Below are 57671 nucleotides of genomic sequence, written 5' to 3' on the forward strand. Positions count from 1 at the left end.
AAATACGTTCTCTAATATTTCCATTTTCTTCTATTTTTAAGGCTTTTTGAAGTATTGTTTTTTGCTGTCAGATAATTTTTTGCTGGCATATTTCCTATTATTGGGTTATTTATTAATTTTTATTATACCAATTTAAATGCCGAACAGCTTAGCTTACTATAAAAAACGCTATAAATAATAATAAGATTAGTAGTATACTTATGAAAGCAATTCTATACACACAATACGGATCACCCGATGTTCTGAAGCTCAAAGAGATAGAAAAACCCATCCCTAAGGAGGATGAAGTATTAGTAAAAATTAATAGCGCATCCGCCAATGCAGGTGACTGGCATTTACTAAGAGGAAAACCCTTCTTGATCCGCATCATGGGCTTTGGGCTTCTAAAACCAAAAAACCAGATATTGGGAGCAGACATAGCAGGGCGAGTTGAAGCCGTTGGCAAAAACGTAGAGCAGTTTAAGCCAGGTGATGAAGTATTCGGGGACCTATCCGAGTGTGGTTTCGGGGGTTTTGCCGAGTATGTATGTGCTAGGGAAAGTGCATTAGTCTTGAAACCCACCAATATCACCTTCGAGGAAGTGGCAGCAGTACCCGCAGCCGCACTCACCGCCCTGCAAGGTCTTCGGGACCAAGGACAGATTCAGCCAGGCCAAAAGGTTTTGATTAATGGTGCCTCTGGTGGTGTCGGTACCTTTGCCGTCCAGATTGCCCAATCCTTCGGAGCCGAAGTGACTGGGGTGTGCAGCACCAGGAATTTAGACATGGTGCGCTCCATTGGTGCAGACCATGTTATTGATTACACTCAAGAAGATTTCACCAAAAATGGTCAGCATTATGACCTGATTCTTGATGCTGCAGCCTATCGTTCCATTTTGGATTACAAGAATATATTAACTCCCAACGGAATTTATGTCTTTGTCGGAGGTTCCATGGCACAACTTTTCCAACTTATGTTCCTAGGACCATGGATTTACATGACCGGGAGTAAGAAAATTGTGTCCCTGTTTATGGAACCAAACCAGAAGGATTTAGTGTTTATCAAGGAGCTTCTTGAAACCGGCAAAATAGCAGCTGTTATCGATAGAAGATACAGCTTAAGTAAAGTGCCTGAAGCTATCAGATATCTTGAACAAGGACACGCCCGAGGTAAAGTTGTAATAACGTTGGAAGATTAGGGAGTAGGGAGTAGGGAGTAGGGAGTAGGGAGTAGGGAGTAAGCATTCAGCCGTCAGCTGTCAGCGGTCAGCCTAATGCTTAAAATAAATCTGAAATGGGAGAATTTAATAGTTCGAGATTTTCTAGAATTGGCTGATAGCTGAACGCGCACGCGTGCGCGTAGCGCTTAAGCTGATAGCTGATTAGCTGAATTGTTCAACTATAGCCTTTCTTATGGCTATGAGGTACACAGGATTTTTGACCTATTTCCTCTTAACTCTTCCCTGCTCCCTGCTCCCTGCTCCCTGCTCCCTGTGCGATCGCTTACCAAATTACAACCCTAGGATTCCTCATCCAACGATTCCTCATCTATCGGATTACCGACATCAAAAACAATCACAAATTTAGCATCCGGCATCAGCCGTTTAAGAGCTTTTAAATGACCGTCGGCATCAGACCGGTTGCGGAACCGACCAACAACGACTCGCTGCATCTTGGGTAATAGCCGCATGATCACCCATGGATGAAGGCGCTCAGAATAAGTCATAATAAAAGTATCTCCTGTCATAGGGGACCCAAGGCTAGCCCGTAGATTTGTACGTTTCCCGGGCTAGCTCTTGAGGTGGAAGTTTTACCAACCACTCTTTTATAATAGCACAAATAATCTTTTATTGTAGCATATTTTGAAAATTTTTGTAACAAATTTGTAGGGAAGTTTTTTGGGTTTTGGTGATATTGTGATCTAGTTAGAGGTAGTATAAAAAAAATGCGATCGTTTTTTGAGAGCTTACTTATTTATAGTCATCTTCCCTATCTCCTCTTCTTGTCTAACTAATTTGCCACCCTAGCAGACCCATCTTCTCAAAATGTCCAATCGAACCTATGGAATTATCGGCACCGGTGCTATTGGCGGATTCTACGGTGCCAAACTGCAAAAAGCAGGTCATCAAGTCAGCTTTTTACTCCGTAGCGACTACCACCATGTCGCCGAAAACGGTTTAATTGTAAAATCAGTGGATGGTGATTTTACTCTGCCGGAAGTCGATGCCTACAACGATGTCAAAAAAATGCCCAATTGCGATGTAATCGTAGTAGCATTGAAGGCGACCCAAAATCATCATTTACCAGAGCTATTGCCGCCATTAATAAATGAAAATACCGTAGTGTTGCTCTTACAAAACGGCATCAATGTTGAACCAGAAATTTCCAAATTTATAGGAGAAAATACCCTAATCAGTGGGTTATGTTTTGTCTGTTCTAATAAAATAGGGCAGGGTCAGATTCACCACATCGACTATGGTATCATTACCCTAGGACAATATGCTCCTAACCATCAAGCTACTGGCATTACAGAACAAATGAGCCAAATTGCTAGGGATTTTGAAAGCGCAGGGATTCCTATTGAGTTGAGCGAAGATTTGCTGTTAGCTAGGTGGAAAAAGTTAGTGTGGAATATTCCGTATAATAGTCTTTCCGTGATTTTAAATGCCAGAACAGATGAAATCATGGCGAATCCCGATACGCGGCGTTTAGCAGAACAAATAATGGGGGAAGTGCTAGCAGGGGCAAAGAGTTGCGGGCGGATACTAGGCGACTACTTTATCCAAAAAATGCTCGACCATACCGAAAACATGAAATCTTATTTAACCAGCATGAAACTGGATTATGATGGAAAAAGACCCTTGGAAGTTGAGGCAATTGTGGGCAATCCTTTGCGGATGGCAAGGAAAGCAGGAGTTGATTTGCCCATGATTTCTATGCTTTATCGACAGTTGAAGTTTTTGGATGTTAGGAATCGGCTAGGCACTGGCCACCATAGCTAAGCATATGCGCTAAGCGAATAGTTTATGTAGTTTATGTAGGGTGGGCAGTGCATCAGATAGATTCCAAACCTTGCCATCGGTTTGCTAGGCACTGGCCACCATAGGATGAATCATAATGGTTATACAGCTCAGTAGTTTATGTAGGGTGGGCAGTGCATCAGATAGATTCCAAACCTTGCCATTTGATTGATAGGCACTGGCCACCATAGGATGAATCACAATGGTTATACAGCTCAGTTAAAGGTAATTCCTAATCTAGATTTGGTAATCAAAAAAAAGTAGAGACTGTATCAATAAAATCTCTACCGAATCTCACCCTATTGGCCACAAATTAAGGCAAAAGGCAATAGGCAAAAGGCAATAGGCAATAGGCAATAGGCAAAGGGGTTTAAAGTAATCATATCCCCATCTTATTAAGGGAGAGGGTATCTCTACTCCCTGTTCCCTGTTCCCTGATCCGAAGTTCCCTACTCCCTACTCCCTATTCCCTTTTACCTACACAGTCACCGAAGGTTTATTACTGACATTTTCCACTAAATTGTCAGCAATCCCAGTCTCAGGAAATGCGCGCTTAATCACATAGGATTCTAACAATGTACGCAGCCAACTTGGACACCAGCGACGCTGACAGAACTCCAATAACTTTCTCTCGAAACTCCCCTCTTGAGTTGACCACTTAGCCGGGAGTTGACGATTCTCAATCACCCACCTCCAAATCGACCACATTGAAGGATCATCCTTACCCAAATTCCACTTTTTGACTTGACGATTGAACACATCTCGTACAGATTCTTCATTCCATTTAAATACGTAAAATGGCACATCATCCTGGTCAAACCGAGTGATCTGTCGAGGATTGAGGAAAGTGATTCTAGATTTAGGTTCCAGGAAAATTGTCTCGCCTAAGTCCGTTGCCTGCATACATAAATCAGTATGACTCGCCAAGCTATCAAAGATTTCATCCAGTTCAATAGACTTGATCAGAGAATGACGAGCTAGGATACAATGAAACTCTACAGAATCTACTGGGGTACGATGTAAATCCTGCTCAACATCCCGTAATTGAGTACCATAGAGCAACTGCTTTTGCTCAAACCACTTTTTACCATGCTTTCTTTGGTGAAACTTGGTTTTAATCCCAGCAACATGTACCTCAATATCCGGAGAGCCTGGTTGCCCCTGTAAAATTAGAGGAGCAACAATACCAGCTTGCTCTTGTTCAGCACACTCAACCAAACGTTTTAACCAACCAGGCTCTACAATCACATCATTGTCAATAAAAACAATGTAATCCGCATCCTTAACAAACGGTAGAGCTATGTTACGAGCAACATTCGATCTCAAATAGCGTCCGCGATGGATCAAAGTCATGAATTCGTGTTTATCTGCCTGCTGTTGCAGATACTCATGCACTTGGGATGGAGCATTACCATCTACATAGATTAGGTCAAAAGGATAAGAGGAATAATCAGCAATAATACTGTCTAGGGAAGGCTTTGTTAAACTAAACCGCTCCCTCTGAGTCACGATTAATGTTACCTTAGATAAACCCATAAGCTGATAGATTAACCACGTTATGATGTGCTTAAAGTGTATCAGTTACAAGCAAAAAAAGCCCACTACTTTAGTATTACTAAATCAAGAAATTCTGGATAATTATCGCCGTTCTTATAGTAATTCTGACTCCCCATCTCCCTATCTCCCCATCAGGGTAGGTTTTTTACTTTGACCTCAGGTGTGGGGTGACCGGGTGTGGGGTGACCGGGTGTGGGGGATAAGAAAGCGATGCAGCGCTTTTTCAGGTGCGACCCGTGGCGAATTTAATTCTTAATAGGTCAAGCGCACCTAAGTTGTTTTCCTTTTCTTATCCCTGTGTACCGCCCCCGACCGGTCAGGGGTTGGGGGTGGGTTTGACCCAAATGTAAAAAACCTACCCAAGTGAGCTACTCCCTACTCCCTACTAAATTCGCCCATTCTCGATTCTAAATTCTAAATTCTAAATTCTAACTTCTAACTTCTAACTTCTAACTTCTAAATTCCCCACACCTCCCACACCTCCCACACCTCCCACACTTCCCTATCTTTCCCGACTCCCGATTCCCGACTCCCGATTCCCGACTCCCTAGTCCCTACTCCCTACTCCACTAGTAACTTTATGGTTCTCTGCTGGGGTTTGAGCCACAGGAGTATCTACCGCTGAATACCCCCTCCCAGTATCCACCGGAACAGGGGGTTGTAGCTGCTTGATATCGTTGATAACTGCTCCCAACAGTACCTCGTTTTCATCTAACTCTTCGATTACCTGAGATAAAATACTTCCCTGGGTATAGCCTGGTCGAGTAACTAACACAATCCCATCAGTAAATGGTTGTAGTAATAGGGCATCATTACAACGGGAGAGACTAGGCGAATCAACTACAACAAAATCAAAGCGACCACGAGCATCTTCCAGCAAATGCTTCATTTCACTCGATTCTAGGATCCCCGCAGCTTTGCGCAGGGGCCCAAGACTAGGGAGAATGTAGAGATTTTCAAAATCTTGGGCTAAATGAATACATTCACTCTTAGAGCCATAGAAGCGCAAAGGTTCCAGTGGAGCGTCCATCAGGTGAATCACTTCTTGAGCTTGAGCTACAGAATGCGATCGCAAATCCCCTTCTACCAACAGAGTACGCATACCGGCTTGGGCAGATGCGATCGCTAAATTGTAAGCCACGATCGTCTTTCCTTCATTCCCTGCCGTACTAGTCACCAACACCACTTTTACCGCAGGTTCCTCCCGCAGACGAAGATTAGTGCGGAACCGTTCGTAGAACTCCAACTCCAAAGCCTCTGGTTGGGTTATTATCGCAGCTTCACCCCGGTAGGACTTGAGGCCGATTGTCGGTAAATCCCCCAGTAATGGCACACCATTGTCCCGAAGTATGGGCTTAACATCCTCTGGCGTGTATAAAGTATTATCCAGGGTTGATAGCAGCAGAATCACACCAGCACCTACAACAATACCGATTACACCACCTATTGCCAAAGTAACGATCGGATTACTTTCTGTCTGGGCCTGAAGTGCTCTCGGTTCTGAAATCCCAGCGATCGCAAGACTACTCTCAGTCTCCGCCTCTGCTATTTTGCTATCTGCTAATGCCGCCTGCAACCGATTGTAAAATTCCTGCTTAAAAGCAACTTGCTGAGCCAGTCGCCCTCGCTCCAGCTGCTTATTGGGCAGCTGCTGATATTGCTGTCTTAGTTCTTTTTCCGTTCTTTGGGTAGCTGCCAACTGCCGTTGAAGTGATTCCCGCTGGGTTTGCAGAGCTACCAACTGATTAGCCAGTGCCTGCCGTGCTGGGTCCAGGGTACTGTCTTGGCGGATTTGACTGGGCAATGGAGAGGTAAACCCATTACCACCGAGAACTTCAGCCGCACGTGCCTGAAGTAAGGTCTCATAAGTCTGTTGCTGTTTGCGCAACTCAATCATAGTTGGATGTTGCGGACGCAACTGCCCCTTGAGCAGTTCCATCTGTGTCTCAGTATCCAGAATCTGAGCTCGCAGACTAGCAATAATCGGGTCAGCACTAAGGGCAGAAGACGTGTAAGCTTGGTCAGGGGTCAAACCTAGCCGTTCGATTAGGCTAGAATATTGAGCCTCAACCCCCTCTAGCTGTATCTCGAGACTACGTTGTTGCTGTTGGCTACCAGTAATTCCACCCACTAACGTCCCATCTTGAGCAGCAAATAAAGCTGGTCCTTGTAGGCGGTCATACTGTTCCAGTTTTTGTTCCGCTTCCCTTAGTTCCGCCTCCGCCTTAGGTAAACGTTCTTCTATCACTTCAATAATCCGTCTTAGTTGTGATGTGTTGATAAAACGGCTCTGTTCCACCATTTTCTTCATCAGCATGTCAACGATGGCTGCAGAAATTTCCTTATTCTTATCCCTATAGATTACCGAAATAAATTGTGCTCCTTCTGCTTTTGGCAATTTCACCTGTGTATTTTTAACAATGTCTTTGGAGCTGACTTGCATCCCAGCTGCTACTTCCTTCACCACATTGTCTGCCAGCAGCGTTCCCTGTGTCAGCACTTGTTTACCTTGTTCTGAAATCTGTACCCCTGTCTGGGAAAATACTTTCACAGGAGTGGTATATATCAAGCGACCTTCAGCTCGGTAAATCGGAGGTGGCGTTGGCTGTATAGCCACAATCCCGGATATGCCAGTAATCAGGAAAAACGTGGCAAAGCCGATTAACTTATGCTGATTGAGAGCAATCAGGTAACGTGTGACAAAAGGGGGAGTCATAAGTTGTTTCCGCTATTGTTAAGGCAGCAGTCATAGAAAAATCCTGTAGCCTATTCCTATTTTTACCGCTGAGTCAACAGGGACTCTGAGCACCAGTTACAAACCGAGACAGGTAGTGGAGTTTTCTGTCCATTCATTAAGGTATCCGGAGATTTTCGTGCTGTCGATGGAAAAGCTAACACACCAGGGGAGAGGTACCATGGATTTCTGCTCCTGTCATACCCAAACCTTATCAAAACAGTTCTGGTATTTCCTCAAAAAACCTCCGGAATCCCAGAAAATCGTTGAAGGGTCGAGTCACTAGACTCAGAGCGGCAGAAATCTTAGCAACAAGACTTCGACCCACCACGATCACATCTTCATCTTGAAGTGGCACGTTTTGGGAAACATCACCCTTTAGTAGCTTTTCTCCGTCTAGTTTTTGAGTCACCGCTTTGCCCTGTTCTGGATCAAAACGAATTAAGGCAATGCTATCCAAGTCAGCATCATCTGGGTTAGGAGAAATTGCTGTTAAGGCATCAATAAACGTACTACCATTAGCTAATGTCAAGTTGCCAATCGTCCCATTAGGATAGCTCAACACTCGAACGCTGATTTGTTGTTGAGCTAGGTTAGAACGAGCTACCAGCTGCCTATCATAATCGGTAGTATTACCCACCTCCAACTTTCGCACAATAATAGCATCCCCATCCCGGAGGTTCAATTCCGATGGAGTTGTCCCATTTTGCAGCGGTGTCAGCAAGTCAATTTCTCGCTCAATGATAGAATTATTCACCACCGACTTACGACGAATCAAAATAGTCCGCAAATCAGCAATGGTAGTCGTACCACCCGCAGCAGTAAGGGCTTGATTCGGTTGAGTTCCTGCTGGCAGGGGGTAATAGCCTGGTCGAAACACCTCACCACTCACCGTAATCTGAACAGCCGGTGTACTCAGTAGGCTCACAACTACTTCAGGATCAATCACAAATTCATTTAAGACCTTTTGAATTAAATCTTGAGCCGCCTCTAGAGTAAGTCCCACCACTCGTAGCTTACCGAACAGCGGTACCACAATATTTCCGTCAGAATCAATAGCACTTTGAAAAGCCAGATTCGGAAAGTTTGTCACACTCACTGCGATTACATCTTCTCGCCCTAGGTAGTGGCGATTAAATTCATCAGATGGACTCACCTGTGACAGAGTCTCTGGGTAGCCCAAAGGAGGTAACATTTCCTCCAACTGTTCCAATGGATTCTCCTCTGAGACCGGTTCAGGGTTGCTCAACGGTGGTGGCGGTGGCAACGTTTCCGTTACCTTTATGGTCTCAGGAGTGGTCTCAGGGGTGGTCTCAGGGGTTTCCAGTTCAGTCCTTTCCCTTTCCCCTGATTCAACAGTTTCCGTTGTTTCCCGTTCCATGGAACTAAACGTAGGCAACTGAGCGCGATCGCTAATCCCATCCCCAAGATTTTGCACCGATGTCGGTAAATTTCCGACAAGCTTAGCCCAACCAGGGCTAAGCCAGACTCCAGAACTAACCAGCCATAATAATACGGTACCCCCAAACAAAGATAAAGTAAGAACTTGGTTGCCAAACCTGTGGGTGTCAGTTGTCATGTTCCAATGGTCAAATATAATCTCAAGTCTGAAATCTCAAGTCTGAAGTGGCAAGTCTAAAATGATAAGTCTGAAGTGGCAAGTCTGAAGTGGCAAGTCTGAAGTGGCAAGTCTGACGTTTAACTTCTAGTTGTGGATAAACTTTTTAGTCAACCCTAAGTGTTCCAGCAATAAATCCATTTCATCCTTTATCCTTGATCCCTCATCCTTGAGCCTTCATCTTGAATCCTTCATTCTTCATCCTTCATCCTTGAGCCTTCATCTTTGATTGTTGATCCTTCATACTTTGTATACTACTAGCTTCCTCAGCCAAAGGATCGCTCATCAAAGCAGTTTGAATCATTTTACTGAGAGATTCGGCTATTGGCCTAGAATTTTCAATATCACCCAAAGGTTCTATGGGAATTTGGATATTCACCGCAACCCAAGGCACCCGTTTGCGATGTAACTGGGCCAGTTGATCAACCCAGAACCAACGGCTAGGAGCAGGATTACCACCCTCTGGCCAGGCATACCATTGTACTATCGCGAAGGTTTGCCGCTGATTCCAGGCACGAAAGAAACGGGCGTTAACAACACTTTTGGGGTGGCTTTTGGGCTTGGTTGTGATGGTCGGATCAGCCTGGGTCTTCCCCTCAACATCAGATGTGTTGACCACAAACTTGATTTGGCTATAAGAATCGATCTTCCATTGTCCCGATCTTTGTCTCATAAATCCGCTAATATCTTCCCATTCTACCTGTGGCTGGGATTTAGGACCATTTTGGGGAAGCAAAAATAACCACACTGGTTTTTGTTGATCCTGCTCTATGAACTGCAAAGACCATTTATGGCCGCCAATCCTGATGGTTTGTTGCTTAACAGTTTGCCAGTCAGATAGTTCTATTCCTGTCTTGCGGATAGCTTTTATCTTTTGGAGGTTAGTCACTGGTGGCAGTTTTGCCCAAGGCCAGTTTCCTGTCCAGTAACCCGGTACTGCTCCCATTATTACCAAGACTAACAGCAACACCAGTAAGACTCCCCTGGAGATTTGCCAGGGCTGGATTAACTTTATTAAACTTACTGATTTCATCATTCTATAGCCTTTATCAGACTTATGAGGTACACATAATTTTTTTCCCTATTCCCTGTTCCCAGATCCGCTGTTCCCTAAAATCCCAAAATTGTGTACCTCACCCAATTAAAAACTATAACGTTTAATCTTCATTGTTAGCCAAGGGAGTCAAGTTTGGTGTCTGAGGGAAAGTATTTTTCAATGAACTTCATTAATAGAACCAGCATCACTAACATCATGGCTGAATAGAGGTCACCGCCCCAGCTTTCATGGAGCCAATGAAATGCGTTATCTTGTCCACTGCCATGGAAAAAGGTAAGCACACTATTGCGGACAATATTAGCACTAACACTTATAACCACCGCACCAGATAACAGCCAAATAGTCTTTAGGCGTGACTCAATAGCACCGCTCCAGTAAAGCAACATCAAACTCACATACAGGCAAGTAAATAACATCTTAAGACCAGCACAGTGGGGCGCTACCTCAACAATTCGTTCACTTACGAACAAGTTAATCCCTTCCAGTCTGACATTCATCCCAAACTGAGTCAGAATAAAGGCAGCCATGGCAGCAATAAAGCGTTGTAGGGGCAAGATATAAGGTTCAATCAAATAGGGAACTGCTGTTGGAGTTGCCAAAGCCACTAGCAGCAGGGGAAAACTTTGTAGCTTAAAGCCACCAATCCCTTTTAACCATAGGCTCATACCAGCTAAAACCATGGGAAACGATAAATTTACCAGTTCTGATTGACCGCTAAGATAGCTTACTGCTCCAATTATCAGTAAGACTACACCAAAGGGATGGGCTGTATCAGTCAGCTTATGCCACCGTCGTCGGTTCGTCCAGACAATATGGGCAGCAAACGGTAGCCCAATCAAACCATGGCTAAAGTATTCATGGGTAATGCTGATACTTTTGTTGAGCCAGCCATTATACCAATGCATCAGCACAGGACCATAAATAATGACTAGTAAAACGATGATACAACCGTCCAGTAGATAGCGATCAATGGCAATAGGAATTTTGCGTCCAATTTGCATAGTTTAATGATTAATAACTAATGGCTCAAGCACGCCTAATAAATTAGCTAACCCATCAACAACCTGCTCAATCTGCTCCTTGCTCAAGTTGGGATAAATTGGTAGAGATAAAATCTCATTGCACAGAGCTTCGGCATGGGGAAAGTCACCGGCTTGATATCCCAAGTATTTGTAAGCTGGCTGGAGATGGCAAGGAATTGGATAATGAATACCGGTTTGAATTCCCACTGAGGCCAGAGCATCCTGGATGCTCTGTCGGTTAAAGGGACATTGTTGACCCACCCTAATCACATAAAGGTGGTAGACATGACCTGACCCGCTGTGGTTTTCTATGGGCACAATCCCGTGACCTTCCAAAGCCTTGAGTAGATTGTCGTACTGCCCAGCTGCCCAGTAGCGTGACTGGTTCCACTCAGTCAAATAAGGCAGTTTGACATTGAGGATAGCAGCTTGTAACGTGTCTAAACGGCTATTTTTGCCGATATCGGTATGAAAATATTTGCGAGGTGCCCCGTAATTGCGAAGCGATCGCACTTTTTCTGCCACAGTAGCATCATTAGTGATTACCATGCCACCGTTACCAAAGGCACCCAAGTTTTTACTGGGGTAGAAACTAAATGCTGCCGCCTTGCCCACAGAACCAGCATAATAATCCTCTCGCTGTGCTAAGTGAGCTTGTGCTGCGTCTTCAAAAATCAGTAAGTTGTGGGCATCAGCAAATGCGATTAACTCACTCGGGGATACCATCTGACCGTAAAGGTGCACAGGGACAATTGCCTTGGTTTTGGCTGTAATGGCTTGTTTGGCAATATTGAGATCAATTAGGGCAGTAAGGGGGTTGCAATCCACCAAAATTGGCGTAGCACCAGCAGCTATGATCCCAATCACTGTAGCGATAAAAGTGTTAGCAGGACAAATCACTTCATCCCCAGCACTAATGCCACAGGCTTGTAATCCGAGTGCGATCGCATCGGTGCCAGATCCCACCCCGATACCGTATTGGACACCACAAGCAGCCGCAAATGCTGTCTCAAAATTCATCAAGGCTTTACCAAGAACAAAATCTCCCTGCTGCACTACAGATTGAATTGCCTGGTCTAGCTCAGTTTGAATAGGTCGGTGTTGTTGAGCTAGTGAAACGAAGGGAACTTTGACCGGAACTTGGTAACTCATCTATTTGTATAGGAATTGATAGTACACTGTATCAGGGTTAACAGCAAAGATTCACATCATTCTTCTCTTCTTGAATGTAAGTCGAATTCCACATGAGTTAACACACTATAACTGTCAAGATTTCGTAAAGTTTTAGCCACTGGTAGGAGTGAGGAATTGGGGCTTTGACCATAGCAGAAGTTCACTGACTCTCGGAACATGGTATATAGATAAAGCGATCAGCCAATGAGGTGTAAGCTTAAGAGTTTTCGTGGTTTGTCCGCCATTGTCCCATCCCCGGTTTACCCATCCCTACCGTTCTTGATTACAGCGTTCCCAAAACCATCGTGGCATGACACATCATCACCAAAAACCATCAAACATCTTACCCAAAAGTGGGCTTTTACTTTACTTTAGGGGGAATTGGGTAAGATTTTATGGTTCTGAATTCCTCTGGTTTACCAAACTTAGTCATGAAGGAGTGCTGAGTACAGAGTGTGGTGAATATCCCCTGCTGACCAATCCGGTTGCTTCGCGCTTATTCGTTGGACTAAGCACCGTGCTGTTGCGGACGCTTATTTTTGTAAGCCTGGGTCTTATCTTCCCTTTTCTTTACCATTTATTCACAAATTTCTTCACAAAGTCTTTACTGATTTTTTATTTTGGGCTAACCACTTAAGTCAAGATAGTTAGGAGACCCCTTTCCTTGATAGCCTGATTCCAAATCCATGTTTATAGCCCCCTATCTTGATGCACTAGCTGATGGGGGTTTCCACATTATTTACCAAAACTAGCTCCTAGGTAGGTAAGGGATTTCAGATTTCTCGATAGAGTGTTATAAGAATTTTACATTTTCACATTTGATTAACATAATCTTTAAAATTATATAATTGAAAATTAATAGCTGTTTCTGATAAGCTTTCCGGTAGTTCCTTTAGAAAAACAGGTAGTGGGGCATGGTAACATAGCTCGAATCAATTTTTTCCTATGGTCTTATAGAGTTTCCATTTTATTTTTGAACAAAGCACCCTCTTGAAATAATACTTTCAGCTAGTTTGGCGTTCACAACTCATTTATAGCTATATATAAAATATATACCCTTATAATATAGAGATGCATCGCTATGAAAACATCAACACTTAAAAAAGTATCTAAAATTACAGCAGGAGTGCCATTTATGAATCTATTTACATCGGTTATGTATCTGCCTACGAATCTAGTGGTCAGTGCAGTTAATCCCTTAAAGTATCCAGAGAGTAATTTATTTAAATAAATCTTGGCTTCATTTTTTTTATTTAGCGCAAATTTATATCGTTATGTAATGGTATTTTTACCAGAGTTATCATCAATAATCAAGAAGGTAGCATACCAAGTATTTATATTATAAAATTGACGATGGCTAAGATGGCATCAGGAGTCCAACCAGTGAGTATGATAGTTTTGATACCTATATGAATAGAACCAAGAACAGGGAATGATCAGCTGGAGCTATCCTAAGCCTGAGGACTAATTATTGCCTGCTAAAGAAGGTCATAATAATTGAGTTTTTCTGTCTGTATTCTTAGAGATAAGAGCGCCTAAGCGCGTCTGTCTAACCTACTGCTCTATTGAGAGTAATAGCTTTTGGTATATTCGGTGTTGGTTCAATGCATAAGCATCAACAGACAAAGCCGATTGAGTATCTAGTCATCAAGGCTATAACGTCGAAAATTAAACCAAACGCTTTGAATGAGTAAAGTTTAAATTTTTCTCTTAAAGGTGAAAATTCAAACAGTAAAGTATGTAGGGTAATTAGACACCAGTTGCTAAGTAACTGATAGATAGAACTAACTAGATATAGTGTTTCTCAATGAATTGTAAAAAGCGATGCATCGCTTGTCCACCTGTCAAATCTTAACTTGACAGACTACTCGCTCTACCAATAACGTTCATGCGCATATTAATCTACTCCTATAATTATCATCCTGAACCCATAGGCATTGCCCCATTAATGACGGAACTAGCAGAAGGTTTGGTCAAGGCAGGACATCAAGTACGAGTCGTCACTAGTATGCCGAACTATCCCCAGCGCTGTATCTATGATAAATATCAGGGTAAGTGGTATCTGACTGAAGAAAGAAATGGAGTAATAATTCAACGCTCCTATGTCTGGATTCGACCAAAGCCTGGTGTAGTGACACGGATACTACTGGATGGTAGCTTCGTGGTGACTAGTTTGATTCAGGCTTTCCAGGGCTGGCGACCTGATGTAATTCTGCTGACAGTACCGTCGCTGCCGGTTAGTGTGCCAGCTGCTTTACTCGGTTGGTTGTACAACTGCCCAGTATTACTGAATTTACAGGATATTTTGCCAGAAGCTGCTGTACAGGTTGGTCTAATTAGAAACAAACTAGCCATCCGTATCTTTGAAGCTTTAGAGAAGTTTGCCTACCACACTGCTCATAGAATCAGTGTTATTTCTGAGGGATTCGTTGACAATTTAGTCAGTAAAGGAGTACCTAAAGACAAAATTACCTGTATCCCCAACTGGGCGAATGTTAATGTTATCCGTCCCTTACCCAAAGAAGGAAATTCGTTTCGCACTGCTTACCATCTTGATGGCAAGTTTGTAGTACTGTATTCCGGTAATATTGCCCTGACTCAGGGATTGGAAACAGTAGTGAAGGCGGCTACTCTGGTCAGGCATATTCCAGAAATTGTCTTCGTCATTGTTGGAGAATCTAAGGCTCTACAGCAGCTACAGCAAGACTGTCAGACTTGCAAGGCTAGTAATGTCAAGCTTTTACCTTTCCAACCCCGAGAGAAGTTACCAGAAATGTTGGCAGCAGCAGATATAGGTTTAGTTGTGCAAAAGCGTAACGTTGTTTCCTTTAATATGCCCTCAAAAATTCAAGTGCTATTGGCTTGCGGACGACCCATCATTGCTTCTGTGCCTTTGAATGGAACTGCAGCGCGAGTTGTTCGAAAAAGTGGTGGCGGTGTAGTGGTACCACCACAACAGCCCCAGGCTTTAGCATCTGCAATTGTCGAATTGTATGAAAATCCTGAGCAGGGGGTATCTCTAGGTCAACAAGGTAGAAAATTTGCTCTGAAGCACTTCGCCTATCAAAACGCTCTCAACCGCTATGAAGCACTATTAACTCAAATTACTAAGAAGCCTAACCATAATTCACTGATTGAATTACAGCAGTTTTCAGATTTATAACCTAGGTCAGACCAGATAAACCAAATCAGATCCTGTCCCGTGGTACGTGGTAGTGTTCACCGATACTACTGGACTGGATCTCATCATCCAATTGGGAACTTCTATATATTTATATGTTTTCCCCTTGGCCTTTTACACCCAAGCCTTTTGACTTATTTCGTGCTGCTTCCAAGAGTAAACGTTGCTCAGCACGAGTAATTGCCTGGTAAGTCCCTTCCACATCTTTAACATCAACAGAAATCGAAGTAATTCCCCACTGCACCAACAAATCAATGAGTTCCGGATCCTGAACCGTAGCTTGACCACAAATTGAGCAAGGAATACCAGCTTCCTTTGCCATTTCGATTAATTGCTGAATTGCTTGCTTGACCACTGGATGGCACCCTGCCACCAGTGTTTCCAACTGCCTCTGTTCCCGATCAGCTCCTAGTAAAAGTTGCGTCAAATCATTAGTACCAATAGAAATTCCTTGAACACCTGCTCTAACATAGTCTGGTAGCAGAAACAACACAGATGGTACTTCTGCCATAATCCAAAGTTGAAAATCAGGATTATCAGTAAGTCCTACCTGTTCTACCCGACGGCGGCAAAAGGTAAACTCTTCCACAGTACGTACAAAGGGCAAAATCAGCCGTAAATTCCTGCAGCCGTAAGCATAAACCTCCTGTAAAGCTGCCAGTTCTACATCAAAGCTAGCTGGGTCACTCAGATAGCGACGAGTGCCACGTAGACCAAGCATCGGGTTAACTTCCGCTTCCGTTACCAGGTGATCCCCACTCAGGGATGGAAATTCATGGGAGCGCCAATCCGTGGAGCGATAAAATACAGGACGTGGTGCCAAGGTAACCGTAAATTGAACAATTAACTGAGCCAAGCGTTCTACCAACTCATGTTCATTGCCCTGTCTGTGCCACTGACTGGGGTGCAGATTATTCAAAATCTCCAACATCATCAGTTCTGAACGCAATAACCCCACTCCATCCACTGGCAAACCCACAATTTTTTCTAGGGAGTCCCGCTGGCTAAGATTAACCAATAGTTGAGTAGCAATGGGGAAAGTATTTTGAAAGTTAGAAGGTTGAAAGTTTACTTTTGCTTCCCTTTCTCTTAATCCTGAGCCATGCAATTTTTCAACCGGAAACCCTTGCTTAGTTCCTAGCCGATAAACTTCCCCCTGTCCCCCATCCACGAGTAGAGACTCCCCAGTTTCTACAATTTGGGTAATACCAGCCGCACCCACAACACAGGGAATACCAAGTTCTCTAGCAATAATCCCAGCATGACTAGTTATCCCTCCTTGTTCAGTAATAATAGCGGCTACGTGCTTGAGCCCAGGTAGCCAGTCAGGAGAAACACTTTGGGCAACCAAAATTCTACCAGAGAGGATTGCTGAGACGTTTTTGCCCTCACCCGATATCACATGAGCAGTGGCTTTAACTCTTCCTGGTGCTGCGGGTAATCCTCTCACAAGCATAGGCGTGATGGATGGGTTGACAGTGTGTTCACTAGAGTTGCTCCCAATGGAGTCCGATGAGGCTTCAAGCACATTGGGTCGGCTACTCACTTGTACAGACGTAAACAGCTTGCCGTAGGAAGTAGTAGAACCAACAGAGTAAGCTACATTGGAAGCATGATGTAACGGTTCAACCCTCAACTGGCTAGCATCCCACTTTTGCCCAGTTTGAGCACTAAATTTCGTAATTTGTAACTGTGGTTCTGAGTTTTCTGAGGTTTGCCATAGTGTCCACTCTAGGGAAAAGGTAGGACTAATATCAGCAACTAGACGCTGACTGATAGTAATTAGCTCTTGGAGGTATTTATCCTTTAGGGTGTACTGTTTTTGTTGCTCCTCACTGAGTAGATAGGCTTGCACAGTGTTCTGGGTTAGTGATAATGAGTCTGGTTCCAGACACAACCCATAGGCACGGGTTTTACGACCCAGTCGTGAGGCTAGCACAATACCAGTTTCGATCTCAATTTGGTAATAGTCTGGCACTACTTCCCCCTTCGCCAATGCAGTACCTAACCCCCAAGTCGCTTGGATGTAACCCTCAGCTTGGTTAATCTGGAGTTTACCAGAAGCGATCGCATCCCACATCGGTTGTATCAAGACTGCCAAATTGAGCTGCTGGAGACCAATACTATGCCGTTGCCAGTAAAATAGACTTCTGGCGCGAAATAGTTCTGCCCAAACCTGTTTTAAAGACAGTTCCATTGCGAGTGGTTGCCTAGGGCAAATATAGGATCCCAAAATTTTCTCTGGTAAGGTTGAAAAAATCTGGGGTTGATCTAATCTTGCCACTTCAGTTTCCCCAGTGTCCTGCTCAATTCCCGACCCTGGTGATGTCATGGATAAGGAAGGGTGAAAAATTGTTGCTGGGGCGAGTGTAGTTTCTGCTATCTCGGATAGGGTTGATGCCAACACCGAACCTAAAGTCGCCCCTTGAATTTTGTGACGAATTTGCTGAGCCACTTGCTGTAGCTGGCGAGGATTGTCTACATCTACGTAAAGATAAGAAGAAGGTAAATCAGCTAACAGGGGTTCAGACTCACCTAAAATTGCGATAAATTCCCACAATGCCTTTGCACTCACCACAAAGCCAGGTACAACCGGATAATCCCGTTGCCAGAGCTGACTTAAGTTAAAGGCTTCATTGCCCACCAAGGGATAGTCTGAAGGTTGAATCAGATCAAGAGAGTAAAGATTATCCACAAATCGCCGCCTAATCCTGTTATTCCTCCGGGATTTTGGCATCATATCTTGAAGGCATAATATCTCTTACCATTAATCACGTCGTATTCACCTAAATCGTTAATTAAAAATTGACTCTCAACCAAGAATGATAAGTCGTCAACTGGACATGATATTATTAATCCTTCCTATGCTTTGCATCACGCTCTTAGAAGCAGAAAACGGTAGAAATACTGAGGGATTCTTAGGGTTAGTCTTGGCATCTTTAGAAATATCATGCCAAATAAATCCCCAAAATTATGTTACAGGGAATTCAGACCCTTAAAAACGGTCTATTAAGTCTCTTTCTGAAATCGAACTGTCCCCTATGTGAGCGACCTGCCTCTGATGAATTGTGTGATTATTGCGAGCAGCAGTTACTCCGCTGCCAACTTGACAAAAATCAATTTTTATGTAATCAAAATCTCCCAGTGTTTGTCTGGGGCAATTACGGTGGTCCATTAAAACGATTACTTGCTGCCCTGAAATATGAAAACCAACCCCAGCTAGCACATCCCTTGGGCCATTGGCTGGGTAAAGCTTGGTTAAAATCCTCTGCCACCCGTAGCCAAAAGCAAAAATTAATAGTAGTTCCCATTCCCATGCACCCTACAAAAAAGCGACAAAGAGGTTACAACCAGGCAGAGCTAATTGCCCAAAGTTTTTGTGAATTCACTGGTTACAAACAAGCACCACTGGGTTTAGAAAGAGTCCGGGCAACTCAACCTCAGTTTAGTTTATCTGTCCAAGAGCGAGCGCAAAACCTAGCAGATGCCTTTATTATTGGTAAACACTTTCTCAGACATCATAGCACCTCACCCGTACTAATCCTAGATGATATCTACACCAGCGGAGCTACAGTCAAATCAGCCACCCAAACCCTGAGAAAGCATGGAATAACCGTATATGGGTCAGTTGCGATCGCAACATCTACAGCATCGGTAAAGTAATGAGAAAACTTGGATCAGTTGATGATGGGGTGATCGGGTGATCGGGTGATCGGGTGATCGGGTGATCGGGTGATCGGGTGATCGGGTGATCGGGTGATCGGGTGATCGGGTGATCGGGTAATTGAAATCTATAGATTTTCCCTCAAATTTGATTACTCAAGCAATGCTCTAGAAACAATAAAGCCTGTCAGTACCAAAGTTTTCAGTCACAGAGTCTTACTGACCAGTCAGTACTAACTGGTCAGTACTGACTGGTTTGAAATGCTTCACAATTTGCTGGGGATTCCCAATAACTACCACGCCGGGAGGGACAGACTTACGAACCATACTGCCTAAACCTACTACACTATTTTCCCCAATGTGTACCCCTTTCATCACCGTAGCTCTGGCTCCAATCCAGACATTTCGCTCAATCACAATCTCAGCTGAAACCTTTGGTCCTGGAGGACAGTGACGCAGGTGGGGTTGTAGGTTATGGTAATCGCTATCAGCAAGAAAGCAGTCAGAAATTAGACATTCATCTCCCACGGTAATTGAGCACTCGCAACCTATACAAGGCCCATTAAGCAGTACATTTGAACCAATATTGACGTTACCAGAACCATAGATAAATACCTCTTTACCCAAGCGAGAACCTGAGCCAATCACTACCTTAACGCTACCTGCTACCTGAAGAGAGCCTTTGATCTGCACTCCTTTGGCAAGGGTGAGATTGGGGTATCGAAACTGATAGTATAAACGCTTAGCCTCAAAATAAAGATGAGCGATAAATTTCAGAAATGGGTGATTAATCTGCTGCATGACACGAAATTGGTGAATCAAAAGGACTAAGTACTCTGTCAATTTAGTTTTGAGAGTTAGAGCAAGCTGTTAGGTGTTAATTTTTAGTGTTTAGGTGTTGGCTGAAGTGGGGTAAGGCTTCGGTGAATTTTTTTCACTGAATCTTTTTCACTTCTGTTGTCTAATGGTTCTGGTACTTAATACCTAGTGCTATCATGCCTAATGGCTAATGCCTAATCACTAATTACTCAAACCCAGTAGCACAAGAGAGTAAGGATTAAATCTCACCGATGAGTACTTCAGTAGTCTTGTTGCTAGGGTCTTGCTCTTGACAGCGTTGGTATCTAAAGAAAACATGGGTAGCCTTTTTAGGCTTTCAGTGTCGGGAAAATCCAGTGCTCCCTCAATCCTGATGCTGGCAGGTTTGGCTGATTTATTGATCAACAATAGCGATCGCAGTTCATTTGACTGCTCTATTGCCATAGCCTCCACAAACTTATGGCCGCTCTGGGTGTACATCACCTTGCCAGTCAGGTACTTGATCGCCCAGGGAAATACAGTTGCAGCTGGTCGCAGATTATTCATGTGGTCGATCATGCCGTAATACATATCCTTGAGATGCCAGGAGGTCGCCATGTCAATCCCAGCGTCAGCTAAATGTTTGAATACTGAAGCAAACCAAACCGCGCCGACATGGGTATTCTGACGGTCTTCACCAGAGTTCCATGAGTAGTTGATGTTATAGCAGAAGTCAAAAGTCAGAAGTCATTTGTCAGAAGTAAAACTCTTGCGCTTACTTAGGTTTGAGACTTTTGTCATGTCCTAACTGCCCTGGCGACTGCTATATATTCTCCTTTCTCGAAAGTAGACCACGCCGATTTGTAGCCATCCAACTGGGCCAGCAGGGAATATTTTGGATAATGGTAGGCTGTTGGGGATATGAGGCATCGTAGCAGGCTTGAATTTTGGCCTCGTCCCAGCTTTTCGTAGCTCGGTTAGTCCAACGTTCCCATAGATCGATATGGTGAATGCGGATTAACCTGATATCCAATTCCGCCAGACGCTTCTGGAAAACCGAGTCTGATGCCTTTTCCAGAATAGTAATTTCGTAGTCGTTGGAGCCAAAGGTGAAGGGTGTAGTTTGTGCGACTGGCTTTGCCCAATCCACCCTAACTTTAGTTTTAATTGACTTTCCGGACAACCACAAATTTTGTATTGGTGATGCTCTTACCGAATTAGTAGCGCTTTGCTTATCAAAGAGTCTTGGTAAGAGGAATGCGATCGCAGCGCCAGATAAAGCTAGCTGGAGTAATGTTCTACGTTTCATCGCTTATGACTTCACTAAACTATCACTAGATCTGTATAAGTAGGGTTTGGACTTAGTTTCTACCCCATTCACCACCAAACCCAACAGTTGAGCATTGTGCTGAGCCAGTTGTTCCAAGCTGTCACTGACAAAGTCACGCTTACTAATCTCAGGTCGAACAACAAACAACAAATTACCGATGACAGCAGCCATCAGGGCAGTTTCACTGGTCATACTGACTGGAGCACTGTCAATCAAAACATAATCATAGTCACCCGATTCCTCCGCAGTAGCTAGGCTCTGCTCAAATTTCCCCTGGGTCACCAGCTCCACAATTTTGCCTTTTTTGTGAGAGGTAGGCAGTAAGTCAAGACTCGGTTGGATCTTCACCGGCTGTCCGGGTTTGAGGGGGTCATGGTGATGACCCAAGCGCTGAGAAAGGGTTGCCTGTCGGAAATCTCCATCCACTACCAAGACCCGAAACCCTAAATCTACCAGAGCTGTCGCCAATCCCAGAGTGACAGTAGTTTTGCCTTCTGAGACCATCGCGCTAGTAATCAAGATGCGACGGTCCTCCCCAGAGCGTAAGCTAATCACCGATGCTAGTCGCTGAAACTCTACATCCGTTTCTGTACCCAGCTCTAATCCCATACCAGCGTGCCTCAGATGAGGGATATTGACCACCATCGGGAACTTGATTGCCTGTAGGTCTTTGGGACTCAGCAGTGGGTTGCGCCGTTCTAGAAGCAATACCAGCGCTATACTACCCACTGCCGATGCCAGAAAACCATTAGCTATGATTAACAACTTCTTCGGACCAGCAGGCTTCTCGTCAACAGTGGGAGGGTCAAGCACCTGTACATTGGGATAAGCACTAAACGCATCAAGATTGACTTGCTCCATTTGAGCAACTAAACCGTTATAGACTCCCGCAGCCACATCGTACTGTCGCGTTAGTTCCAGCAGCCTAGACTGATGGACAGGAATCACCGTTAAAGTATTTTTCATCTGGTCAATCTGCTGCTGTAATTGCTCCGCTTGTTGTTGTTGACCACTAGCAGCACTTTCCGCCAGAATCAGTTGCTGGATTAACATTGCTCTTCCTTGAGCACTATCAGTTAGCGTCGGGTCTACTAACGTATCACCAGCTGCTAGAAAGATGTACTGTTGAATCTGCTGCTGCAACTGCTCACGTTGTAGCAGCAGATTTTGGATCTCAGGATGAGCATAAGTATAAGTAGCTTGAGCTTTGACCAAAGTCGCTTCCAGTTCAGTCAACTGCTGCCGCACAAACTGGTAATCCCGGTTTTCTGCTAGACCTAGAGAGCGGATTGCTTGCTTAGGAGTAAGACCCAAACGAGTCGATAGGATTTGAAGCTGATGTTGACTAGCTTGAGCTTCAGCTTGAGCCTGAGCTTGGCTAATACTCAGATCAGTAATTGCCCTCACCAGTCCTTCAGTTTGGGCTTCGCTATTCACTAAACCAGAGGATTCCTGAAACTTTGCTAATGCCTCCTGAGACTGATCCAATTTTTGCTTAGCTCGGTCGAGCGCTTTCTTATTAAACTCAACCCTAGTGGTACCATCTGCTTGACGCAGTTCATTCAGGCGCTCCTGATACGCACTGATCAGTGCCCTGACTCGATCTCTTGCTAATTCTGGACTAGCCCCAGTCGCATTCAACCAGATGGTCGTCGATTCCTGGTGAGGAGATACCGCGAACAACTGCTTGTATTGAACTAACCTTTGAAAATCCGTTTTCTCTGGGTCAGACTCCAACAAGCGCCTCATCAAAGCATCACTTTTGAGAATAGATGCCTGCATATTCAGAGGATGACTCTTCGCTGACAATTCAGAATCCCCCTTAGTTAATGACCCAAGGGTTCCTAAACTAGCTTGTAACTTGCCTGTTTCCGGTAGAATTAGCTGTGCTTTAGCAATCCAAAAAGGCTTTAATAAAGAAAAGGCTCCAAAGCTAGCTGCAAGCACCAAAGAATTAAAAACTAATAAAAGTATCCAATGTCTATTCAGGATCGCAACTACTTTTTTCATAAGATATATTCCTAATACAATCTTGTGTCAATTTTTAATTTATATAATGATTAATTTAATCAATAGCAATTTTCATAAATAAGAACTAATAACTAATTTTCAAAAAATAAATAAAAGTCTATTTTTTTGATTTTTAATTTTCAATCAAACATTTTCAAGTTCTAGATAACTGCTCCCATCGAGAGACAAACTGCTCATTTCGCTGTATTTCGGCAAGAATTGCCCCTAACCAGACCCAAAAATACCACAAATACACTGCCATCCAGCTCAAGGGTGTTCCGTTGAGAAGCATATACAAAGCCACCAGACTGGCAAATGCCCACTGGCAATGATAGTTACCACGAATCGCTGGAATCCAAGTACTCCAAAGGGTTGAACCTAGGGCACCTATAAAAAAGATAAAGCCAATGATGCCGTGCAAATAAAGAACTGAGGCGTAGGTTGAAAAGGAACCCAAAGCAATGTCGTAGATAAACCATTTGACGGAGCCTTGTATAATTCCCCATCCCATCAAAGGGCGTTCTTGCCAAGCCTCAAGGGTTTTAGTAACCACCAGTTCCCGGTCTTTAGAGGATTCGGCACGAGCACTATTGAAGATTTCTAGGGGCTTTTTCACTAAATCACTGAAGGTCAGACCTCCCAAAAGAGCACAAAGTAATGAGCTTAATGAACCAATCCATAAAGAACCTTGACGAGCCAAACTGCTGCGGAAACAAGCTGTAATCACCAATGCGATCACAAAGGAAACCCAGGATAAACGACTAAAACTAATTAGCAGAGCGGTTAAACAACCGGCTACAGATATTTGACGTAAGCGGCGGTTTTCTTCACCCAAGCAGATGAAAAAACTTAGAATGGAACACACCCCTACAATGGGGGGGTCGGGGGTGTAAAGAACTGTCCTGGGTAAAGGGATACCAAAAAAAGGTTGTAAGTCAGCAAATGTAACTTGCAAACTCAAAGCACCTCCCGGAATTAGACGGGCTAAGGGCGGTAGAAAAGGTTCTTTGCCTAATCCCACTACCAGCATGAGCATCTCAATGGCGATAGTCACTAAATATCCTGTTGCCATCCAAGCTACAGCACGGGTCACCACCTTAACCCTGATGGCATGCCAAAATGGTAGGAGCAGTGCGGCAAAAATTAAACAGTAGCTCTTGAAAAAAGTTACGAACGTAGCAGCAATTTTCTGCAAGGCAAACCCGACGTCATTGAGACCAAACGTAGCAGTCCAGACCATGACTAGAGCCATACCTAACCAAGCCCAGATACAGGCGGGTATCGATCTTCTAGTGAGTTTGTCAATGTCAAAGTTGACTCCTAAGAAACCAACAACTACCGCTGGGTAGAAGAGTGTTTGTATTCCCAACAACCACCAGAGCGGTGTTAGCACAATCACCCAGTAAATAACTTTTTCTGGAAATGACATGGCACCCAGTTTAAAGTTTCTAGTGTGGAAATCTGGTATGCTAGAGGTCATAGTTAACAGTCCATACTTTGATGTTTTAGAGCACGTTCATTAGATGAGAGTGATTCAAATCTACTAGCTTCGTTCGTTTATAGTGTTATTTTGGTTGTTATTTGTCATTTTTTATTTTTATTGATATTCCCAAGGTTTTGCCGTTTCCATAACAGTATTGTTTGATCGCGTTTATCATACTTGTGAGGTACAGTCAATTTTCTTCCCCCCTGATTAAGGAAGAGGGGATTCCTACTCCCTACAATCCATGACTTTTTCCATTACTCAAGTGATAACTGCTATATATGAGCAGCTACAATAACATTGTGCCTATTTAATGCCTTAATTTAGATTAGAAAAATTACGGATTAAACAGTGAATTCGGTTAACCTAACATTCAGTAAATTTACTGAATTTATTAGCTTATAACTGACTTTTACCTAACTTTGTCAGCTGATTAGCCAATTTCCCTAGTAGAGACTGGTAACTCAAAAATTGTTTGGCAGCGATCAGGCGCATACAGACGATATAGAGACTCATAAATAGGAAGGGCTTCAGGATTGTTGGTAAACCTAGACAACTGACAATGGCTAACAGTACAATCAGAGCAGCTTTAAAGCACGGAAGTAAAAACTTCATCAATGGCCAACCTAGTGCTCGGCAACCTACCCACCACCAGTAGACTGTCCAGACAATTCCTAGCACGAAAGCAACTGCAATTCCCACCCCAATTAGTCCTGCTTGCTCAGCACCAATGATAAAGCTCAAGAAAGCGACCGGAGCAATCATAAGGTTAACCTTGGCGTTAATCCCAGTTCTGCCTTTTGCTGCAAGCATATTAATCAGTGAATTATTGATCAGCCTAAAGTAAGCAAACACAAGTAACCAAGGAATCACCTGGCAGGCTGGCACCCACTTCTGGCCAAATATCATAGAGATGAGCTGATCGTCTACCACTAAAAAAAATAAGGCGTATAGAGGAGCCCCCAGGAAAGCCATTTGTTCAACCATTGTGACTAGAACACTTTGCTGCTGTTCGTCATTCTCTAACTGGGCGAAGGAGGACATTCCTACCTGATTAATCACCTCACCCATTACAGTGTTAATTGTCTGGGTCAATTGGTAAGCAAAGTTGTAGTATCCCAAATTCGTATTACCCAGCAGTTTACCAATGACAAAGTTGTCACCATTGGCATTTACATAAAATCCCAAACTGGAGCCAGTGGCACCAAAACAGAACGACAAAACTTCTGAGCTAGCCTGTGGATCAATCTGTAAGCGGAATTTGTGTTCTACATGACCACGACTAATCCAATACTCTATAAACCAAAAAGCCGCATCTCCCACTACAAATGACCAGTAGCTCAAACCGATAAAGGCGCAACCAGTGGTAGAGACTACTCGCACTAACGAGGCGATTATGGTCGCATGGGCTATTTCCCGATACCTCATCTGTCTAGTGAGTACTCCCTGATAAACAGACTGGATAGAAGCCACCACCAGATTAAAGGCGAACACGATCAGAATCCATACCAGGTCTGGTACACCGAAAAAGTTAGCCGCTAGGGGAGATATCGCCACCATTGCCACTGCCAACATCAATCCCCTGGCAATAGCAATTGTGTATGTTGTATTTAAATAACGCTGGTCTTCAATGCCCTTGTAGACAATAAAAGAGTTGATGATGCCTTGGGTGAACAAATTCAGGAAAGACCAAAAAATATAGGCAACGCTAATCACCCCAAATTCAGATGGCAACAGCAACCTTGCTAGTATCAGGTTACTTAGCAATACCAGCAGACGTGTCCCGAGGGCTCCGTATGTTGTCCAGAACCCACTTGTGAGTAACGAGCTGAGTTTCATTAGGTTAGCAAGGTTTGGAAGGGACAAAAGGCTTGCATGTAAAAGGCTTGCACGTCAAAGGCCAATGACCAATGACTGATGACTAATACAAAATTTTTAGTTGTTTGCTCTGTATTCTACGGAGCCAAGCGATCGCTTAATCACCAGCTTGGCTAGTGGTGCCAGACGTACAGCTACGAGCGTCAGAAGCGATCGCGGATCCCGATAGAAGATTGAGCTATTGGCAGCTAACGCTTGGTTGATAAAGTGAACAGCTTTAGCTGCATCACCAGCAGTTAGGGATAATCGAGCTAGGTAGCGATACATATAGGCGTAAGCCGTCGGCAATACTGTCTCTACCAATTCTGGAGAGCGTTGATAAGCTGATTTAAGTACCTGTTCATGAGAATGCTGCATTTGTGTTATGTTAAAAGAAAGTCCAGAAGGACGAACTCGGTAGCAACACAAGACTTGTGGCTCCCGATGAAAACGCCAGCGTCCCGTAGCGGCAATTCTTAACCAGAAATCTATATCTTCTGAACTGCGTAACCCTTCGTCAAATTCCCCGACTTCATCCACTAGACAGCTTCGGAATACACCATTAGAACCATGACCAATGAAATTCTTGCACAGTAGGGCTAGGAGTGGGTCAGACATAACTGGCTTACCACTCAGACGCATTATCGTGGGACTTCCATCATCACGGATTGCTTGTGAGGCACTGTAGACAACCCCTACCTCTGGTTCCCGATCCAGTACAGCCACATGGTTAGCTAGTTTCTCCGGCTTGTAGACATCATCTGCATCAAGTAGAGCGATGTAGCTAGCACGAGCATGACGGATGCCATAGTTACGAGCCGATGAGAGTCCTCCATTGGACTTCTGCAATAACTGAAAGCGTGAATCCCGCCGACAAAACGGTTTAACCAGTTCAGCGGTATCATCAGTAGAGCCGTCGTCAACAATGAGGACTTCAAATTCTCGACAAGACTGACCCTCAAGAGAGACTAGCGCTTCCCAAATGTAGGAGCGAACGTTATAAGCAGGAACGACAACACTGACTTTTGGTGAAGTAATCATTCAAAACTCCTATCTCTAATATCTATTTCACTTATTCAGACTACAGATAATACAGATGATGATGAAATGATGGGGTCATCGGGTGAAGAATATTATTGAAGTTCAAAAGATGTAGTGATTTGGCTAAGGTCTGGTCATGATTTCCGGTGCTAAAATCACTACTTGTGTACCACTATCGAGCCACGCAGCCCCTCCCCACTCGTGCTTTGCATCACAGGGTAAACGTATCTAATTTGCTGATTCCTATATATAATGTTTTTGTAATTAAATAAACACTATATGTGGAAAATACCTTGTCAACAAGCACAATAAGGCTGGGTTTATTGAGAACTATCCCCAGTGTATTGACAAGATGCCTTTACCCTGCTTTGCATCAAGACAATACTAATGCTGCGAGGTCTGATCTATATCTGCTCATTCATTCATCTATAAACATGTGCTAAATCTAAGTAGATCTTACTTTATGCAAAAATAATTTGCTGACTTTAATTAGCTTTAATTCAAAAATAGCTATTTTTTTGAAACCTACTTATATTCATCAATTTGTCTGATTTAATTATAGTGTGAATACTTTAGATTATTTTTCGATATATTTACTATTTTTCTACATTTTTTCATTAGGTAAAAACCCGTAAAAATTACGTATAATTGCGGTATATAGCAATTATCATAGCTATGAGGTACAAAATTTCGGGATTTTAGGGAACAGCGGATCTGGGAAATCAGAAGAGGGAAGAGGAATGCGCTGCATCAAAACAGGGAATCAACGTCAAAAAAGACTGTACCTCATAACTGCGATCAACGCTATATAGCCTTACTCATACTTATGACTGAAGGTAACCGTCCCATGGCCTTACGCCACCATAGGTATTTGAGTGTTGATCAGAGTTTGTGGTAATAGGGATGGAGCCGATAACCCTAATCCCTTTTTGGTGCTGTGCTTTGAGGGATGTCACCACAGTCAAAATTCTCGTGCGCGAATTCACTGCCGGCTTGAGATTGGGAACCAAAGCTGGTTCGCCGCCAAATCACGGCAGTGCGTAGGGCACGTTCTGCGGCATTATTCGTGGGCTCTACCCCTGGAACATATACAAAAGTCCATCACCATTGCCTTGGCTAAAGCTGGTTTCATCACTATGAACAAACCCCTGGCCTTGAACATACTGCTGAGCTTGTTCCACTGGAGCTGCGACCGCCTCACTCACCTGGTGACGAAGACGATTGATCCTCCCACGGGAAAGCTCAACACTAAACTTTGTAGCAAGTAAGGACTTCACCATCCGGTGACTTTGGCGATGTTCTACACTAAACCTTGCAACCACTGCCGCTAATCGGTCTCCTAAGCCTAATGATGGTACCTCGGCAGGGAGTGGTGCACGGTTCTTCCTGCCGCAGCAAGTGCATTCCAACTGATGCAGTTGATGTTCAATTCCCTTGGCCGATAGCGGCGGAATATCAACGATTTGATCACGATAAGGGTGCGCTGGTCGAAGCCGCTCAACTGCTCTCCACAATGCTGACCAATATCTGGTACATGGGAATGGACTTCGCTACAGGCTTCGAGCGGATAGAGCTGTGGTGTTTTCTCGGATCAGCCATCACTGCTAGACTTTTTCTTTTTCTTTGTCTTTTTCTTGTTGAGAGTCTGGGGGTTTGACAAATCTTGCTGACCAAAACCGTCACTTGAGGGGGGACGAGATGAATTTTGTGAATTTTGCTTGAGTTGCTCTTCTATATAGGCCAAACGCTCACTCAAAACTGTTACCACCGCTTTTACACTCCCTGGGGTGGCATCCCAATCTCCCAAAGGAATTTGAATCCCTGGGATGTTAATCTCTACACTCATAAACCCAATCTTACCACAGAATCGCCACTGAAACCCACATTTCTTCGTTGGAGGCTGGGACGGTTACGACTGAAGTTACCCTTAGCGATTTCATAAAAACCCTTGCCTAGAGAGGTTTCCAGCCATTTTTAAGCTACCGCTACTGGGTACATTTAGAAGCGACTCCTGAAAAGCATTTGAAAGGATTTGAAGCGAATGCTATTTTTGTGCATAGTACCATGATTGCAAGCATCAAGCCAAAACCTACATGGGTACATATTTGGGAAACTCAATCGCTACATCGTTTACAGTAAGAGAGTTTGAGGCTGAAAGTAGTACAAATGAACGGTGTGACTTCAGTTATGAGAAACATTCAAGTTTATTACCCCGTTTTGATGCAATAGCGAGTGGTTTGGGTTCTGTTTGGGTCACTTGTGAGCATCTTGTCACAAAAATTACTCACTACATTGTGTAGTTCTAAAAGATTACGAATTTTGAGGATTTTGCAATGGGGTTGACCTTATCGCCCGAAGGGCTAATCGCAAATTGTTAAATAATTCTAAGTATTTCTAGTTGGGATGATCACTCAGCATGAGGTTTTTATATACAGCGTTTTTCATGACTATAAGGTACATAGGTGCGCTTTCCGCATCTAATTATTAAATTCCCATTAGCTGCGCGCCTCCAAGGCCGGGTAACCCGGCCTTGGGTCGCGCCTTCGGGTCGCACCTCAGGATTTTTTCCCTGTTCCCTGATCCGAAGTTCCCTAAAACCCAAGAATTTGTACCTCACCCAATGGCCAACCGCTGTATTACTTAATGTATTACAAATTGAAGTTCTTTCAAAAATAAACGGTGCTACATGAAGAAAAGTTAAAAAATTTGCCATCCTTACTCCAAGCAGATCCCATAAAAATTTACAAAAATTTACATAGCGATAAAAACTTTGGTCCGACTACTGATCAGCAAAAGGTGATCACCAAATGGGCTGATCAGCGACACGCTGATAGCGTCCGTCAAAAGCTCAGTCCCAAATTCGGTCACCTGCCCTGGTTTATCGAGATTTGCGGCTATAATGAAACCGCTGTGAGGGGAGAGGGAGAGATGAGGAGTGGGTATGAAAAGTTTTTTCAAAACTGGCAACTATGCAATTAAAATCCACAACAGCTTAATTGCACAACTTAATTGCACAACCCAAGTAGGAGGTTAGTCACGTTAATGTCTATGTTATCATAAAAAGCGAGTATAGGTATCGGTTGCAGTTTTTGTTTTCAGTGTTGACAGGTTTCTTCTGTTTCATATTGCTAAGCATGCCTCCGAAATTTCTATCTCTACATAAATCAAATTTTGGAGATATTGTATGTCTGTCTATGTTGGTAACCTTGCACGTGAGGTGACAGAAGAGGATCTGAAATCTGTGTTTGAAGAATATGGCGAAATCAAGCGAATTCACATGCCCACCGATCGCGAAACAGGTCGCTTAAGGGGCTTTGCTTTTGTGGAAATGAACACAGAGGAGGAAGAAGCGAAGGCCATTGAAGAGCTTGATCGAGCTGAATGGATGGGGCGCGAGCTCAAAGTCAATAAAGCCAAGCCTCGGGAAAAAAGAAACTCATTTGGGGGCGGTCGCAAAGGTGATAACTTCGGCGCTCGTCGCTACTAAGCTCGCTTTGATCTAAATCAAAACCCAATTCTCAGGTCTGAGCCCAGGGCAGGGGTTTTACCCCTGTCTAGTTCTACCCTGCGCGTCAGAATTTAGGGAGTAATCCTGGTAGGGTAAAGCAAACTCGAACTCTAGTTGGAAGATACTAGTGTGGGTAGGATTGCTGTCTATCAGTCGATTGAAGGCATCTTAAACTTTTTGATTCAGACAAGTATGAACGTTTAAGACCTAAAGTAGGAAAACCCAAATAGGCAGTGTTCAGATCGAGAATCACACTAGTTGTAGTGTGTGAGTTAACCAACAATATCATTAATTCCACGGCTCATAGCTAAAGTCAGTTTTAAGGGAGATATTGTAGCAAACTCTCCAGGCTGAAGCGTGGAGGTACACCATCACAGTCCACTTGACAAGGAGTAAGGAAAAAATAAGGATTTGAGAGCCTGCTTTTGGCAGGCTTAATTCGGATTTCTTTGCCATAGACGAGTGCAGGCTATCCAGGTGCAAGATTATGATTTTCAACGGACTTGAGATATAAGCCATTCGTTTTAAAAACTGGCCAGATGCCAACACCTTCCGTCAGTTGTAGGAGTTTTCTCAGTCAATCAGAGGTTTGCCCTGTCCTGTACTTATGGGATGAATGATGACTTGTTATTCGACCACGGAAGCGATCAAAACAGGAGGACATTGAATGACCCAAGTGGTGGTTGGTGAAAATGAGCAGTTAGAGTCAGCCCTACGTCGATTTAAGCGAAAAGTCTCCCAAGCTGGCATCTTTGCCGATATGAAAAAGAATCGTCATTTTGAGACATTTGCACAAAAACGCAAACGTAAAGAAATTGCGAGACATCGGGAACGTCGAAGACTCCGAAACCGTAGAAGACGGTTCTAGCAGGGTAGATTGCTAGATTAATTTTTTAGATCCACTCCGGTAGCATCGTTATTGTAAGGCGTGGGTAATAGGTAAGAGGTAATGGGTAATTGGCAATTGCGATTACTCCTGTACCATTACCGATTACCCGTTGCCTATTTCCGTGACCCATTACCCAAAACAACCTTGGATTATGAACACTACATTATGAACACTAAATATGACAAACGACAAAAACGGACTTGATATAACCTGATGTTTTGCTCAAGTTGTTAATGGCTGAGGATTCTTAGTCAGTAAATTCCGCAACCAGCGTCGAGTCTTGGGAGAGATTAGCCACATACCGAAGTACAAAATTATATCCATAGGTAGGGGTTTGCCATGGCGAATGGCTTCCCAGAGAAGGGGAAAAAATGCCTTCCACTCACCAGCGAAGGCAGCTCTTGAACTTACCTGTGTCAAGATAAAGGATGCGTAAGCACGGGGTGTAACTAACTCTTGTAAATTTTGAATCCAGTTTAATGAAGTCCGCCATTTAGTAGTGCTACTAATACTAGGATGGTTTTCTCCTAAATACCACACTGACAATGGTTCAGTCACAAACTCAATTCCTACCTCTTCCAAAGTAGTCGCCCGTAACACCCAGCCCCAATCTTCGTGAATTTTACCGCTGCTTCCGGGGGGGATTTTTTGCAATAACTCTTTGGATGTAAGAATAGTTGAAGCTTGAATTAGTCCTTCTCCCTGGAAGAAGGTATTGCGAACAAACAGATATTCACTCAGTGCTTCTGATTTAGAGGGAATTCTTCTCGGCCAAATGGAATCGTTTTGGGGAGTCCGAGCAATTAGGTAACAGGTAACAATGGGGTATTTGTATTGGGAACGATTAGCCGCTTCCAGTTGCAGTTCAAGTTTTTGGGGCATCCATTCGTCATCATCATCTAGATGAGCAATCCATGGGGCTTGAGCTGCAGCAATCCCCGCCCTACGAGCGGCAGTGCAACCTTGATTGGTGGGCAGTTCAATCACCCTTAGCCGGGAGTCATCCACTTCTGCGAGTGAGGCACAAGTAGCCTCATTCGGACCATCTATGACAACAATGACTTCGATTTGACTAAGGGTTTGAGCTAGAGCGCTTTGAACAGCTCGTTTAACTAACTTTGGTCTGCGATAGGTAGGTATTACGACACTAACTAAGGGTTTCAAGGTTATATCCTCCTGATGATATGTAAAATGAAAAATTTCTGCTGATTATAAATCCTAATGATTGGCAATATTTTTAAAAAAAAATAACTAGTTTTAGGGACTGATTAAGCATGGCTACCCTTGGGTAATTAGGGAACCAAAACCAACTCAAATTTGTAAGTAATCAAAGGAATAAATATTAGCTAACAACCTCTTTATATAGCCCCTACGCCAATAATATTATTTGAATTAACTGAATAATTTATAAAATCTCAATACTAGTAGGGGGATATCAGTCAATTCATGAAACAAAAAAAAAGGAACCCAAAATTATTAAACCCGAAGTTATAGCAAAATTACTCCTCGCAGCTAGTTTGATTGAGTGCATCTCACTTTTGCAATTAGCCAAAAATTATAATAAAATCTCCAGACTCCCCGCGCCCCCGCCCCTGCTTGTTTACAAATATGAGATGCACCCGTTTGATTATCCTGAGGGTCACAATATAGCAGTCGCCAGGGCAGTTAGGACATGACAAAAGTCTCAAACCTAAGTAAGCGCAAGAGTTTGACTTCTGACTTCTGACTTCTGACTTTTGACTTCTGCTATAATACTGATTGATAAGGGTTGCTAGGTAAAATGAACTATCGATATATTTTTTGGTTATAAGCTGATGAAATTTTTACTTTTGAAACCAATAATTATTAATAGCTCTCTCTCTTTGATTTTCATAAAAATAACTTAATAAGCCATTTGCTTTGGCATTCAAAACATCGGAATGATAATTATCACCAATGTGAAGGATATCATTTGGGGTACATCATAGCTGTTCAAGAACATATGGATAAATATCTCCCATAAATTTAGTTTTCCCTATAGCAGAAGACAAAAATAGATTGTCACTCTGATCATAGCCTGCGGCATGAAGAATTTTATTAATCACCGATAGGAGATACATATCTGAGATGAAAATAATCTGTTTTTGATTTTCTCGGCAATAGTTATAGACCGAAAAAATAAATTCATTACGTCGGCAAACATCCCTTTCGGTTTCTATTTCAATTTTTTTGAGTATTTGTGCCGTTTGGTCATTAACTCCAAAATATTCTACCAAACACTCAAATATGGTATCCAAGGTAACTTCTGACACTTGTTCTCGTCTCCAGAGTTTTTCCCTAGATTTTTTTTATGCTTTTTGCCTAAGCTTAGGATAATTTGGTAATAACTCGGAATGACAATACTCATACTGCCTTTGAACCAGTGTAAAGACATCACTTGGCTCTAAAACATTGCGTATAATTGCGGTATCAAAGATATCAAATGATACGTATTTTGATTTACTGATGATCTTGGCTAGTGTGTGATCCATCTGACCTATCTTGAAGCTAAGCTGCTAAAAAACTAATCCAGTTTTGGGTTTGCCTTGCCATATCTATGTTTTCGTTTTCCTGACTACCCTGATTTTCCTATTCAAGGGAAAAGTAAGGATAGAGAAGTAGTTAAGGAGACTAGCATTGAAAAGAGTAATCAGAAAACGGGCAATAAAAGCATTGCCCTGGCTAAGTGAGAAATCTCAGACTATCTAATGACAGAATTCCCATTAGTGGAGAAAAAGTAACACTATTACTCTCAAGCAGAAAAATTATCGATCATGAAAGCAGTGTCTTTGTGGAAACTCCAAAACTTTCTCCCGATCTTGGAAGGTTGGTGAATTACCTCTGTGGTGCCTATACAATTGGGATACAACCATACACTACATAAGACCCCCAGCTTAGCCGCAGGCTTAGTGGGGGGATGGTGCCAGGGTATTCACAGCATTTTGCCTATGTCAATAGTGATCAGTGAACCGACACTCTAAAATACGGAAATATACCTGCAATATACGAAGTGCTTTGTAAATGTCAACCGTAGCTAATGGGCAATTGATACTAAGTTGGGATCAAAGATAGTATCTTCCTCAAAAGGTGATGGAGTGATGGGGTGATGGGAAGAAAGTGCTAAGTATGAATGCAACTTAGTATCACTTGGTATGAATCACGATCATGGTGTTATTGCACCATGACTGAGACAAAATTAATAAAATTAATTTTCTCAGTTATTCTGAGTTGACTGGCTAGAACTGACTAACAGCTACACATCAGGTACATCCTGATTTTGCTAGTTCATTCCCTGAGGTAATGGTGAAAGAAGGCTTACAGGCTCGTCTAAACTGTGTTTTTGTCCATTTAGCATGTACCCCATCTTCTCTACTCTCAAAGGTTGTGCATAAAATTTAGCTAGAGCAAGTTGAAAGAAAAAGGCTGGATTACCGAGTAAGTAGCGAGCTGCGAGACGTTTGGGTTCACGGGATAGACGATAAAGCCACTCTCCACCAAGATTGGAAATAAATTCTGGACAGTCAGGAACCAAACCTGCTAATCGGTCGATCACTGCACCACAAGGCATGAACACATTGACATTAATACGACTACGATGCTGCCAAATCCATTTTTCTTGAATTGGCATACCCATGCCTACTAATAAAATATTAGGTTTTGCCTGGTTAATTTTATTAATTATCTCTTCATTTTGGCTGGGGTCTTCTTTATCAAAATATCCGTGATGACCATCGACAATAATATTGGGGTATTGTTGTCTAAGGTTATTAAGGGCTGTTTCTAGATGCTTAGGCTTTGACCCCAGCAGAAACATTGACAAACTATTTTGGTTAAAATTATCCAGTAATTTGGGCATTAATAGTGTGTAAGATGCGCGGTATTTTAGGGATAAATTGTACCCCATAAACTGAAGGGCTTTTAATATACCCATACCGTCACAATGGGCGATTTCTGCACTTTGGATAAATTCATAGAACCATGGGAGCTGCATTGAAAAATTAAAACTATGTACGTTATAGTGAGCTACGGTTATTTTTCTGTCTTCAACGCAAGCGGCATGAATGGCGTCTACAATCCTAGGGACGGTTACACAAGATATTCTACGCTCTAGCAAATGTACATTAATAGCAGGTAAATAATCTAATTCATTCCGTTGATTTTTTATTGCCATTGCCGTAATAGTTAGACTAGTGATTATTTACAGTATTGCCACCTGTTGTTCGCGATCGCGTTTTCACGATGTCAAACTTATGAATAAGTTATGTGTGTGTATCACAAGTAGGACTTACGCAGCTGATCGAGAAATTAAGGTTTTAGCCAATAGGGAACTTCGGCTCTGGAAAGAACCGGGAATAGGGAATTACAGCAGTTTTACAGATCTGATTTTACAGATCTGAGTGGGTAAGTCCTGAGTAGGTAAAAGGCTTGTATGGTTGGATGGTATCCCCCCATTACCCCCCTAAAAAAGCCGGGTAAACAAGAGGCTTACATCCATAGTCTTGACAAATGACTAATGACTAACTGATTTTTTCCAAATTACCAACATTACACCGCAGATAATCAAACCCAACCCCACGGCACGGCTAACGGGGATGGTTTCCTTAAAGAAAAAATAGCCCATCAGTACGGAGAAGACGTAAGTCAAGGATACTGAAGGACCAGCAACGCTGAGATTTACCCGCGTCAGCAACAAAATGTATGCCAGTGCCCCTAAACCATAACAACTTAGCCCTGCTATAATTTCTGGGGTCTTGGGTATACTGAAAATCTGATCTAGCCAATTGCTAGCGTTAACTTTTTCCAGCTTTTCGGCTCCAGTTTTGAGCAAGAACTGTCCAGTAGCACTGGTTAGGACTGACATTAAGAAAAGACTAAATTCTGCTAGATTCACGAATATCTCAGAATTACAAGTGGTCGATGCTTCTTAATCCGATTGCTAGTTTGATGCTATAGGCTTCAACCTTCAGGAGCTTAAGTTATTGTGATTGCTCCTAAAATAGTGTTAGGAGATTGATTTTAAGTATTTATGGCTACTTCCAGCACTGCTACCTACACCGAAGAACAGATTTCAGCTTGGCTGCGGGGTTTATTTGCCGTTGCCTGGGCTGATGGTCACTTTGACCCTGAAGAACAAGAGGTTATGGCTCAAATCACCCAGGAGACATTGGCTCCTGGTACTGATTTGCAGTCTTTTGATCAACCGATTACTCCTGAAGAACTGGCAGCAGCTTTAGGTAAGGATAACACAACGGCAGAGAATTTTCTACGAACTGCTGTAATGGTAGCCTTGGCAGATGGGGTGTACTCTGCGACTGAAGCTGATGTTCTAGACCAGTTCTGTGAAGCACTAGGTCATAAGGTTGAGGCTCTTGAATCACTGCAGGTAACTCTTTATGACGATAAGGCAACTGAGCAAAGGGATTCTGCTGATGCGTTAGCTCAAGAACCAGGAAGTTCTGACCATCCCCATTCGGATATTCTACAGCCAGTACGGGATTGGTTAGATGGTATGGATGTTAATGACCCACGTGTTGCTCGATTTATGTGCAAACTGATTCCTGCTCAGTGTCCGTTTGAACGGGACGTGAAGCTATTTAATCACAAAATCGTCCACATCCCACCGATGTGTAAGCTTAATCCTCTCTATGATCAGTTAGTCGGCTTGCGCTTCCGGGCTTTATCTTATTTAGCCGATGATTGTGGTGAAGATGTTTCATCTTATTTATAAGTGGTGATTGGTAATTGGTGATTGGTGATTAGTCATTAGTCATTGGTGACTAGTCATTAGTCATTGGTCATTCGTAGTTAGATTGATTAAGGAGAATGGGGTCAACTGACTGGTGTCAAGAAAACACTAAGGACTAAGAACTAATTATGCAATTTATCGACCAAGCAGAAATTGAAGTTGTCGCTGGTAACGGGGGCGATGGAATTGTGGCGTTTCGGCGGGAAAAGTATGTTCCTGCTGGAGGACCGGCGGGGGGTAATGGTGGTCGGGGGGGTAGCGTGATTTTGAATGCTATAGAGCACCTGCAAACGTTGCTAGATTTTAAATACGCCCATTGCTTTCGAGCTGAGAATGGGGGTCGGGGAGGCCCTAATAATCGGACGGGAAAAAATGGTAGCGATCGCATTATTGAAGTTCCCTGTGGCACGGTTGTTTACAATGCTGACACGGGAGAAATGCTGGGGGATTTGGTGCAACCTCGGCAAATGCTTTGTGTTGCCAAGGGTGGTAAAGGAGGTTTGGGAAATCGGCATTTCCTGAGTAATCACAATCGCGCACCAGAGCATGCGTTACCTGGACTACCAGGAGAGCAATTGAGGTTACGCTTAGAGTTGAAGTTACTGGCGGAGGTGGGCATTATTGGTCTACCTAATGCTGGTAAGTCTACTCTGATTTCAGCACTCTCAGCGGCACGACCCAAGATAGCCAATTACCCCTTTACCACTTTGATTCCGAATTTAGGTGTGGTTCGTAAACCAACTGGGGATGGTACTGTATTTGCTGACATTCCTGGGTTGATTGCTGGAGCTCATCAAGGTATTGGTCTCGGTCACGACTTCCTACGTCATATCGAACGCACTCGCTTGTTACTGCATTTGATTGATATTACTGCTGCTGACCCGATTGCTGATTATCAAACCATTCAACAGGAGTTACAAGCCTATGGCAGAGAATTGCCAGAGCGTCCCCAAATTCTTGCCCTTAATAAAGTAGATGCGGTTGATCAAGACATGATCGAAGAGGTTTCTACTTACCTAAATCAGCTTACTCAGGTACCAGTTTTTTCGATTTCAGCTGTTGCTAAAATCGGCTTGGATGCTTTGTTATCGAAAATCTGGCAATCTCTAGATCAGTTGTCAGTGGCAGATTGCTCAAAGACAACAGTCAACCTTCCACAGTCAACTGTCAAGGTTTAACCGGTAATTAAGAAATGACTAATTATTAATGGCTAATTATTAAAGTAGTCATAGACTTGTCGAGAAATGGTGCGAATCAGTTTTTCGGCACTGGCATCATTAAAGGGGCGTTTGACCATTACAGAGATAATGTAACGCTTGCCGTTGGGCATTTTTACCAAACCTACATCGGCCAGTAGTCGGCCAAGGGTGCCAGTTTTGTGGGCAATGGTGGCACCATTACCTAGTCCTTGGGGTAATAAGGTGTTGGTCTTAGTTTGGATCATGATATCAATCAGGTCAGTACGAGATTGGGGAGAAATCCACTTACCTTGCTCAAGGTTAAAAATCAAACTAGCTAGTTCTCTTGGGCTAGTGGTGTTTGTTCCTGGCAAATCTGGTAGGGGGTTGCGCAGTACAGTTTTTTTCAAACCCCAAGAGCGGAATCGTTGATTGAGAACTTCGATGCCACCAAGACGTTCAATCAGCATATTCGTAGCCGTGTTATCACTAATGGTGATCATTTTGGTGGCTACTTCCAGAGCTTTGTACTGTTTGCCTGGTTTTTGATATTGCATGTTTCCAGAACCACCAGCAATCATCTCTGGTTTCATGGTTATATATTCATCTAATAAAACTTTGCCTGCATCTACATCCTGAAAGAAAGCAATTAGAATTGGTAACTTAATGGTGCTAGCAGCAGGAAAAATTAGACGGCTATTTGATTCTAGGAAAGCACCGGTATCAAGATCATGGATGAAGATTCCCGGTTGCAATTGGGGGTGTTGCTTTACTAGAGTTTGAATTTGTTTTTGTAAGGGAGATTTGTTCAGCAGCAGGGGTGTCAATTGAGAACTAATTGTCTGACTCAAACTCTGCTGGACTTCAATGGGAGCATTGTCTGTGGTTTTGGTAGATGGTTGGCTAGCAGTACCCAAGCTGGATAATACGGTACCTGCGATCGCTCCGAGACCAATTCCTACAATCAGCAAACGGATAATCAAAATCCAAAGCCGGGTAGAGGAGTTTTCGGAACGGCGTTCTCGGCGAGTTCTCCGAATTTGTACAGATTGATGATTTAGGGGATTGGGGAGGGGTAGGCTAGCCTTTAGTCGGCTTGGTTTGGAGGATTTAGAGGATAAATCAGCAACTAATTGTGGCTGAGGACGTTGCCGAATTGGATTACGAGCATTGGTTATGGTGGGCAAGGATGAGGACGCTGGTGTGGCAAAGGGATTGACTCTTCTACGAAGGTTTGGTAAATGGGGTGTTCGGTATGCTACCCTCAGTTGGGATTGACTGGAGCGAATTGTAGAAGGTTTTGGTGAACGGGATAGACGAGCACGGGTACGGGGGGTAGGTGGCGGGGTTGACCGAGATTTATGTGATTTTGCGGATGAGCTTTGGCGGCGCGCTTTCTGTTTTGGTTGGGATTTGGAGGGTTTAATGTCCTTAGTTTGTGGCTGTTTGCTAACGTGGCGACGCGGGCGGCGGCGGGAGGAGGTTGGTTTCTGTTGTTTTTCCACTGCTGAATCTTAGGCTGAGGTTTACCAGATACATAAAACCCGAAACAATCTGCTAGTTCTCGGAATTTTCTGAGTATGGTCTAATCATAAGGGAGAGAACTTTAATGAATGTAGCGCTATCAAGGTTCCCTTTCAGTTTTTCTTGAGTCTTCCGATTACAGAGTTTTGATCTAGTATCAACAGTTGAAGCGCCCATCTATCACACCTCCAATAGAACCTATGCAAGCCTATTTTAGGACTGGTTTGGTTTTGATGGATCATCTACCCCAGACTTTGGCAAAAATTGTAGCGCCCATTCTACCTGGCGGACCATTCCTCTGAGCATGTTGATCTCTTCTGTGGTGGGGGTTGCTCGGTTTAATAGACGTCGCAGCTTTTCCATCCGTGCTGCTTTGGTATGGGGGTAAAGATAACCAATTTTCAATAGTAGGGCTTCTAGATGGTTAGAGTAGCGTTCTATCAGGTCCAAAGGAGCAGAATCTTGGTAGGGGGGAGCGGGGGATAAGGGTTGACTTGGGACGGGTGATGGCTGGTGTGTACTTTGATAAAGTTGATATTGATAAAGTTCATAACAGCACACTGTTACGGCTTGGGCTAGGTTTAAGACTGGATAGGTGGAACTAGTGGGAATCCGGACAAACCGCTGAGCATGATTGAGTTCATCATTGCTCAATCCCCTAGATTCAGGCCCAAAAATCAGGGCAGAGGTTACGCCAGCTGACAATAACCAGGGTAAGGCGGTTCTGGGATGTTCGAGAGTAGTGGGGATGGCGCGGCTACGAGCGGTGGTTGCGATCGCTCTTTGACACCCGACTAAGCCATCTGGTATGGTTGCTACGACTTGGGCTTTTTCTAAGATATCTACCCCGTGCACTGCCATCTGCTGTGCGTCTTGGCTGAGATGGTCACACTGAGGATTCACTAGCACGAGCTGCGATAACCCCATATTTTTCATCACTCGTGCTACAGAACCCACATTCAATGGACCAGCGGGTTCTACTAAAACAATCCTGACTCCCATATACATTTTCAAGGTTGAAGGTTGTTCTTGCCCAGGCGTCCCTTGTTGGGTAGGTTGAAGGTCACCCTTCAACCACAAAACAGTTGCACCATTTGTGCAAGTTCAAGACTTACGCCAAACTGGGCAACAAACGCGCTGATGTTGTAGGCTGCGTTATTAAGGCACCCTACAGCTAGAGTCCCTTAGAGTCGTTCCGTAAGTCCTGCTCCCTCTTATCCCTGGTGATGGGAATGGTGCTATGTTTGAAGGCAACTTTGGTATTAACCACTTGATATTAACCTGAGTTGGACTCAAGTCTGGACTAAAAATTCCTCTGGATCAGTATTCCAATTTACCCAGCGAATTGCCTCACGGGCTGATTCTACATGAGGCGGCACTCGCATAATGTGAACAAAGTTGGTGCTAGGACAAGTCATCTTGAGTAGAAAAATTGGCTCGATATCGATATCGTTATTAATTTTTAATAGGGTGTATTCTTCCCAGGAATCTAATCGCTGTGCTTCTAGGTCTTGGCAAATTCGGGCGTAACCAATCCCCTCAATCAGGACTCGCCTAAGTTCAGCGTTGGGTTCTTCTAAAAGCCACCCAGCTTGCCACTGCTTGGGGTTGACTTTACCGTATTTTTCTGGTAATTTCACGCCATGATAAGAGTATAAGCTGAATCCATCGGCAAACTCCATGGCTGGCTGTCCTTCTCTATGAAGGCGGTGTTGAGTGTCAAAGGAGAGCTTGGTTGGGCGATCGCAAACGAAGCAGATGTTTTCAAATGGGAACATCCAACTACAGTGTTTGGCTAGGGATTGGAATATTTGCCATGTGGTTTGATGGTGAGGGCAATTTAAGACGGAAATATAAAAGTCAAACCGACTACTGTAAATACTCCAGTATAAGGGTGACATGAATAGTCTCAATTCAGTCCCAAGTTGTTCAAGTACTTGCAAGCCCAGTCGAATTCGCTGTTGGCTAACTTTTGAGGTATCTAGTTCATATAACAATTGGTTTTGCAATTGCCTGTGTAGTTGGGTTCCCATGGACGTGTCCAAGGGTTGCCACAGTTTCTCTTCAAGTTGACGGCTAATCCGTTTAATGTTAAGCTTTTGCCCGAGTTGGTAGAGTAGCTCTTGTTGGAGTTCTTTGCCGAGTTGGGTGTTGAGATGTTGCCGTAGTTGACTGATTAATTGACTCTCTAGTCGTGGCTGGAGTTTACTCTCTAGTTGGCTGTCAATGTGTTGCTGGAGTTGGTTCAGGATAATTTTAAAAAAACCGTAAGGGCTATCACAAAAAACAATATCTGGTACTGGTTTGCCAATGGCTGTATAGGCAGCGTTTATGGCTAGTGTTGCTTCGTGACGATCAATAACTCCAGTTAAAAAAGATAAGTTGTGCCATTTTTCTTGATAAAATGAAATTAAAGTCTCTTGCTCTGGGGTAAGATGTTTTATGTTGGGTTGCCACATATCGCTATATCTGTGTTTTATATTCCCATTTAATCCCGATTTGACAATAGTGCTGAGTGCTGAGTGCTGAGTGCTGAGTGCTGAGTGTAGTAAGTGGGGAAGTGTTTTCATCCAACGGTAGTTAGCTAGGAGTTATGGGATCTAATTAGTTATTCAGGTTAAGCTGGGTGTTTTTATACTAAAGTAGGTTTTTTTGTAACAATTATTCACAAATTAGGTAAGCTCTCAGGTATTAGGTAAGCTCTTAGGTAATGCGCTACGCGCACGCTACGCGAACAGCTATCAGCTTGTGTTTGACTGCTTAGGATTGAGGATTAAATAATATGGCTATTCGGTACATTTTCTGCTAAAATAATAAGTTAAATTAAATAAACCTACTACGTTATATAGCTTTGATATTTTGATAGTTTATTTTTTAGGCTAAATTAGCATACTAATTACGGAAGAACCCCCCTCTAGATCAATCATCGCTGTATTCTACAACGCTAGATTTTTTGAAATTGGTTATAAGATAGCTACGATAAGAAATTACTCGTCGCTAATCACAATTACCAAAGCATGAACTGGTTTACCCTATCCCGCAAACACTGGTCAACTACCAAATTCCTAGCTTTATTCCTCTGTAGCTGTTTCCTAATTATTAGTTGTGGTGGTTCTCCGAGCAATCAACAGACAGGTTCCTCCATCACCAGTAACAGTAATAGACTCACCATCGGTACTACCCTAAAACCGAGAACCCTCGATCCAGCCGATGCCTACGAACTAGCAGCTAGTAACATCCATTACAGCTTAGGCGATCGCCTTTATACCTACAAGCTGGGTACCTCAGAATTAGTGCCACAACTGGCAACTGCTATGCCTACCATCAGCAAGGATGGCTTAACTTATACCATTCCCCTACGCCAAGGTGTAGTCTTTCATGATAACACCCCATTTAACGCTGAAGCCATGGCATTTTCCTTGCGTCGGTTTATCGAAAATGGTGGCAAGCCCTCTTCTCTACTGGAAGGTTTGGTAGATTCGATTGAACCCTCTGGAGAGTACGAACTGACGATTAAAATCAAAAATCCCTTCGCTGCCTTTCCAGCACTGTTAGCTTTTTCTGGAACCTGTGCTGTTTCCCCCAATGCCTATGAAATTGGTAGTGGTAAATTTGAACCGACCAAATTTGTAGGCACTGGTCCTTATAAGCTAGTCAAGTTTAGTCCTAATGGGATTCGCCTAGATGTGTTTGAAGAATATTGGGGTAAAAAACCCCCCAATCAGGGATTAAACGTTCAAATCCTCACCAATTCGGCTAATTTATTCAATTCCATCAAGACCGGTGCTGTAGACATTGGTTATCAAAGTTTAGATCCCGATCAAATCCTCAGTTTGCAAAAAGGAGCAGCTTCTGGTGGTTGGCAAGTCATAGAATCTCCCAGCAATAATATTAACTACATGGTGCTCAATACTCAGATGGCACCCTTGGATAAACCAGAAGTCAGACAAGCGATCGCTGCGATTGTTAATCGTAAACTGATCAACGACCGGGTGCTAAGAAACCAAGCTGCACCAGCCTTTAGTATCATTCCCACTAGCTTTGATGTCTCCAAGCCCACCTTTAAAGACGCCTACGGTGACGGTAATATTGCCAAAGCCAAAGAACTGCTAGCCAAAGCGGGATTTACTAAAGACAATCCGTTGACATTAGAAATTTGGTATTCCTCAGGTTCAGCAACCCGGCAACAACTTGCGAGTCTTCTGAAAGAATATGCTGCCCAGGAACTTGGGGGAATTGTGGAAATCCAGCCCCAAACTGTGGAGTCAGCGAATTTCTTTGGCAATCTAGGTAAGGGAGTTTATCAGAGTGCTTTAGTCGATTGGTATCCTGACTTTTCTGACCCCGATAACTTTATTCAGCCCTTAGTCAGTTGTACTAAAGGTTCGGAAGGGAAAGGGTGTGAAGCCGGAGCCAGTCGTTCTCAAGGATCCTTTTACTATAGCGATCGCATCAATAAACTGATTCAGCAACAGCGTCAGGAATCAGATCCAGCCGCTCGAAAGCAGATTTTTGCTGAGATCCAAGAACTGTTAGCAAAGGATGTACCCTTAATACCCTTATGGCAACCAAAGGAATATGCTTTTGCCCAGTCAGGGTTAAAGAATGTCCAGTTAGACCCAATTCAACAATTGCCACTGTGGGAGATTGATAAGGGAAATTAGGTTAACGGGCTGCCCCCGTGCTTTAAGCCGGGGGAAAGTTCAACCCCCCAAAGTTCTACTTCTGTTGGATTGACAAAATCTTCATTAACTGGTAAGTTTTGGTTAAAACCAATATTAATAGGAATAAAGCCAAGTACAAAAGAACTGAAAAACATCACAGCAACCACATCAAGCTGACTGAAATAATTTTGGTTTGACCCTTGAAAACGACTCATATTGACCTACCTCGTTTTTTTAGCCTTTCTTCTCAGTTTCAACGGGTAATGTAGGTGATCAGGTGTGTTTTCGAATATAGTTTTATTTATAATTTTATGTATAGTTTTATGTATAGTTTTATAATTAAAGTTTATAGGTAAAGCTTGACGCCTATTTTGAGGTCTTAATTTTTCAGCAACAAATAGTATAACTCTCCCGTATCATTAATCAGCCCTGCCCGATTACCTGCTAATTTACCAGTACCCATAAATATATCCACTCGACCCGGCCCTTTAATCGCACTACCAGTATCCTGATCCAACACATAGCGACTGACTAGCCTAGATTCCAACTGACCTACAGCATTGGGATAAGGGATACTAGTCTGGATAAGGGCCAAGGCTCCTGGAGGCATGATAGATTTATCGGTAGCAATCGAGCGCTCAGCCATTACTGGCAAACCAAGACTACCGGTAGCAGGTGCCCCCCTGGTTTCCCGAAAGAACACAAAACTTTTATTGCGGGGTAAATATTGACTCAGTTCCGTCGGTGAAGTGCGGAAATAATCGATCACCGCAGGCAGGGTTAGCCCTTCTAGCTCCATCTTGCCATCGTTAACCAGTTGTCCCCCGATACTAGTGTAGGGATGACTCGTCTTACCGGCATAGCCCACGCTCATCAAGGTGCCATCCGGCATTCTAACTCGCGCTGAACCCTGAACGTGAACCAAAAACGCCTCTAAGCGATCGCGTAACCAAACTAGTTCTTTCCCTCGTAGTGGGCTATTTTTCCCTAAACCATCCCATCCTTCCAATGCCGCACGGGTTGGGTGAGGTTTTTGCCAACGTTGGAAATCAGAAGGTAGTCGGTAAAGGGGATAGCGATACTCAGCACTAGGTGTGCGACTCCCAGCATACACTGGCTCAAAATAACCCGTGAACCCAACAGTTCCCTGATTGTCCTTCCCCAAACTCTTGTAAAAGACAAACTCTTGTTGGATGGCTGCTTGCAGCGCTTTAGGAGTAGGGGACTTGATCAGGAGTTGGCGGAAACGGACTAGAGAACGGCGGACGCGATCGCGAGTTACTCCTGGTACGGAATAGTTTTGGTAAGCCTTAGCCGCACTAGGGGTTTTCAGATAACGCAAGCTATTGTCTATCGCCCTCAACATGGCTCGCCAGTCCCCTGACTTACCACCAGGACGCTTCCAAAGCTGTTCATCTAAACCCAATGGATCCTGATTGAACTGAACAGTCTCTAGTTGAACCGCTTGCAGCGGAACACTAGCAACTGCAGCACCACTAATCGGTAGGATGGCTATTCCTATGGTCAGGGAAATCCTAGTTAGAGTTTTTCTCATACTTGCCAAGAATTCAATCACCAGCTATTGCCGAGTCAAAGCAGTCAAGCTGCATTAAAAACGTTCGACGCTACCAGAGAAAATAGGTTCCACCCGGATAGCAGCGATCCGAGCAGGACGTACTACCATGTACTCCCCTTGAACATTTTTAATGGGTACGCTAATGAAGTCTTCAGAGTTAGATTTTGGGATAAGTTCGCCACTATACCACTTTTGAAACTCTTTAATTGTGGCAAACCGTACTTCTTCCCGGTGACCACTTGACAAAAGAATGTGAACAGCGTACTCGTCTGGGGTTCTTGGCATCGAAAATTCTCCTTAATCCATCCCAACTATTATCAGCGACCTTGAAGGGGAAGGCAAAAAGTCATTGCTCCAAGTTCAAAGGGATTCCCAATACACCAAATCCCCTTACACCTCCTTTGTCCTTTATCCACCAGTCTTGCTTGAGATTTACAGATTACTTAGATTGATAAATTAAACCGTTTCAGCAAATTTTCCATCACCGTTGGCAACATTTGGCGCAGTTCCTGTGGACTTTGGTAGATCAGCTGCTGGTAGCTAGGCAGATCAAAAGGAAACTGTCCTGGTAAATCTGGTCGCTCCATTTTCACCAGCAAAATCTGTTCCGTCGGCTTAGCCGTTAAAGCATAGCCGATTTCCACACAAACATAGGGACTAGGGATAAGTAAGGGTTTGTTTTCCGTTGCTAGACCAGCCACCGGGGTGCCATCAGCAATGAATACCAGACTTTTGCGGATTTTACGCATCTGGGTACTCCCCAGGCGCATTGGTTGACCAATTGGGCGTCGGGATTCTTCTAGGGTTAGGGGTAAACGCGATCGCTGATTAAAGGTGTCTAGGGTATCTGACAGGGTGCTACGCAAAGCCTCACTAGAGGCACTGTATTCAGTCTGGTAACTCACAAAGATTATTGGCGACAGTTGTGCCATTACCTCTCGCTTCGTGAAGTAAATCTCGTGAGAAATCAAGTCAATATTGGAAATGGCATAGCCCCCACTACCTTCTATGTAGAACTCCACCGTTTCCCCTGCTAGGTAGCGCTTAAACCATTCAGAGTTTTTCACATCCTGGCTATCATCCAAAAAATCTGCTCTTAAGCCTGACTTAAGCAAACTATTTTTGCTCAAACGCAGGTCATGGTGGCGTTTCTCCAATTCTTTGATGGGTTCGTATTTCTGGAGATACCAGGCTTTTAGGGCAATAATGGCCATGATGTTTTCTAATAGGCACGGTTTCCCGACGCCCGCAGCTAAAATTCTCGTTTCGGAATTTTAGCAGTAACAGGTGATATCTTCACCACATTCATCCGCCAGATAAGACAGTGCTCGGAAGCGCAGGGCTACCACTTCATCATAGACAGGATTGAGTTTACACAATGGTGGAATCCGAAGTAGAGTGCGATTGAACAGTTTAATCTGCCGTTCAAAAGGACACTGGGCTGGAATTAGTCGGCAGAGACGGTGGGCTAATTTGGGGTTATCAACCTCAATTTGGTTCAGCCACTGCCGTAATGACTCCAGCAGATCAAAAGTCTTCCTGGTCTTGCCGGGTAAGGCAGGAATTGTAACCTTGGAGGAATCTGTTCCTGGGTTAATCCAAACCCGGCTTGTAATGATTAGCTTACTTATTGTATAATCAGATACACTCATGTCTTTTACCTGTGATACTACTAGTAGGCGGTAATCCAGTCGCCTGTAATATAACTACACAAGATATCTTTCTCATACCGGATTGACAGAGGATCATTTTTATGCATATCTTGCCAGAGCAAGATAACACCCCCCCCTCTGCCTGAGGAGAGCCGATATTGGTGGTTATTACAGGCATACCGCCTTTTTTTTGTCCTTACCCTATCACTATTGGAATAGGGTCTCTTCGCCGCTGGAAATCAGCAGCTGATCTTAAAATCGAATTAAATATATATAGTCAATCGACACAAACATGGCTAGGTCAGGAAAAATCCTGGAAAAATCCTATAGATAGCAGTTAGTGTAAACCAGGTAAGCTAATACCCATTTACGCTACTCAATTGCAGCCATTGGTGCGCGATAGTTCCGAGGGACATAAACTGAGCTTTTGGTTTAGTAATCCAGCCTCAGCTCCTTCGCTACAGGGGCATCAGAGTTGATAACTGGCAAGCGCAGCTTTTCCAGTAGCGCGCTTAAAGCATAGTTGACTGTTAAGGGTTAAGGATCAACTGCCAACAAGCTGTGATCAATTCCAATAGATCAGTTTAGTGTGTACCAGCTTATCTGTGAAACTAGCTTATCTGTGTAATTAACTGCATCTACTGATATGCTGCCAAGATCCGTAATGACCAAGCTTGGTCAGTCTTACGGAACTTTGGCAATTTGGCAATAGGGATTGAGTAATCACACTGATTAGAATAACTCATCACACTGATTAGAATAACTCATCAGTGAATCTAATGTCATAAAAAAAAAGACTGACTTCAACATTGAGTTGTTTCCTGAGTGTTGAAGTCAGTCTTTTTGGGAATTAAGAACGAAAATAAGGCAAAAAGGACGCCAAGGGCGAACCTTCACCCTTCTGCTTATGATGCCACCTTGGCAGTAGAGCGCCGACGTCGTGTACCTGTGACCTTAACTGGTGGTTCCTCTGGGGTTTGCAGCAAGAACACCAACAGCGGACGACTTCTGAGTTCCCGGCGAGCTAAACGCTGGAGGTCAGCTTGAATTTGCTTTTGCAAGCCTTCCCAATCAATTTCCGTCGGTTTCCCTGTCAAGGATTTATCAAAATCTGACCAGCGATCGCTTAATGTCCGTTCAATTCTTTTGATCACCAACTGTTGCAGGAGGGATGTTTCTAACGGTGAGACCACACCCCGCAGATGAATTTCTGGCTTGGCAAGGAGTTTGCCATCCCAACTGATTGCTGCAGCTACAGTCACTACTCCATCTCCAGCCAACTGCTGACGTTCTTTCATAACATTGTCATGAACAATACCAGTGCGGTCTACCAGTTCAATACCTGAGGGGACATTACCTGTAATACTAATGCTGTCCTCAGATAACTCCACTACATCCCCATTGTCGGTAATCACAGTATTTTCCACAGGGATACCCATACTATGAGCCATCAAGGCATGTTTAACTAGCATCCGATGTTCACCATGCACCGGCATAAAGAATTTTGGTCGTGTTAGAGCCAACATCAGTTTATGGTCTTCCTGAGCACCGTGACCAGAAACATGAATGCCATGCTTACGACCATACACTACATTGGCTCCCAGCTTCATTAACCGATCAATGGTATTCACCACCGCAATCGTATTACCAGGAATGGGGTTGGCAGAGAAGACAACTGTGTCCCCTGCTTGGATTTGAATTTCCCGGTGTTCCCCTTTAGAAATCCGAGTCATTGCGGCTAGCGGTTCCCCTTGAGAACCCGTTGTCAGAATCAGGATTTTTTCTGGCGCTATATTTTTAATTGCTTTTAACGGCTCAAACAAGTTATCTGGGCATTTAATGTAACCCAGGCTACGAGCGTGGGCAATCACATTCAGCATGGAACGACCCACAATTGCCACCTTCCGGTTTTGTTTTTGGGCGATATCCAGGACTATACTTATCCGGTGAACTGAGGAGGCAAAGGTAGTCACTAGGACTCGTCCTGGTGCTTGGGCAATGGCCCGTTCTAGATTCGGATAAACCGAACGTTCAGATGGAGTATGTCCGGGAACTTCGGCGTTAGTCGAGTCACTCATCAAGCACAAGACCCCTTTTTCCCCATGTTCCGCTAGTGTTTGGAAATCGAAGAATTCTCCATCGACAGGGGTATGGTCAACTTTGAAATCACCTGTATGGATAATCACACCCACTGGCGTATGAATGGCAATGGTAAAGCTATCAGCAATTGAGTGAGTGTTGCGAATAAATTCTACAAGGAATGAAGAACCGATATGTACCGTTTCACGGGGCATTACAGGTTTCAATTCCGTGTGATCAGCTACACCAGCTTCTTCTAGCTTGCCTTGAAGTAATGCCATGGCTAAGCGGGGTCCATAAATCACGGGAATATCAAACTGCTTTAAATGATAGGGAATGCCACCAATATGGTCTTCATGACCGTGAGTGACAATCATGCCCTTGATTTTGTGACGATTTTCCCGTAAATAGGTCATATCGGGGAGGACGATATTAATTCCATGCATCTCATCATTAGGAAAGCCAATCCCAGCATCTAAGAGCAGGATTTCGTCATTGAATTCAAAAACACAAGTGTTCTTGCCAATTTCATGGAGTCCGCCTAGGGGAATAATTTTTAAAGCTGGTTTAGATGTTTGCTTAGTCATTTTAATCCTCGGGGGGTTTTTGATAGTAAAAATTTGATAAAAGTGATACCAATTACCTTTTTAATATAGATATAAATTACACATATAAAGCAATGATGTATAGCTTTTTATGCTAAAATCATTATTAGCAAATAAACGTGAAAATAATAGGAAATAAAATAATATAAAATAAAAAAATAGTAAAAAATTAGGGATAAAGGAAGCCAAAATTCAATCAACCCTTTATAGCTAACTAATCTCCCTCGCAATCCCTAACATAGTCTTCGCTAAGCAGTCATTCATCTTTCCTCCCTTACAAAGCGAAGATAGATCTGATCAAAGGTAATTGTTACCAAAAAATGAGTACTGATTTAAATTAAATCCAGCTCAATTAGAACCTCCTTTAAACGGGATTTTAATTCAGAGGGTAGTTCGCACAGGGGTGAGCGAAAACTACCCACCTGCCAACCTTGAAGTTCTAGTGCTGTTTTGATCGGGATAGGATTGGTAGTACAAAAGAGTACTTTAAATAAGGGAAAAAGCTTGAGGTGAATTTGAGTAGCCTCGGTAGTTTTACCCTCCTCAAAAGCTTGAATCATCTGTTGGATTTGGGAGCCAACCAGATGACTGGCTACACTAACTACACCTGCTCCTCCTAGTGCCAGGGTGGCTAGGGTAAAGGAGTCATCGCCAGAATAGATGGCAAAATCTGGTGGGGTTAAACGCCTAATTTGACTAGTCTGTTCAAAGTCGCTACTAGCCTCTTTGAGAGCTACGATATTAGGAATTTGGGCTAAACGAGCAATCGTCTCCGGTTGGAGATTTTGTCCTGTGCGACCCGGTACATTGTAGAGCATCAGGGGAAAGTCAGGACTCGATTTTGCGATCGCTTGGAAATGTTGGTATAGTCCTGACTGTGGCGGTTTATTGTAATACGGTACAACTTGTAATGATCCATCTAACCCTAGTTTAGCAGCTTTTTCAGTAGCAGCGATCGCTTCTTCTGTAGAATTTGAACCCGTTCCAACAATTACCTTGGCTTTACCTGCAACTGCTTTTTGGACTACTTGGAATAGCTGGTACTCTTCATCCCAGGTAAGGGTAGGAGATTCCCCAGTCGTACCACATACGACCAAAGTATCTGTCCCATTGTCAACCAAATGAGCTGCTAAGTGCTCTGCCACAGCATAATTGACGCTGCTATCTTCCCTAAACGGCGTAATCATCGCCGTTAGCACACGTCCAAAATTGACCACCCTTTTCTAACTCCTCATTAATTATTGGTCATTGGTCATTGGTCATTATTCATTAGTCATTATTCATTAGTCATTGGTGTAGCTTCTGTGCCAGAATACTTTTTGCGAGCGACAAAGGACTTTTGACAAAACCCGACAAAGGACTAAGAACTAGGGACTAAGGACTTTAGCCAATTTTTGGCTACCAATAACTCAGCAATTTGCACTGCATTCAAGGCAGCACCCTTACGAATCTGGTCTCCACTCAACCAAATTTCTAGACCACAAGGGTGAGAAAGGTCTTGTCGAATCCTACCCACTAGTACTTCGTCATTACCGGACGCATCAATAGGCATAGGGAAGTAGTTCGCCTGCCAATCTTCTACTAGTTTTACTCCAGGGGCAGTGGCTAATATTTCTCTTGCCTGAGCCACTGGCATGGGTTGGTCGAATTCTAAGTTAACTGCTTCTGAGTGAGCACGCAGTACGGGAACCCGTACACAGGTAGCACTAATTTTTAACTGTGGAGCATTAAATATTTTGCGGGTTTCATTGACCATCTTCATTTCTTCCTGACAGTACCCCTGCTCATTTAAAGGGGAGTTGTGGGGGAACAAGTTAAATGCCAGGGGATAAGGAAAGCTTTCTGTTGGTGGCGTTCCTCCTTCCAAAATTGCCTGAGTCTGTAATTTTAATTCTTCCATTGCTTTCATTCCAGCACCACTAGCGGATTGATAAGTAGCTACCACTATGCGTTTTACTGGCTGTACCTGATGTAATGGCCATACTGCCATACCCATTAAAATCGTAGTGCAATTGGGATTCGCAATAATTCCTTGATGATTTGCTGCTGCCTCTGGATTGATTTCCGGAATCACTAGAGGCACTTGTGGATCCATCCGAAAGGCACTGGAGTTATCAATGACCACTGCACCACTTTTTACAGCAATAGCCGCCCAAGCTTTCGACGTTGCCCCCCCAGCTGATGCTAAGACCAAATCTACCTTATCAAAAGAGTGCTCTCCCACCGCTTCCACTGGTAACTTTTCTCCCTGAAAGGGGATGACACGACCAGCAGAGCGGGGTGAGGCTAACAGCTTAAGGTCAGCCAGTGGGAAGTTTCGGCTTTGCAAGAGTAACCGTAGTTCTTCACCTACGGCACCCGTTGCGCCTAAGATGGCAACGCGAACTTGACTAGACAAATGACTTTCCTCCACTCATTCAATTCAACATAGTAAATATTTTGATAATTTCATCAGTGCATTCTTTAAGAGTATCTAAATTTTTTTTCCCTTACTAGGTATTTAACCTCTGATAACGGTTCGCTATAGCAGGGTAAGCGAAATAAAAATTGATCCAAAATGTGATATGGCCCAAGGGTTATGACCATAATAAGCCTTGATTCTCAGTACTATTGCACTTTTGTCTCAATATTGTTGATAATAATGCCTCCTTATTGATTCTTGGCCTTACCCTGTTCCCTATCTTCCCTTGGCGTCTTAATAAAATGCCTGGAATTACCACATAAATAATAAACTTATCAATTAGCGCGAGTGTAATCGCTCACACTGCCCTATTTAGCCCGGGCCAGAGTCATCGACTGGCGTGTTAGGTACACTTAAAAAGCTCTGATCGACTAAGAGCTGGCTTAAAGGCTGTAGTAACCACCTATAGATAGTTCTGTCTACTGCCGTAAAGGAACTGGTAGATGTGCTTCACGCTTTACTGGTTGTTAGGATCAGCATACCATAATTGCTTTGGATTCTCCCGTCTAGTTCAATCCGAAGTAGAGGTTGTCCATCTGTATCGATACTCGATAACGGTTAATGTTCACCTCTACTCCTTTGGAGATCGGCGTTTTGACTCAAACCCCTTGAGAAATTCGTGGCTAGCGACTTTGTTGCCAAACCCCCTGATGGCGCGTCGGCTAGGGCAACTAGTGCATGTGGATAAATACCTTGGCTGAAACAATGTAAATCTTTTTGGTGAATTTTGTTGGTCGAAGCAGGCAACACCTAAAGTAATATAGGAGTCCCCAGGTCGAATCTTTGATTCAGCCTGGTTGATTATCCACTGTCCCGACTCATTAAACAATTAACTCTTCACACCCAAGCGTCAATGAAAGTAACTCAGGAAAAACTTCCCGCTAGCCAGGTTGGTCTGAAAATTGAAATTCCGGCTGAAACGACCAAACAAGCCTATGAAAAGGTTTTACAGAACCTTTCCCGCACCGTCAAAATTCCTGGGTTTCGCCAAGGTAAGGTACCCCGTCAGGTTTTGCTACAACGTCTTGGTGCCCAACAGGTAAAAGCTGCTGCCATCGAAGAGTTGCTAGACAGTAGTCTAAAGCAGGCGATTGAGCAAGCCCAAATTGAGGCACTAGGGAACTATAATTTAACCTCTACCTTAGAAGATTTGCTCAGCCAGTTCAAACCAGGGGAACCCCTAACCTTCACCGCATCGGTCGATGTGCCACCATTGGTTAATTTAGGGGAATACAATGGCTTAAGTGTGACAGCTGAGGAAACTAAGGTTGAACCGGATGCCGTCGAGAATTTTCTCGAAGAACGGCGTGTTGAGCAGGCTACCCTAGTACCAGTGGAATCACGCCCAGCTCAGATGGGAGATGTGGTCGTGGTGGATTATGTCGGTCGATTTACTGGTGATAGCGAAGAGGATGAAGGCTCAGTAATACCTAACGGTGAGGCTAAGGATTTTGAAATTGAACTTGGGGAAGGCAAGTTCCTAGAGGACATTCTTCAAGGCATCGTTGGTATGAATCCTGATCAGAATAAAGAAGTACCAGTAACGTTTCCTGAAGATTACCCCCTAGAAGATTTAGCTGGCAAGTCGTCGGTCTTTAGCATCACCCTAAAAGAAATCAAGGAAAAAGAGCTGCCAGAGTTAGATGACGACTTCGCTCAAGAAGTTAGTGATCAAGAAACCTTGGCAGAGTTACGGGAATATTTACAGCAGGAGTTTCAGGAAAAAGCTGATCAAGAAACGCAAGCCAGCAAGGAGGAGGCTTTAATCAACGCTCTCCTGGAAAAGGTTGAAGTTGAATTGCCTGAAACGCTAATTGACCAGGAACTCCAAACAATTTTGACCCAAACAGCGATCCAGATGCAACAGTTGGGAATGGATGTCAAAAGGCTGTTTACCGAAGAGAATCTACCACAGCTGCGAGAAAGATCACGTCCTGATGCCATCCAAAGCCTCCGACAATCCCTAGCCCTTAAGGAAATAGCTACACGTGAATCCCTAACCGTTGAAGAGTCGGAAATAGAAGCGAAAAGTAAAGAATTGATGAAGGAGTTGGCTGGTCAAGAGGTAGATCCGGATCGGCTGAGGGAATTCGTCGAGTCCGATTTGCTCAAACTCAAAGCCATTAAATGGTTAGAAGATCACGGTACTATAGAGCTGGTTCCCAAAGGAACCATCACCGAAGAAGAAGAAACTGAAGCAGAAGACACGGCCGTTACAGTAACCGAACTAGAAACAACCGATGCGGCTTCCCAGACCATTGAAGTACCAGCTGAACCAGTTTCTGAGTAAATCCTAGAGTTGGCCTTGTTGGTGATTTGCCCAGGGGAAGTGGTAGTGAGTGGCTAAGCTGTTGCGGATTTAACTTTCATAATTCTGAGGCTGAAACCCAAGGCTCAGCTTAGATTGCTTAGAATAAACACACCTTAGCTCAACAGCTTAGGCTTGTAGATAAGCCTCAACTCTCTAACCGTAAACTCTTGCACCAACAAGCAAACAGTTAAGGCATAATAGTTTCTATAGAGACTTTGACTTTATGCCTATTCGTGCCCTTGTTAGATAGCACCTTTATTAATAAATCGAGAGGTCTTGACGAGTTGTATCCTATGCTGCAATCTGTGTCCCCTCATTCCTCAATCACCAGCTTAAGTTCTCTAGACCAATACCAAATCACCTCCAGTAGTACTGTTGTACCAATGGTGGTAGAGCAGTCTGGAATGGGAGAACGAGCATTTGACATTTATTCGCGGCTGCTGCGAGAACGCATTGTCTTTTTGGGAACCCAGGTCGATGATGTGGTAGCTGACTCAATTGTTGCCCAGCTGTTATACCTAGAAGCTGAAGACGAGGAAAAGGATATCCAATTGTATATCAACTCCCCAGGTGGCTCGGTAACTGCAGGGATGGCAATATATGATACGATGCAGCAAGTGCGCCCTGATGTGGTTACCATCTGCTATGGCTTAGCTGCTAGTATGGGCGCATTTCTCCTAGCAGGGGGAGCTGCTGGTAAACGGATGGCATTGCCCAATTCTCGGATTATGATTCACCAGCCCCTAGGCGGTGCTCAGGGACAAGCGGTGGATATAGAAATCCAAGCTAGGGAAATTCTATACCACAAGCAAACCCTTAACCAATTACTGGCTAATCACACCGGTCAACCGGTGGAGCAAATTGCCGAAGATACCGAACGCGACTTTTTCATGTCAGCGGCGGAAGCTAAAGACTATGGTTTAATTGACCAGGTGATCTCCCGGCAGAATCTTCCTAACCAGGAAGCAGCTGTCGCTTCTATCTAGAAAGAGGCTTCTTATGTCTAAATACGACTCCCATCTAAAATGTTCCTTCTGCGGTAAGTCTCAAGAGCAAGTACGCAAATTAATTGCTGGCCCCGGAGTCTATATTTGTGATGAGTGTGTTGATTTATGTAATGAAATTTTAGATGAGGAGTTACTTGATTCCGGTGCGCCTGCTCCCCAGCCTGCTCCTCGACCAGAACCTGCCAAGAAACGTCGTCCCCGTGCCAACCGCATTTCCATGAATCAGATTCCCAAACCCAGGGAAATTAAACGGTATCTAGATGACCATGTGATTGGTCAGGAGGAAGCCAAAAAAGTTCTGTCAGTTGCTGTGTACAACCACTACAAGCGCCTAAGCTTGCTCCAATCTAAAGCTCAGGGTCAGGGTCAGGGAATAATCGATGATGGCATAGAGCTACAAAAGTCCAACATTCTTCTAATTGGTCCTACTGGTTGTGGTAAAACATTACTCGCCCAAACCTTAGCCAAAATATTAGATGTGCCTTTTGCTGTGGCAGATGCCACAACCCTGACAGAAGCTGGTTATGTTGGCGAAGATGTAGAAAACATCTTACTGCGACTATTGCAAGTGGCAGATCTGGATGTGGAGGAAGCCCAGCGAGGGATTATCTATATCGATGAAATCGATAAGGTAGCCCGCAAGAGTGAAAATCCCTCCATTACCAGGGATGTTTCTGGGGAAGGAGTCCAGCAAGCATTACTGAAAATGCTAGAAGGAACAATTGCTAATGTCCCGCCTCAAGGTGGACGCAAACATCCTTATCAAGACTGCATTCAGATTGACACCAGCAATATTCTGTTTATTTGCGGTGGTGCGTTTGTTGGTTTGGATAAGGTGGTTGAGCAACGCCTAGGCAAGCGTTCCATGGGATTTATTCAGCCTGGAGAGAATCAGTCGAAGGAAAAGCGCACAGCAGATATTCTGCGACA

47 protein-coding genes and 1 pseudogene (1 of these 48 running past the window's edge) are annotated in these 57671 nt (G+C 43.7%); 15 read left to right on the forward strand and 33 right to left on the reverse strand.

What is annotated here, in order from left to right; translation table 11 throughout:
* The first annotated feature begins 200 nt into the window (after window positions 1-200).
* A complete protein-coding gene (locus tag F6K64_RS20550) occupies window positions 201-1178 on the forward strand; it encodes an NAD(P)-dependent alcohol dehydrogenase (protein WP_008185833.1) in 978 nt (325 codons plus the stop codon).
* Between the two features lie 320 nt (window positions 1179-1498).
* On the opposite strand, the gene F6K64_RS20555 is transcribed toward F6K64_RS20550, so the two are convergent.
* Window positions 1499-1705, reverse strand: coding sequence for an SPOR domain-containing protein (locus tag F6K64_RS20555; RefSeq protein WP_044493665.1), 207 nt, complete (start codon window positions 1703-1705; stop codon window positions 1499-1501).
* A gap of 319 nt (window positions 1706-2024) precedes the next feature.
* Here F6K64_RS20555 and F6K64_RS20560 point away from each other — a divergent pair, with 319 nt between their 5' ends.
* A complete protein-coding gene (locus F6K64_RS20560; protein ID WP_008185827.1) occupies window positions 2025-2981 on the forward strand; it encodes a putative 2-dehydropantoate 2-reductase in 957 nt (318 codons plus the stop codon).
* Window positions 2982-3476: 495 nt separating this feature from the next.
* On the opposite strand, the gene F6K64_RS20565 is transcribed toward F6K64_RS20560, so the two are convergent.
* From F6K64_RS20565 to F6K64_RS20590, 6 genes are all read right to left on the reverse strand, one after another.
* Window positions 3477-4508 (reverse strand): glycosyltransferase family 2 protein, encoded by a 1032-nt coding sequence (locus F6K64_RS20565; RefSeq protein WP_048815269.1) that lies wholly within the window; start codon window positions 4506-4508, stop codon window positions 3477-3479.
* Window positions 4509-5103: 595 nt separating this feature from the next.
* The gene (locus F6K64_RS20570; RefSeq protein ID WP_008185824.1) at window positions 5104-7272 is read right to left on the reverse strand and encodes a GumC family protein; all 2169 of its coding nucleotides are present in this window, start codon (window positions 7270-7272) and stop codon (window positions 5104-5106) included.
* A 232-nt stretch (window positions 7273-7504) separates the two neighbouring features.
* Window positions 7505-8869 (reverse strand): polysaccharide biosynthesis/export family protein, encoded by a 1365-nt coding sequence (locus F6K64_RS20575; RefSeq protein WP_008185823.1) that lies wholly within the window; start codon window positions 8867-8869, stop codon window positions 7505-7507.
* A 244-nt stretch (window positions 8870-9113) separates the two neighbouring features.
* Complete coding sequence (locus tag F6K64_RS20580) at window positions 9114-9944, reverse strand: cyanoexosortase B system-associated protein (RefSeq protein WP_044493607.1); 831 nt, start codon at window positions 9942-9944, stop codon at window positions 9114-9116.
* Between the two features lie 134 nt (window positions 9945-10078).
* The gene (gene crtB, locus F6K64_RS20585) at window positions 10079-10966 is read right to left on the reverse strand and encodes a cyanoexosortase B (RefSeq protein ID WP_008185821.1); all 888 of its coding nucleotides are present in this window, start codon (window positions 10964-10966) and stop codon (window positions 10079-10081) included.
* 3 nt (window positions 10967-10969) lie between these two features.
* Window positions 10970-12139, reverse strand: a complete 1170-nt coding sequence (locus tag F6K64_RS20590) for a DegT/DnrJ/EryC1/StrS family aminotransferase (protein ID WP_008185820.1) — start codon at window positions 12137-12139, stop codon at window positions 10970-10972.
* 1909 nt (window positions 12140-14048) lie between these two features.
* Here F6K64_RS20590 and F6K64_RS20595 point away from each other — a divergent pair.
* Complete coding sequence (locus F6K64_RS20595; protein WP_008185819.1) at window positions 14049-15323, forward strand: glycosyltransferase family 4 protein; 1275 nt, start codon at window positions 14049-14051, stop codon at window positions 15321-15323.
* Window positions 15324-15432: 109 nt separating this feature from the next.
* Here F6K64_RS20595 and F6K64_RS20600 read toward each other — a convergent pair whose 3' ends face one another.
* Entirely contained in the window at window positions 15433-18036 is a 2604-nt protein-coding gene (locus F6K64_RS20600) for a putative PEP-binding protein (RefSeq protein ID WP_008185818.1), read from the reverse strand.
* Window positions 18037-18314: 278 nt separating this feature from the next.
* Here F6K64_RS20600 and F6K64_RS20605 point away from each other — a divergent pair, with 278 nt between their 5' ends.
* Complete coding sequence (locus F6K64_RS20605) at window positions 18315-19004, forward strand: ComF family protein (RefSeq protein ID WP_008185817.1); 690 nt, start codon at window positions 18315-18317, stop codon at window positions 19002-19004.
* A 216-nt stretch (window positions 19005-19220) separates the two neighbouring features.
* On the opposite strand, the gene F6K64_RS20610 is transcribed toward F6K64_RS20605, so the two are convergent.
* The 10 genes and pseudogenes from F6K64_RS20610 to F6K64_RS20655 form a co-directional block, all read right to left on the reverse strand.
* Window positions 19221-19805 carry an acyltransferase gene (locus F6K64_RS20610; RefSeq protein WP_287266216.1) on the reverse strand — a complete coding sequence of 195 codons (585 nt, stop codon included), beginning with the start codon at window positions 19803-19805 and terminating at the stop codon, window positions 19221-19223.
* Between the two features lie 219 nt (window positions 19806-20024).
* Window positions 20025-20420: a hypothetical protein gene (locus tag F6K64_RS20615; RefSeq protein WP_287266218.1), complete on the reverse strand. Its 396-nt coding sequence runs from the start codon at window positions 20418-20420 to the stop codon at window positions 20025-20027.
* Window positions 20421-20625: 205 nt separating this feature from the next.
* Entirely contained in the window at window positions 20626-21111 is a 486-nt protein-coding gene (locus F6K64_RS20620) for a hypothetical protein (protein WP_287266219.1), read from the reverse strand.
* A gap of 3 nt (window positions 21112-21114) precedes the next feature.
* Window positions 21115-23142, reverse strand: coding sequence for a GumC family protein (locus F6K64_RS20625; protein ID WP_008185812.1), 2028 nt, complete (start codon window positions 23140-23142; stop codon window positions 21115-21117).
* Between the two features lie 154 nt (window positions 23143-23296).
* Window positions 23297-24622, reverse strand: coding sequence for an O-antigen ligase family protein (locus F6K64_RS20630; RefSeq protein ID WP_287266222.1), 1326 nt, complete (start codon window positions 24620-24622; stop codon window positions 23297-23299).
* Window positions 24623-25024: 402 nt separating this feature from the next.
* Entirely contained in the window at window positions 25025-26464 is a 1440-nt protein-coding gene (locus F6K64_RS20635) for an oligosaccharide flippase family protein (protein ID WP_044493605.1), read from the reverse strand.
* A 96-nt stretch (window positions 26465-26560) separates the two neighbouring features.
* Window positions 26561-27523 carry a glycosyltransferase family 2 protein gene (locus F6K64_RS20640; protein ID WP_008185809.1) on the reverse strand — a complete coding sequence of 321 codons (963 nt, stop codon included), beginning with the start codon at window positions 27521-27523 and terminating at the stop codon, window positions 26561-26563.
* A 935-nt stretch (window positions 27524-28458) separates the two neighbouring features.
* A pseudogene (locus tag F6K64_RS20645) lies at window positions 28459-28624 on the reverse strand (IS66 family transposase); the annotation flags it as partial.
* A complete protein-coding gene (locus tag F6K64_RS20650; protein ID WP_008185807.1) occupies window positions 28597-29037 on the reverse strand; it encodes a transposase in 441 nt (146 codons plus the stop codon). The pseudogene F6K64_RS20645 and the gene F6K64_RS20650, both read right to left, overlap by 28 nt.
* A gap of 77 nt (window positions 29038-29114) precedes the next feature.
* The gene (locus F6K64_RS20655) at window positions 29115-29369 is read right to left on the reverse strand and encodes a DUF6444 domain-containing protein (protein ID WP_008185805.1); all 255 of its coding nucleotides are present in this window, start codon (window positions 29367-29369) and stop codon (window positions 29115-29117) included.
* An 833-nt stretch (window positions 29370-30202) separates the two neighbouring features.
* Between F6K64_RS20655 and F6K64_RS20660 the strand changes: the two genes are divergently transcribed.
* From F6K64_RS20660 to F6K64_RS20675, 4 genes are all read left to right on the forward strand, one after another.
* Window positions 30203-30502 (forward strand): hypothetical protein, encoded by a 300-nt coding sequence (locus F6K64_RS20660; RefSeq protein WP_008185803.1) that lies wholly within the window; start codon window positions 30203-30205, stop codon window positions 30500-30502.
* 205 nt (window positions 30503-30707) lie between these two features.
* Window positions 30708-31010 (forward strand): RNA-binding regulator, encoded by a 303-nt coding sequence (gene rbp, locus F6K64_RS20665; RefSeq protein ID WP_008185801.1) that lies wholly within the window; start codon window positions 30708-30710, stop codon window positions 31008-31010.
* A 688-nt stretch (window positions 31011-31698) separates the two neighbouring features.
* Window positions 31699-31899 carry a 30S ribosomal protein S21 gene (gene rpsU / locus F6K64_RS20670; RefSeq protein ID WP_008185800.1) on the forward strand — a complete coding sequence of 67 codons (201 nt, stop codon included), beginning with the start codon at window positions 31699-31701 and terminating at the stop codon, window positions 31897-31899.
* Window positions 31900-31980: 81 nt separating this feature from the next.
* Entirely contained in the window at window positions 31981-32124 is a 144-nt protein-coding gene (locus F6K64_RS20675) for a hypothetical protein (protein ID WP_154659833.1), read from the forward strand.
* A gap of 18 nt (window positions 32125-32142) precedes the next feature.
* Here F6K64_RS20675 and F6K64_RS20680 read toward each other — a convergent pair whose 3' ends face one another.
* Window positions 32143-33084 (reverse strand): glycosyltransferase family 2 protein, encoded by a 942-nt coding sequence (locus tag F6K64_RS20680; RefSeq protein WP_008185798.1) that lies wholly within the window; start codon window positions 33082-33084, stop codon window positions 32143-32145.
* A gap of 797 nt (window positions 33085-33881) precedes the next feature.
* Window positions 33882-34211, reverse strand: coding sequence for a hypothetical protein (locus tag F6K64_RS20685; protein WP_008185796.1), 330 nt, complete (start codon window positions 34209-34211; stop codon window positions 33882-33884).
* Between the two features lie 413 nt (window positions 34212-34624).
* Here F6K64_RS20685 and F6K64_RS20690 point away from each other — a divergent pair, with 413 nt between their 5' ends.
* Complete coding sequence (locus F6K64_RS20690) at window positions 34625-34822, forward strand: hypothetical protein (protein ID WP_131827149.1); 198 nt, start codon at window positions 34625-34627, stop codon at window positions 34820-34822.
* Between the two features lie 396 nt (window positions 34823-35218).
* Here F6K64_RS20690 and F6K64_RS20695 read toward each other — a convergent pair whose 3' ends face one another.
* Window positions 35219-36109 carry a WecB/TagA/CpsF family glycosyltransferase gene (locus tag F6K64_RS20695; protein ID WP_044493600.1) on the reverse strand — a complete coding sequence of 297 codons (891 nt, stop codon included), beginning with the start codon at window positions 36107-36109 and terminating at the stop codon, window positions 35219-35221.
* Between the two features lie 339 nt (window positions 36110-36448).
* The gene (locus tag F6K64_RS20700) at window positions 36449-36829 is read right to left on the reverse strand and encodes an EamA family transporter (RefSeq protein WP_131827148.1); all 381 of its coding nucleotides are present in this window, start codon (window positions 36827-36829) and stop codon (window positions 36449-36451) included.
* Between the two features lie 135 nt (window positions 36830-36964).
* Here F6K64_RS20700 and F6K64_RS20705 point away from each other — a divergent pair, with 135 nt between their 5' ends.
* Both F6K64_RS20705 and obgE read left to right on the forward strand, forming a co-directional pair.
* Window positions 36965-37666 carry a Mo-dependent nitrogenase C-terminal domain-containing protein gene (locus F6K64_RS20705; RefSeq protein WP_008185791.1) on the forward strand — a complete coding sequence of 234 codons (702 nt, stop codon included), beginning with the start codon at window positions 36965-36967 and terminating at the stop codon, window positions 37664-37666.
* 146 nt (window positions 37667-37812) lie between these two features.
* Entirely contained in the window at window positions 37813-38862 is a 1050-nt protein-coding gene (gene obgE, locus F6K64_RS20710) for a GTPase ObgE (RefSeq protein WP_008185790.1), read from the forward strand.
* A gap of 32 nt (window positions 38863-38894) precedes the next feature.
* On the opposite strand, the gene F6K64_RS20715 is transcribed toward obgE, so the two are convergent.
* The 3 genes from F6K64_RS20715 to F6K64_RS20725 all read right to left on the reverse strand — a co-directional run bounded on the left by F6K64_RS20715 (window position 38895) and on the right by F6K64_RS20725 (window position 42845).
* Complete coding sequence (locus tag F6K64_RS20715; RefSeq protein ID WP_008185787.1) at window positions 38895-40367, reverse strand: hydrolase; 1473 nt, start codon at window positions 40365-40367, stop codon at window positions 38895-38897.
* 232 nt (window positions 40368-40599) lie between these two features.
* Window positions 40600-41394: an RNA methyltransferase gene (locus F6K64_RS20720; protein ID WP_044493650.1), complete on the reverse strand. Its 795-nt coding sequence runs from the start codon at window positions 41392-41394 to the stop codon at window positions 40600-40602.
* A gap of 284 nt (window positions 41395-41678) precedes the next feature.
* Window positions 41679-42845 carry a DUF6745 domain-containing protein gene (locus F6K64_RS20725; RefSeq protein WP_008185782.1) on the reverse strand — a complete coding sequence of 389 codons (1167 nt, stop codon included), beginning with the start codon at window positions 42843-42845 and terminating at the stop codon, window positions 41679-41681.
* A gap of 558 nt (window positions 42846-43403) precedes the next feature.
* Between F6K64_RS20725 and F6K64_RS20730 the strand changes: the two genes are divergently transcribed.
* Complete coding sequence (locus F6K64_RS20730; RefSeq protein ID WP_008185781.1) at window positions 43404-45050, forward strand: ABC transporter substrate-binding protein; 1647 nt, start codon at window positions 43404-43406, stop codon at window positions 45048-45050.
* Here F6K64_RS20730 and F6K64_RS20735 read toward each other — a convergent pair.
* From F6K64_RS20735 to F6K64_RS20770, 8 genes are all read right to left on the reverse strand, one after another.
* Complete coding sequence (locus F6K64_RS20735; RefSeq protein ID WP_008185779.1) at window positions 45047-45265, reverse strand: hypothetical protein; 219 nt, start codon at window positions 45263-45265, stop codon at window positions 45047-45049. The two genes, F6K64_RS20730 and F6K64_RS20735, sit on opposite strands and share 4 nt — an antisense overlap.
* Before the next feature lie 164 nt (window positions 45266-45429).
* Complete coding sequence (gene mltA, locus F6K64_RS20740) at window positions 45430-46605, reverse strand: murein transglycosylase A (RefSeq protein ID WP_008185777.1); 1176 nt, start codon at window positions 46603-46605, stop codon at window positions 45430-45432.
* A 54-nt stretch (window positions 46606-46659) separates the two neighbouring features.
* Window positions 46660-46911 carry a hypothetical protein gene (locus F6K64_RS20745; protein ID WP_008185775.1) on the reverse strand — a complete coding sequence of 84 codons (252 nt, stop codon included), beginning with the start codon at window positions 46909-46911 and terminating at the stop codon, window positions 46660-46662.
* A gap of 158 nt (window positions 46912-47069) precedes the next feature.
* A complete protein-coding gene (locus tag F6K64_RS20750; RefSeq protein ID WP_008185773.1) occupies window positions 47070-47840 on the reverse strand; it encodes a hypothetical protein in 771 nt (256 codons plus the stop codon).
* A 60-nt stretch (window positions 47841-47900) separates the two neighbouring features.
* Window positions 47901-48278: a Mo-dependent nitrogenase C-terminal domain-containing protein gene (locus F6K64_RS20755; protein ID WP_008185771.1), complete on the reverse strand. Its 378-nt coding sequence runs from the start codon at window positions 48276-48278 to the stop codon at window positions 47901-47903.
* Between the two features lie 905 nt (window positions 48279-49183).
* Complete coding sequence (locus F6K64_RS20760; protein ID WP_008185769.1) at window positions 49184-50944, reverse strand: ribonuclease J; 1761 nt, start codon at window positions 50942-50944, stop codon at window positions 49184-49186.
* Window positions 50945-51294: 350 nt separating this feature from the next.
* Entirely contained in the window at window positions 51295-52179 is an 885-nt protein-coding gene (gene dapA, locus F6K64_RS20765; protein ID WP_044493598.1) for a 4-hydroxy-tetrahydrodipicolinate synthase, read from the reverse strand.
* 143 nt (window positions 52180-52322) lie between these two features.
* Window positions 52323-53360, reverse strand: coding sequence for an aspartate-semialdehyde dehydrogenase (locus F6K64_RS20770; RefSeq protein ID WP_044493596.1), 1038 nt, complete (start codon window positions 53358-53360; stop codon window positions 52323-52325).
* Window positions 53361-54276: 916 nt separating this feature from the next.
* On the opposite strand from F6K64_RS20770, the gene tig reads away from it, so the two are divergent.
* From tig to clpX, 3 genes are all read left to right on the forward strand, one after another.
* Window positions 54277-55713: a trigger factor gene (tig, locus tag F6K64_RS20775; RefSeq protein ID WP_008185761.1), complete on the forward strand. Its 1437-nt coding sequence runs from the start codon at window positions 54277-54279 to the stop codon at window positions 55711-55713.
* A gap of 314 nt (window positions 55714-56027) precedes the next feature.
* Window positions 56028-56720, forward strand: a complete 693-nt coding sequence (gene clpP, locus F6K64_RS20780) for an ATP-dependent Clp endopeptidase proteolytic subunit ClpP (protein ID WP_008185759.1) — start codon at window positions 56028-56030, stop codon at window positions 56718-56720.
* Between the two features lie 13 nt (window positions 56721-56733).
* Window positions 56734-57671: the 5' portion of an ATP-dependent protease ATP-binding subunit ClpX gene (gene clpX, locus F6K64_RS20785; RefSeq protein ID WP_008185758.1), read on the forward strand. It continues 409 nt past the right edge of the window; only the first 938 of its 1347 coding nucleotides appear in the window; it begins with the start codon at window positions 56734-56736; the stop codon falls past the right edge of the window.

This window comes from Moorena sp. SIO3A2, assembly GCF_010672265.1.
Classification (GTDB): domain Bacteria; phylum Cyanobacteriota; class Cyanobacteriia; order Cyanobacteriales; family Coleofasciculaceae; genus Moorena; species Moorena producens.

What these genes read in the sequence shown, in the direction of transcription:
- F6K64_RS20635 (WP_044493605.1), bottom strand. Translation starts at nt 26,464, where the DNA reads ATGAAACTCAGCTCGTTACTCACAAGTGGGTTCTGGACAACATACGGA.
- tig (WP_008185761.1), top strand. Translation starts at nt 54,277, where the DNA reads ATGAAAGTAACTCAGGAAAAACTTCCCGCTAGCCAGGTTGGTCTGAAA.
- F6K64_RS20705 (WP_008185791.1), top strand. Translation starts at nt 36,965, where the DNA reads ATGGCTACTTCCAGCACTGCTACCTACACCGAAGAACAGATTTCAGCT.
- F6K64_RS20615 (WP_287266218.1), bottom strand. Translation starts at nt 20,420, where the DNA reads ATGGCGACCTCCTGGCATCTCAAGGATATGTATTACGGCATGATCGAC.
- F6K64_RS20570 (WP_008185824.1), bottom strand. Translation starts at nt 7,272, where the DNA reads ATGACTCCCCCTTTTGTCACACGTTACCTGATTGCTCTCAATCAGCAT.
- F6K64_RS20730 (WP_008185781.1), top strand. Translation starts at nt 43,404, where the DNA reads ATGAACTGGTTTACCCTATCCCGCAAACACTGGTCAACTACCAAATTC.
- F6K64_RS20630 (WP_287266222.1), bottom strand. Translation starts at nt 24,622, where the DNA reads ATGACCTCTAGCATACCAGATTTCCACACTAGAAACTTTAAACTGGGT.
- F6K64_RS20750 (WP_008185773.1), bottom strand. Translation starts at nt 47,840, where the DNA reads ATGGCCATTATTGCCCTAAAAGCCTGGTATCTCCAGAAATACGAACCC.
- F6K64_RS20755 (WP_008185771.1), bottom strand. Translation starts at nt 48,278, where the DNA reads ATGAGTGTATCTGATTATACAATAAGTAAGCTAATCATTACAAGCCGG.
- rpsU (WP_008185800.1), top strand. Translation starts at nt 31,699, where the DNA reads ATGACCCAAGTGGTGGTTGGTGAAAATGAGCAGTTAGAGTCAGCCCTA.
- F6K64_RS20725 (WP_008185782.1), bottom strand. Translation starts at nt 42,845, where the DNA reads ATGTGGCAACCCAACATAAAACATCTTACCCCAGAGCAAGAGACTTTA.
- F6K64_RS20620 (WP_287266219.1), bottom strand. Translation starts at nt 21,111, where the DNA reads ATGAAACGTAGAACATTACTCCAGCTAGCTTTATCTGGCGCTGCGATC.
- F6K64_RS20745 (WP_008185775.1), bottom strand. Translation starts at nt 46,911, where the DNA reads ATGCCAAGAACCCCAGACGAGTACGCTGTTCACATTCTTTTGTCAAGT.
- F6K64_RS20595 (WP_008185819.1), top strand. Translation starts at nt 14,049, where the DNA reads ATGCGCATATTAATCTACTCCTATAATTATCATCCTGAACCCATAGGC.
- F6K64_RS20560 (WP_008185827.1), top strand. Translation starts at nt 2,025, where the DNA reads ATGTCCAATCGAACCTATGGAATTATCGGCACCGGTGCTATTGGCGGA.
- F6K64_RS20735 (WP_008185779.1), bottom strand. Translation starts at nt 45,265, where the DNA reads ATGAGTCGTTTTCAAGGGTCAAACCAAAATTATTTCAGTCAGCTTGAT.
- rbp (WP_008185801.1), top strand. Translation starts at nt 30,708, where the DNA reads ATGTCTGTCTATGTTGGTAACCTTGCACGTGAGGTGACAGAAGAGGAT.
- F6K64_RS20575 (WP_008185823.1), bottom strand. Translation starts at nt 8,869, where the DNA reads ATGACAACTGACACCCACAGGTTTGGCAACCAAGTTCTTACTTTATCT.
- F6K64_RS20625 (WP_008185812.1), bottom strand. Translation starts at nt 23,142, where the DNA reads ATGAAAAAAGTAGTTGCGATCCTGAATAGACATTGGATACTTTTATTA.
- F6K64_RS20610 (WP_287266216.1), bottom strand. Translation starts at nt 19,805, where the DNA reads ATGCAGCAGATTAATCACCCATTTCTGAAATTTATCGCTCATCTTTAT.
- F6K64_RS20580 (WP_044493607.1), bottom strand. Translation starts at nt 9,944, where the DNA reads ATGATGAAATCAGTAAGTTTAATAAAGTTAATCCAGCCCTGGCAAATC.
- F6K64_RS20695 (WP_044493600.1), bottom strand. Translation starts at nt 36,109, where the DNA reads ATGGCAATAAAAAATCAACGGAATGAATTAGATTATTTACCTGCTATT.
- obgE (WP_008185790.1), top strand. Translation starts at nt 37,813, where the DNA reads ATGCAATTTATCGACCAAGCAGAAATTGAAGTTGTCGCTGGTAACGGG.
- F6K64_RS20760 (WP_008185769.1), bottom strand. Translation starts at nt 50,944, where the DNA reads ATGACTAAGCAAACATCTAAACCAGCTTTAAAAATTATTCCCCTAGGC.
- F6K64_RS20675 (WP_154659833.1), top strand. Translation starts at nt 31,981, where the DNA reads ATGGGTAATTGGCAATTGCGATTACTCCTGTACCATTACCGATTACCC.
- F6K64_RS20550 (WP_008185833.1), top strand. Translation starts at nt 201, where the DNA reads ATGAAAGCAATTCTATACACACAATACGGATCACCCGATGTTCTGAAG.
- crtB (WP_008185821.1), bottom strand. Translation starts at nt 10,966, where the DNA reads ATGCAAATTGGACGCAAAATTCCTATTGCCATTGATCGCTATCTACTG.
- mltA (WP_008185777.1), bottom strand. Translation starts at nt 46,605, where the DNA reads ATGAGAAAAACTCTAACTAGGATTTCCCTGACCATAGGAATAGCCATC.
- F6K64_RS20605 (WP_008185817.1), top strand. Translation starts at nt 18,315, where the DNA reads ATGTTACAGGGAATTCAGACCCTTAAAAACGGTCTATTAAGTCTCTTT.
- F6K64_RS20720 (WP_044493650.1), bottom strand. Translation starts at nt 41,394, where the DNA reads ATGTATATGGGAGTCAGGATTGTTTTAGTAGAACCCGCTGGTCCATTG.
- F6K64_RS20655 (WP_008185805.1), bottom strand. Translation starts at nt 29,369, where the DNA reads ATGAGTGTAGAGATTAACATCCCAGGGATTCAAATTCCTTTGGGAGAT.
- F6K64_RS20640 (WP_008185809.1), bottom strand. Translation starts at nt 27,523, where the DNA reads ATGATTACTTCACCAAAAGTCAGTGTTGTCGTTCCTGCTTATAACGTT.
- clpP (WP_008185759.1), top strand. Translation starts at nt 56,028, where the DNA reads ATGCTGCAATCTGTGTCCCCTCATTCCTCAATCACCAGCTTAAGTTCT.
- F6K64_RS20590 (WP_008185820.1), bottom strand. Translation starts at nt 12,139, where the DNA reads ATGAGTTACCAAGTTCCGGTCAAAGTTCCCTTCGTTTCACTAGCTCAA.
- F6K64_RS20555 (WP_044493665.1), bottom strand. Translation starts at nt 1,705, where the DNA reads ATGACTTATTCTGAGCGCCTTCATCCATGGGTGATCATGCGGCTATTA.